Consider the following 57,671-nt stretch of genomic DNA (forward strand, 5'->3'; position numbering starts at 1 on the left):
CGGTTGGCAATGAGTCGTTTTATTATCGAGTTCGGTGACCGCTTAGACGGTCATCTTTAATACGTTGGCAGTTACACAGAATTATGGACAGGCTCACTATATTACTGCTTATGTTAGAAAATATTATTCTTCATAGTTTACTAACTTGCTGCCTTGTAAACCAGCAATAATAAATTAACCATACTATTAATCTGTATAGATTATATTAAAGCTCCATGACAATCTGCTAAATATTATGTATAAACACTCATCCTTTATATAGGACTATCGAAACCATCACCAACAAAGATAATATTATCAGCGAATATGAGAGTATTATAAGTCATGTGCCATTCCTGTAATGTGACATCAAATTGTATGATACAGATCCCCTCATAAATTCCGACAAAAGCCGGCAGGTAGGCCCCGTTATAATCAGACCATAACGGGGAAAACTAACACCTTAACATAGTTTATTACCCTATAAACCGAAGTGACACCTGCGATTTAACTTTATAATTCTCTGGCTCAGGTTATAAAACTAATCGAAAAAATAGTTCAGGCAACGAGATAATTTACGACAGCATACTTATAATTGCGCTCCGTTTTAACTGCCCAGAACTTATCACATAAAATATAATTTACATAATTAAAAATCACACCTTAAAAAGTAACAAATAAACAATGATATTGCTTTAATTAGTAAATTATCATTGGAAAAATTTAAATTTACCCATTTTTATCATTGGTTTTCTTTTAACCAAAAATAGCCTACCCGTATTGTAGATATAGAAAACATCGTTATAAGGCGACTCAGGACCTCCCCTTCATATTAAATCACCTAATGAACTACACACATAAAAGAGGTTTTCACGAAATTTAAACAGGCATTCATTGTTGATGCTTGCTCATACCGATGGTATCAATCGCAGCCCAGAAAGGTTTTGTCGATCCCACCACGTTTAAGGGCAGTGAAGCTGAAAAACAGGCCGTGAACGATTATATCAAGGCTAAAATCCAGCAAGAAATACAAAGCGTTGATATGGATAACTCGGCAACTTTACACATGATGGAAAAATCTAATCTCGATGCTTTTAAGTAACTGACCGAAGCCAACGATAAAAAACTGTTGAAGAGCGTGATTAAAACCTATTGCGAACATATCGACATCTGTCGTTATCAGAATCTGCAGATAATGTATGTTAACGATCTAAACGCCAGCAAACAAATTAAGCGGATAACACAGCTCGCGCATAAAAAAAGGGCCTACCATCACGGTAAGCCCTTATCAGTATTAACTTTTGGATGCAGCGTTAGCCCACGCGGTTCAGGCGCTCTTTAATACGAGCAGCCTTACCAGTACGCTCACGCAGGTAGTACAGTTTGGCTTTACGAACGGCACCACGACGTTTAACAGCAATGCTGTCGATTACTGGTGAGTGAGTCTGGAATACACGCTCAACACCTTCGCCGTTGGAAATCTTACGAACAGTGAATGCAGAGTGCAGACCGCGGTTACGGATAGCGATAACCACGCCCTCGAATGCCTGCAGACGTTTTTTGCTACCTTCAACGACCCATACCTTCACTTCCACGGAATCACCCGGACGGAATGCAGGTACGTCTTGCTTCATCTGCTCTTGTTCAAGTTGCTTAATAATGTTGCTCATAATATGTCTCTTACCCTAGGTAAACTGATATATCGGTCTCGTCTGCGAATCAGACGTTCCCTTCATAGTCCTGTTGCTTTGCACGATGTTCACGTTGGAACTCAGCCAGCAACACCGCTTGCTCGTCAGTCAGAGCTAGGCTTTCTAGAAGTTCAGGTCTTCTAAGCCAGGTACGGCCCAGCGACTGCTTTAAGCGCCAGCGACGTATCTCGGCATGGTTGCCCGACAGTAAAACCGGCGGCACTTCCATCCCTTCTAACACCTCAGGCCGGGTATAGTGCGGGCAATCCAGCAACCCATCGGCGAAAGAATCTTCTTCCGCAGAGGCCTGATGCCCCAGCACACCCGGTATAAAACGGGCCACTGAATCAATCAGAGTCATTGCCGGCAGTTCCCCGCCGCTGAGTACGTAATCGCCGATTGACCATTCTTCATCAATTTCGGTTTGGATCACGCGCTCATCGATCCCTTCATAACGGCCACAAACCAAAATCATCTTCTGATTAGTCGCCAGTTCGCAAACGCCGGTTTGATCCAGCTTGCGCCCCTGAGGTGACAGATAAATCACCTTTGCTCCCTCGCCTGCCGCTGCTTTCGCAGCTGTAATGGCTTCCCTTAAGGGTTGCACCATCATCAGCATTCCCGGGCCGCCGCCATAAGGGCGATCGTCCACGGTACGATGCCGGTCGTAGGTGAAGTCGCGAGGACTCCAACACTGCACGCTCAGCAGGCCATTTTTTACTGCCCGGCCAGTCACCCCGTAATCGGTGATTGCGCGAAACATTTCTGGAAACAGGCTTACAATACCAATGAACACAAGCCAATCCCCATAATGTTATTCCACTTGCTTCGACCGTTTGATTCGGAGATCAAAAACCAGGATCCCACTCTGCCTCGATTACCTTGGCAGCGAGATCGACTTTCTTGATAACCTGCCCATGAAGAAACGGGACCAACCGCTCCTTCATGCCGAAGGCATCTTTCAGGTTTGCCCGCACGACCATCACGTCGTTTGAACCGGTTTCCATCATATCGACGACTTTACCCAGTTCGTAGCCGGAAGTGGTGATTACCTGGCAGCCCATCAGGTCTTTCCAGTAATAATCTTCCCCCTCCAGCGGAGGCAACTGCTCGGAATCCACGATAATTTCGCAATTAGTCAATAGATTCGCAGCATCCCGATCGTCAACATCTTTGATCTTGATGATCAGATCCTTATTGTGGCGTTTCCAGCTTTCCAGCTCGACAACCTGCCACTGACCCGCCTTTTGGATTAACCACGGCTGATAGTCAAAAATGCTTTCAGCGTTTTCGGTGGATGAAAACACTCTGAGCCAACCACGAATGCCGTAAGTAGACCCCATTTTACCGAGAACAATCGGCGCTATCGGTACTACCGGTTTGAGTTGCTTGCTCATTGCCACCACCGCGACAGATTAAGCTGCTTTCTTAGCGTCTTTGATCAGCGCATGAACGCGATCAGAAACGGTTGCACCTTGACCGATCCAATGTTCGATGCGGTCCAGGTCCAGACGCAGTGCTTCAGCCTGACCAGAAGCGATCGGGTTGAAGAAGCCTACGCGCTCGATGAAACGACCATCACGCGCATTACGGCTATCGGTCACTACTACTTGATAGAACGGACGCTTTTTAGCGCCGCCACGTGCCAAACGAATTGTTACCATAACATCCTCTTTAGTTAATAAAACAGCCGGGCCCCATTGAGGGACGGGGCCCGGTTGCAATATAAAAAGCCCGAAAATTTTACTCATTTTGGCGCAAAAAGCAATCTAAAGCGTAGATTGCTGGTAATTCGTTTTGCGACCATGTCACTTTCGAGCCGTTTTTGCCGCATGCGGCAAATCGGTGAATACGCCTCGACATGAGGCGCTACGGACTTAACGGCCTGGGAAACCCGGCGGCATCATACCTTTCATGCCGCGCATCATCTTCGCCATACCGCCTTTCTTCATCTTTTTCATCATGCGTTGCATGTCGTCAAACTGCTTCAACAGGCGGTTGACGTCCTGTACCTGCATGCCAGACCCCATCGCAATACGGCGCTTACGCGAGCCTTTGATGATTTCTGGTTTGGCGCGTTCTTTCATCGTCATCGAATTGATGATCGCTTCCATCCGCACCAAAACTTTGTCATCCATCTGTGATTTGACATTGTCGGGGAGTTGACCCGCACCAGGCAGCTTGCTCAACATGCTGGCCATGCCACCCATGTTACGCATTTGTTTAAGCTGATCGAGAAAGTCGGTTAAATCAAAACCATCGCCTTTCTTCAGCTTTGAGGCCAGCTTCTCCGCCTGCTCACGATCAACTTTGCTTTCAATATCTTCGATCAGTGACAGCATGTCACCCATACCAAGAATGCGCGATGCAACGCGATCCGGATGGAACGGCTCGAGCGCGTCGGTCTTCTCACCCACGCCGAGGAATTTAATCGGTTTACCGGTAATATGGCGAATAGATAACGCCGCACCGCCGCGCGCGTCACCATCAACTTTGGTCAGCACCACACCGGTCAGCGGCAACGCTTCGTTAAACGCTTTTGCCGTGTTAGCCGCATCTTGGCCGGTCATGGCGTCAACCACAAACAGCGTTTCCACCGGTTTGATTGCCGCATGTACCTGTTTGATCTCGTCCATCATCGCTTCGTCAACGTGCAGACGACCGGCGGTATCGACAATCAGGACATCATAAAACTTAAGCTTTGCCTGTTGCAGCGCACGGTTAACAATGTCGAGAGGCTTATCTTGGGCGTCTGATGGGAAAAAGTCGACGCCAACGCCTTCAGCCAGCGTTTCCAACTGTTTAATCGCCGCAGGGCGATAGACGTCAGCAGAAACCACCAGCACTTTTTTCTTCTGTTTTTCTTTCAGGAATTTGCCAAGTTTACCGACGCTGGTGGTTTTACCCGCACCTTGCAAACCCGCCATCAGCACCACGGCCGGTGGCTGAGCCGCCAGATTCAGCTCGGTGTTCTCCTCGCCCATCGCGGCAATCAATTCGTTCTTAACGATTTTGACGAATTCCTGCCCCGGCGTCAGGCTTTTGTTCACTTCATGTCCGACCGCGCTCTCTTTCACGCGGTTGATAAAGTCACGCACTACCGGCAACGCAACATCCGCTTCCAGCAATGCCATACGCACTTCACGCAGGGTTTCTTTGATATTCTCTTCGGTCAGCCGCCCACGGCCGCTGATATTGCGCAACGTGCGCGACAATCGATCGGTTAAATTTTCAAACATCGTCTCAGGCTCAACGTAAAGACAGGCCGCCATGGCGACACAATTGCGGCGATTATAACACGAAGCAAACACGATCTCTGCCTCAGCGTTGGAGATCGGTTGGAGCGTAGCGCGCACAACGCTATACTGGCAATCCGATTAACCACGCCGATGCTAAATTAAACGCTATGCCAGTATTTTCCATTGTGGCTTTGATAGCCTACCTGCTCAGCCTTGGACTGATCATTCCCAGTTTGTTGCGGAAGAATAGCGCCTACCGTCGGCTTGCCTTACTCTCTGCCGTTATCGCATTGGTTTGCCATGCTATCGCGTTGCAACAACGTATCTTTGCCGTCAACGATGGGCAAAATCTCAGCCTGATTAACATCGGCTCAATCGTCAGTCTGATTATTTGTACCGTGATGACCATCGTCGCTTCACGCGATCGCGGTTGGTTCTTACTGCCCATCGTCTATAGCTTTGCGATGATTAATCTGGCGTTCGTCAGTTTGCTCCCTGGCGAGTTCATTACCCATCTCGAAGCCAGTACCGAACTGTTGGTGCACATCGGCCTGGCACTGTTTTCCTACGCCACGCTAATTATTGCCGCCTTGTATGCGTTACAATTAGCTTGGCTGGATTATCTGCTGAAAAATAAAAAGCTCACTTTCAGTGCAGATATGCCCCCGCTGATGAGCATCGAACGCAAAATGTTTCACATCACCCAAATTGGCGTGGTGTTGTTGACGCTCACGCTATGCACTGGCCTGCTGTACATGGATAATCTGTTCAGTAAAGAAAACGTGCATAAAGCCGTGCTATCAATTATGGCATGGTTTGTTTATATCGTTCTGTTATGGGGCCACTATCATGAAGGATGGCGTGGCCGCCGAGTGGTCTGGTTCAGCTTGGCTGGCGCATTTCTCCTCACGTTAGCTTACTTCGGTAGCCGCCTGATCCAAGAAATCTTAGTACGTTAAACGGTTTTTATTGTGCCTCATATTAGTGAGGTTATTTTTCTCCACACATAAGGAATATCGCGTTGGAGCAAGTTTCGACAACCACCCTACTCATCATTTTGGTGATCATGCTTGTGGTTTCAGCTTATTTTTCGGCCTCCGAAACAGGCATGATGACGCTCAACCGCTATCGTCTTCGCCACTTATCCAAGCAGGGTAACCGCGCTGCTCGCCGGGTAGAAAAACTACTACAAAAACCCGATCGCCTGATTGGTCTGGTGCTGATTGGCAACAACCTGGTCAATATTTTGGCTTCTGCACTGGCGACCATCGTTGGCATGCGCTTGTATGGCGATCTCGGCGTCGCGATTTCCACCGGGGTTTTAACCTTAGCCGTGCTGTTGTTTGCTGAGGTGTTACCAAAGACTTTTGCTGCGTTGTATCCGGAACGCATCGCCTTTCCAAGCAGTTTCCTGTTAGCGCCGTTGCAGAAAGTGATGTTTCCGCTGGTTTGGCTACTTAACGGCATCACCAGCACCACGCTTCGGCTATTCGGTATCCATACCAATCAACGAATGAGTGATGCGGTCAGTAAAGAAGAGTTACGCACCATTGTTAACGAATCGCACTCGCAAATTTCGCCGCGTTATCAGGACATGTTGATTTCCGTACTGGATCTGGAAAAGGTCACAGTGGAAGACATCATGGTACCGCGTAATGAGATCATGGGTATTGATATCAATGATGACTGGAAATCCATCATGCGCCAGTTAACTCATTCCCCGCATGGCCGCATCGTGCTATACCGCGATTCGCTGGACGATGCTATCGGTATGTTGCGAGTGCGCGAAGCCTATCGCCTGATGACCGAAAAGAAAGAATTCAACAAAGAGAATTTGCTGCGTGCAGCAGATAAAATCTACTACGTACCTGAAGGGACACCGCTTAACGTGCAGTTGGTTAAATTCCAGCGGAATAAAGAGAAGGTAGGTATCGTGGTCGATGAATACGGCGATATTCAAGGCCTGATGACGGTTGAGGATATTCTTGAAGAGATCGTCGGTGATTTCACCACATCCATGTCGCCCACGCTGGCTGAAGAGGTCAATCCACAGAGCGACGGTTCCGTGTTGATTGACGGTACGGCAAACGTGCGTGAGTTAAACAAAGCATTCAACTGGAACCTGCCGGCCATTGAGGCCCGTACGATTAACGGTATGTTGCTTGAAGAGCTGGAGGAAATCCCAGAGAACGGCACTCGCGTTCGGGTCGGTAATTATGATTTCGACATATTAGATGTGCAAGATAACATGATCAAACAGGTGCGGGTGACGCCGATCAATCCGTTGCAAAACAGCGTACAGAATCACTAAGCTCACGGCATGTGAAAATGAAAAAAGACGCGCATCGCGTCTTTTTTCTTGCCGTTTTCTCGGTAACTAGATATGTAACTCTTGCAGTTTCTCTTTCGGCAAAGCCAGTTCTTCGTTGTGATTCACAACCACACCACGATCCAGAATATGTTTTGCAATATCCTGCGCTTCTTCCAGTGAGTGCATATGGTAAGTCCCGCACTGGAATTCATTTAACTCCGGGATCTTACGCTGATCGGTCACTTTCAGTACGTCGGCCATCGCCGCTTTCCAGGCATCCGCAACGCGTTGCTCTTCTGGTACACCGATCAGGCTCATGTAAAAACCGGTGCGGCACCCCATCGGCGAGATATCGATAATCTCAACGCCATGACCATTGAGATGATCGCGCATAAAGCCCGCGAATAGATGCTCCAACGTATGGATACCACGCTCTGGCATCACTTCCTGATTCGGAATGCAAAAGCGCAGGTCGAAGACGGTGATGGTATCACCCTGCGGGGTTTTCATGGTTTTCGCAACGCGAACAGCCGGCGCTGCCATGCGGGTGTGATCAACGGTAAAGCTATCCAGCAGTGGCATTTCGTCATCTCCTCGTATAAAGAAAATTTATTTCGGACTTTTTTAGCGATCTCAGGAAACCTTTTCCCAGCCAGCGAGTCAGAGTATGTGAAAGACGCGTATTTGTTATCATCATCCCTGTCATCAGAGATGCATATTTGGCCACATTGATGTGGCCTTTTTCTTTTTCAGCCCCCGCCATTCGCTTTCAGGAACTGTTCAAAGCTTAGCGTATCACTGGCTTCCATGTCGCGCTGGCGCTGCCAAGACGCTTTCGCCTCTTTGGCCAATGCCTCTTCCGTTAGAATTTCCAGCGGCTCTTCCATCAGTGTCTGGCGATATTGTTCCGCCAATGCCAGCCCCACAGCGCCTGTGCCATCTTCCAGCATCGCTTTCAAAATACGCGCAGAAAACGTCAGGTCGGGATCGTCAAAGGCCGCAACCAACCGATCGCACACTTGCTGATAAGCCTGATTGCCCGCCTCGTTATCCAGCACTTCGGCCACCCGACGCAGATCGGCAAACAATGCCTTACCCACTTGTTCCAACGGTTTACGGGTATCATTACAACCGATACCAATGGTCTGCCCCGGTTTACGCCCTTCCAGAATGACTCGATTCCAGTTTTTACGCGTGCACAGCAGCTCATCGCTGCTCATTTCAGGCGCGTCAGCTAACACACACCACACCAGGAACAAATCAAGGAAGCGCGCTTGAACCTCGTCGACACCAATGGGTGAGAAAGGATTGATATCCAGCGAGCGCACTTCGATATACTCAATCCCCCCGCGCAGCAAGGCATCCGACGGTGTTTCACCACTGTGTGTAACGCGCTTTGGCCGAATCGGCGCATACAGCTCGTTTTCAATCTGCAACACATTGGTATTCAACTGCACATAACGATCGCCGTCTTTTACCCCGAGTTTGGCAAACTCTTCCGACGGTGTCGCAATGGCTTGCTTTAGGCCATTCACATAGCTGTGCAGATCGTTAAAAGTAATACCAAGATTACTTTGCGATTTATTGGTATAGCCCAAATCACTTAGCCGCAGAGAAGTGGCATACGGCAGATACAGCATCCCACGCCCATTGCTTTCGAACGGTAGCGTCGTTTCTCGCCCGTTCAAGAACGAAGAGCAGATCGCTGGCGATGCGCCAAACAGAAACGGAATCACCCAGCCAAAACGATAATAGTTACGGATCAAACGGAAATAGCCCGCCGAAATTTGCTCTTTACCGCTTTCAGCGTCTTCTACCCCCGCCCACGCCTGCCAAAACTCCATCGGCAACGAGAAGTTATAATGGACGCCCGAGATAGTCTGCATCAACGCGCCGTAACGATTTTTCAACCCTTCACGGTATAACGTTTTCATGCGCCCAATGTTTGATGAGCCAAACTGCGCCAGTTCGATGTCCTGTTCCGCGCCGATGAAACACGGCATGCTCAGCGGCCACATCCGCTCTTCGCCAATATTACGGGCCACATGGCGGTGAATATCACGTAAAAATGCTAGCAGGTGATCGATGTCACCATCAACAGGCGTAATAAACTCTAACAGTGCTTCGGCAAAATCCGTTGTGATCCAATGATGGGTTAAGGCCGCCCCCAACGATTCCGGATGCCCGGTTGTGGCCAGTTGACCATCCGCAGTCACGCGCAATGTTTCACGCTCAATGCCACGACGAATACCTTTTAACGCCTGAGGATGGGCTTCCAACCAAGAAAGCGCCTGTGATACGTCCGGGATCAAATTGACCTCCCGCTTCTAAAAACCCTAGCTTGTAAGCAGACTGAAACCCACTCGAAAGAATAATCACTGTTATTCACTTCGTTAATGCCACCAGGCAATTCCCTGTAGCGTTAGCATAGTCAATATGACGTAACGCAGCGCTTTTCCAATACACAAGAATAGCGCAACAGGGCCCCAAGGCATGCGCAGCCAGCCTGCTAACACGCATAATAAATCGCCTACTACCGGCAACCAGCTGAGCAAGAGCGCAGCAGGGCCATAGCGTTGTAACCACCCTTGGGCCATTGTCAGGCCGCGTTGGGGTTTCATTGCCGGTAATAGGCGCCCGATAATTACATTAGTCAATCCGCCAAGCGTATTGCCCAACGTCGCCGCGAGCACTAATAACTCGGGTGAGATAGAGCTACTGCTTAGCAAAGCAACCAAAACGATTTCTGAATTTCCTGGCAACAGCGTCGCACTAAGAAAGCTGCTGCCAAATAACGAGAATAACGCTAGCGTACTACTCACCGTGTACGGACGTCCACCACGGCCATATTGGCACGAAGCGCCGCCTGGATACCGAAGTCTGCATCTTCAAATACGACGCACTGTTCAGGCTGTACACCTATCAATTCTGCGCAGCGTAAAAAAGTGTCCGGCTCTGGCTTGTGTCGCTGAACATCATCGGCACCAACAATTGCGTCAAAGCAATGAAACAATCCCAAATGGCGAAGTAATGCCTCTGCCATCTTATGCTCACTGCCCGTCCCTACCGCCATCGGACGACGGCCGTGATAGGACTTCACAACATCGACCAGCGGCAATGGCTGCACGGTATCGAGCAGCATCGCTTCCACCACACGAGTCTTTTCTGCAGCGAGATGATGGGGATTGAGATCGGCTTGGTGTGCATTGATAATCGCTGCGGCAATGTGCCAGGTTGGCGAACCATTCAGGGCAACTACCGCTGCTTCATCGAACGCCATACCATAGCGGTTCAAGACTTCAAGCCACGCTTTACGATGCGTTGGCTCAGTATCGAGAAGCGTGCCGTCCATGTCGAATATTAGCCCCTGGTAGCGATCGTACATCGTTACTCCATGCGGATAGAGAAAGAAAACCACTTTATCGCAAAGCCGGGAAATTGTCGCTGATTGCGTGATGACAGAAAATGCTCTGGAAAGGATAGGTCAGTAATTCTGGCGCGGTCAGAAAAGCAAAAAAACCGCCGAAGCGGGTTGAGCTTGATGACGAAATCGCCTGATGGCCCGAGATACCCGGGCCTAGCGTAGCGAGGGGCACTCCGGTGGCTTACGCCACTACGACCCCATCGCCACGCTTTCCCTAATAACGGGCTTTTCTTCGATGGTGCATCCGGGAGGATGACTCAGCGTAAACGCTTTACCCTTCGGGCCGTTGCTAAAGCAACGTTGTCTCGCTGCGCTCGGCTCGAACCTCCCACCGCTCTGCTGGCGGTCGGAAAAGTGAAAAACCCGCCGAAGCGGGTTTTTCTTAGATGGTGCATCCGGGAGGATGACTCAGCGTAAACGCTTTGCCCTTCGGGCCGTTGCTAAAGCAACGTTGTCTCGCTGCGCTCGGCTCGAACCTCCCACCGCTCTGCTCGCGGTCGGAAAAGCGAAAAACCCGCCGAAGCGGGTTTTTCTTAGATGGTGCATCCGGGAGGATTCGAACCTCCGACCGCTCGGTTCGTAGCCGAGTACTCTATCCAGCTGAGCTACGGATGCAATCTAATTTTTTACAGCGAATTTGTTTCTATCCGTGAAACTTCACTTGAATAATGGTGCATCCGGGAGGATTCGAACCTCCGACCGCTCGGTTCGTAGCCGAGTACTCTATCCAGCTGAGCTACGGATGCACAGAATTCTTTTTGATACCGTATGGTATTTTGTTACACACCCTACCATACCGCTTCGTTGCGTTAACACAGGTTTGAATGACGACGTTCAAACACATGCCTTAATATGGTGCATCCGGGAGGATTCGAACCTCCGACCGCTCGGTTCGTAGCCGAGTACTCTATCCAGCTGAGCTACGGATGCAAATGGCGGTGAGGCGGGGATTCGAACCCCGGATGCAGCTATTAACCGCATACTCCCTTAGCAGGGGAGCGCCTTCAGCCTCTCGGCCACCTCACCAACACGCTTCTTTCGAATTGTGCCTAACTCGCTTTAGAGAAGCTCATCGGCACTGCGTGGCGCACATATTACTTTCCCCGACTTATAAGTCAAACAATTTTTCCCAACTCATGTGCGTTTGCACAAATCACGCGCAACATGGGTGAATTCACGGCAAAAAGAGTGTTTTATCAACAAGAGAACGCAGGAAGTCCGGAAACAAAAAAGATGCTGACAAAGAAAAAATGTGTGATTGAGCGGGAAGAAAGGCGGGATAATTCGATAATAAAGGCAGCAGCGTCTCGCTACACGGCAAGACGCTGCTTTCGAAATCAGTAAGAGGTCTGTTGAGACTTCTCTGCTTGAATGCGTTGATAGATTTCTTCACGGTGTACAGACACCTCTTTCGGAGCATTCACACCAATACGAACTTGGTTGCCTTTTACCCCTAGCACTGTAACCGTCACCTCATCGCCAATCATGAGGGTTTCACCAACTCGACGAGTCAGAATTAACATTCTTTGCTCCTTGAAAGATTAAAAGAGTCGGGTCTCTCAGTTTCTCCGACATTATCCATCATATGTGGTGAAAAGGTAAGTCATAGAACCCACAATAAATGTAAGTAGACTTAGTATCACCCCAGATAATGGTAAGTCTAGCCGATCAGAGAAACTTTGTTCCCGCAATTATTACTACATAGTCTTAGCATTGAGAAAAAACGCCATAATCAACAAAGAGTTATGGCGTTAAGATATGCTATTTATTTATATTCACAGTTTAGAAGCCACCCAGGCTTCCACGCTGCCTAATGCTACAGGTAGGGCGTTGACATCGCTTCCCCCTGCCTGCGCCATATCTGGACGACCACCGCCCTTCCCGCCCACCTGCTGCGCGACATGGCCAATCAACTCCCCGGCTTTTACCCGGTCGGTCAGATCTTTGGTTACACCCGCAATCAGGCTAACTTTATCATCTGCAGCGGTAGCCAAAACAATGATGGCGGAACCCAGTTGATTTTTAAGATCGTCAACCATGGTACGTAACATCTTCGGCTCAACATTATCTAACTGGCTTACCAGCAGTTTCACACCGTTCACTTGTTTGGCTTTGCTCGATAGTGAGGCACTTTCTAACGCCGCCTGCTGGTCTTTAAGCTGTTGCAGCTCTTTTTCCAGCGCGCGAGTGCGTTCCAGCATCGCACGCACCTTCTCCGTCAGATTATTGCTGTCACCTTTAACCAGGTGAGCAACATCCTGTAGCAAATCGCTTTGCTGATGCAGCGCAATAATCGCATTCTCGCCGGTTACCGCTTCAATACGGCGGATACCTGCTGCGGTGCCTGACTCGCTCTGAATATGGAATAAACCAATATCACCCGTGCGGCTGGCGTGTGTGCCACCACACAGCTCGGTTGAGAAGTCACCCATCGTCAGCACACGCACGTTATCGTCGTATTTCTCGCCGAACAATGCCATCGCGCCCTTTTCCTTCGCAGCATCCAGCGCCATAACGTCTGTGTGAACCGGCAAGTTGCGACGAACCTGTTGGTTGACCAAATCTTCTACCGCACGGATTTGCTCTGGTTTCATCGCTTCGAAATGCGAGAAGTCGAAACGCAGATATTTATCGTTAACCAGTGAGCCTTTCTGCCCAACGTGTTCGCCCAACACCTGACGCAACGCGGCATGCAGCAGGTGAGTTGCCGAGTGGTTTAAACGAATACGGTTACGACGGATGCTATCAATCAGCGCATCAACGCTATCACCGATTTTTAACGCGCCCTGAGACAGCTTGCCCTGATGGCCGATAGCCTGACCATACTTTTGCGTATCGCTCACCACGAACTCGGCACCAGCGGTTTTCAGCACACCTTTATCGCCAACCTGACCACCTGATTCAGCGTAGAACGGCGTTTCATCCAGAACCACCACGCCATCTTCACCCGCGCGGATTTCATCGACGGGCTGGCCATCACGGAACAATGCCGTCACTTTAGCCTGCTGTTCATCGTGGTCATAACCGCAGAACTCGCTAGTGCCATCGACACGGATCAAGCTATTGTAATCAGCACCAAAACCGCTGGATTCACGCGCCCGACGGCGCTGCGTTTCCATCGCGGCTTCGAAACCAGCCTCATCGACTTTTAGACCGCGTTCACGGCAAACGTCAGCCGTCAGATCAACCGGGAAGCCGTACGTGTCGTACAGGCGGAAAGCCGTCTCACCGTCAAGCGTATCGCCCTGCAACTGAGCTAATTCATCATCCAGCAGTGCCAAGCCACGCTCCAGCGTACGGGCAAACTGCTCTTCTTCAGTTTTCAGCACTTGTTCGACCATCGACTGCTGGCTTTTCAGCTCATCGGCTGCCGGGCCCATCACGGCGATTAACGGTGCAACCAGCTTGTAGAAGAAGGTGTCTTTCGCTCCCAACATGTTTCCGTGACGCACTGCACGTCGAATGATACGGCGCAGCACGTAACCACGGTTTTCATTCGACGGGGTCACACCATCAGAAATCAGGAAGGCACAAGAACGAATATGGTCGGCGATAACACGCAGTGATTTATTACCAAGATCGGTCGCACCGGTTACTTTCGCTACTGCTTCAATCAGCGTGCGGAACAGGTCGATTTCATAGTTGGAGTTAACGTGTTGCAACACCGCCGCAATACGCTCCAGGCCCATGCCGGTATCCACAGACGGTTTAGGCAATGGCTGCATCGTACCGTCGGATTGACGGTTGAACTGCATAAAGACGATATTCCAGATCTCGATGTAACGGTCACCATCTTCTTCAGCGCTGCCTGGAGGGCCACCCCAGATGTGATCGCCGTGATCGTAGAAAATTTCGGTGCAAGGGCCACAAGGGCCTGTGTCACCCATTTGCCAGAAGTTATCAGACGCAAATGGCGCGCCCTTGTTATCGCCAATACGAATAATACGCTCGGCTGGAATACCAATTTCTTTTTGCCAGATGTCGAATGCTTCATCATCCGTCTCGTAGACGGTCACCCACAACTTCTCTTTGGGCAGATTAAACCAGTTTTCACCGGTCAGCAGTTCCCACGCATAAGCGATCGCATCGTTTTTGAAGTAATCGCCGAAGCTAAAGTTGCCCAACATTTCAAAGAAAGTATGGTGACGGGCGGTATATCCGACGTTTTCCAGATCATTATGCTTACCACCCGCACGCACGCAACGCTGCGAAGTTGTTGCTCGGGAGTAGGCACGTTTGTCCAGTCCCAGGAAAACATCTTTGAATTGGTTCATGCCGGCATTGGTAAACAACAATGTCGGATCATTGTTAGGCACCAGGGAGCTGCTTGCTACAACCTGATGACCTTTACTATGAAAGAAATCGAGAAACGCTTGACGGATCTCAGCGGTGCTCTTGCTCATATTTTTCCCGGAAAGGCTAGAATAACGATACGTGAGCAAGGAACGCATCATCCTGATGGTGGTAACCTGCTCACGAACAAAAAGTGGGGATAAGATAAATTTTCTTCAGAGGGAAGTAAAACCCCGTGTGCGTTCATTGCGCAAAATCACGGTAAATTGACTGAATTTCTTCCTGAAAGAAGCCTCGATAAAGCAGATAACGCTGCACTTTAGCTTTATCTTTCCATTCTTTCGGCAATGATTCACCAAACTTGCGCTGAGCAACCTCTTTAGCCTGCTCGCACCAATCGATCTCACATTCAGCCAATGCCGTCTGTATCAGCTCTTTTTCCACACCCTTTTGCATCAATTCTGAACGAATACGTTGCGCACCATAACCCTTTCGGCTGCGGCTGCCAATATAACTGTTGGCAAAGCGCCGATCGTCCAGCCAATTATGCTGATAACAATAAGCAATGATTTGTTCGACAATGGCAGGGTCTATCGGTTCGTCATGAGAGGGCGTGGAACCTTTGCCAGCAAATCGGGGCTGGGCAAAAAACGGCTGCGCCGCAAGTTTGCGGCGCAGTTCTGCTTCACTATGATCGCGCTGGGACAGTAGCCGCATCGCACGGCTTAACTGCGCATTGAACGTGTTCCCTGAGGATTGAGGAACGGCATCACTCATAGACTTACAACCTTGGTAAGAACGATACACCCGGCTCCGCGTGTATCGTCTTCAGTCACTGTTAAAACTCTTCACTCGTTTCAGCTTCGTCGTCAAAGCCTTCATCTGTCGCGGTTACTGGTTCATTGCTGTTACGCAACAACAAGTCACGCAGTTTTTTATCCAGTTCAGCGGCAATAGCTGGATTTTCTTTCAGGAAGTTACAGGCATTTGCCTTACCCTGTCCGATCTTCTCACCGTTGTAGCTATACCAAGCACCCGCTTTTTCGATCATCTTGTGCTTCACGCCCAGATCCACCAGCTCACCACGGCTATTGATACCTTCACCGTATAATATCTGGAACTCTGCTTGTTTGAATGGTGCAGCGATCTTGTTTTTAACCACTTTTACACGCGTTTCACTGCCGACAACTTCATCGCCTTCTTTAATCGCACCGATACGGCGGATATCCAGGCGGACAGAAGCGTAGAATTTCAACGCATTACCACCGGTCGTGGTTTCTGGATTACCGAACATCACACCAATTTTCATACGAATCTGGTTAATGAAAATCAGCAAGGTATTGGCATTTTTCAGGTTACCCGCCAGCTTGCGCATCGCCTGGCTCATCATACGTGCCGCCAGGCCCATATGGGAGTCACCAATTTCACCTTCAATTTCTGCTTTTGGCGTCAACGCCGCAACGGAGTCGACGATGATCACGTCAACTGCGCCAGAACGGGTCAGTGCATCACAGATTTCCAACGCCTGCTCGCCGGTATCCGGTTGCGAACACAGCAAATTATCAATATCTACGCCCAATTTTTTAGCATAGATAGGATCCAAGGCGTGTTCGGCGTCAATAAACGCACAGGTTTTGCCTTCACGTTGCGCAGCCGCGATAACTTGTAACGTCAGGGTGGTTTTACCGGAAGATTCAGGCCCGTAAATCTCAACAATACGCCCCATTGGCAAACCGCCAGCGCCCAGTGCGATATCAAGTGACAGGGAGCCGGTAGAGATCGTTTCCACGTCCATGGAACGGTCTTCACCCAGACGCATGATGGAGCCTTTGCCGAATTGTTTCTCAATTTGGCCCAGTGCTGCAGCTAACGCCTTTTGCTTGTTCTCATCAATAGCCATTTTTGCTCCTTCGTTACGCAATGTCGGTGTTACCCCACACTGCCACTGAATGTATGTTGTGCAGGAAATGTCACTAATTATACTGTATGGTCATACAGTATCAAGCCTAATTTTACAAAAATTCATCAAGAACAGTTTGCAGGGCGAAAATCGTCGCCTGTTGTCTCACCGCATCGCGATCGCCTGCAAAGTACGCTTTGCATGCCAATACGCGCCCAGTCCGTTCTGCAAAGCCAAACCACACCGTTCCTACTGGTTTTTCATTACTGCCGCCATCCGGCCCGGCAATACCACTGACCGAAACGGCAACGTCAGCATTAGCGGCATGCAGCGCGCCTTGCGCCATTTCACGCACTACCTCTTCACTGACCGCCCCCTGCGCCTGCAAGGTCGATTCTGCAACCCCCAGTAATTGATGCTTCGCACTATTGCTGTAGGTAACAAAACCACGATCGAAATAGGCAGAACTGCCCGCGATATCGGTAATGGCCTTCGCGATACCGCCACCAGTACAGGATTCCGCACAGGTGATCCACAGTCCACCGGTTTTCAATTTCTCACCAATTTTCGTACTCAGTTTATGCAATGTATTTTCGCTCATCATGACTCCTTGGTGGCTCAGAATATATGCGCCCGAGCGTCGCCGTTATCAAGATGTGATGGCCGGCAATGGCTCACATTGCGCGTTATCACGCAAACGGGTGCGGTTTTAAGCATGCGCGCAAACTGTTAGTATTAAATGTAGCGCTCGCGTTACCGCGCTGTTTTGTATCATAAGGAAATTTCTACAAGGATGCCGGTTACCGGCCAACATCAATCCATAACTAACCATTAGGATGATCGTGTGAAAAAGACGTTAGGCGTATTCTTCCCGCTCTATACCACCACGTTGCTCATGCTGCTGGGATCGGGTCTGCTGACGACCTATATTTCGTTGCGCTTAACCTCAATAAATGTCACCGGCGGGATGATCGGTGCCATTATCGCCGCTAACTACATTGGTCTGGTGATTGGCGGCAAGGTTGGCCATTTTCTCATTGCTCGCGTCGGCCACATTCGCGCCTATGTTTCTTGTGCTGGCATCATTACCGCAGCGGTTTTGGGCCACGGACTGACAGAGTATATTCCTGTTTGGGTGGTTCTGCGGCTGATTATTGGCTTATGCATGATGTGCCAGTTCATGGTATTAGAAAGCTGGCTGAACGACCAGTCAGAATCCAATCAACGTGGCATGGTATTCGGTATTTATATGGCAGCAACCTATCTTGGCATGTCGTTAGGCCAGGTCGTGTTGATGCTACAAAGCGGGTTAGGCATCACGACGTTACTGCTCATTGCACTGTGCTTTGCCTTGTGTCTGGTGCCGATTGCACTGACAACACGCACCAATGCGCGCCACATGTCACCTGCGCCCCTCGAACTGCGCTATTTTATCAGCGCGATCCCCAAAGTGCTGGCAACCACCTTGGTGATCGGTATGGTCGTCGGTTCGTTCTACGGTCTCGCGCCAGTGTATGCCAGTCAACAGGCGCTGAGCACTCAGCAAACCGGCCTGTTTATGGCGCTGGCTATTTTCGCAGGGCTGGTAGCGCAATTCCCCCTCAGTTGGCTATCGGATCGCTATAACCGTACGCTACTCATGCGTATTAATGCCATTCTGTTGACGGTGGCCGCATTGCCATTGGCATTATTGCCACATATCAATTTTGAGCTATTACTGGCGGTGGGATTTGTCGTCAGTATGTTGCAGTTCACGCTTTATCCGCTGGCTGTCGCGTTGGCGAATGATTTAATCGAACCAGAACGGCGCGTTTCATTGGCGGCCTGCTTGCTGATGGCGTTTGGCGTCGGCGCCAGCATCGGCCCTTTGGCGGTAGGCATGCTTATTCAGCCGCTCGGCGGGAATATCCTGTACGTCTTTTTTGCCCTATGTGGCGTATTGATCGTTGGTTTCAGTCGGACGGTAAAACAAGACGAGTCTCAGTTTGTCGAGGATGCGCCCTTACCGCATATCCCAATGCCAGATAGCTTGGTCAGTTCTCCGCTATCACCGGCATTGAACCCGACCTTTGATGAGCAAACGATTCAGGAAACCATGCCGCCGCCAGAGGCCGCGCCTGAATACATCGAGTCCGTCAATGCCGATGACGCAACGGCGCCAGCAGAGGCCGAAGCATCACCGCCACAAGGTGCCGATCCTGACGAAGATACCGGCTTGAAGAAAGCCTTCACCATGCTGTAAAAAGGCCTTAACCGCCTCGTGCGCGGCAAGCCACTGGGCGCCTTTCGCTATGCCAGCTCAGGCCATCAAACGACCTTTCCATCAACTTCAAAGGGCCTAACGGCCCTTTTCTGCTGAATCAACCGCCGCGACGTGCTCTGCCAACCGCTTCGCCCAGTTGCCACACTGCCATGGCATAATAGGTGCTGTGATTGTAACGGGTGATGGTGTAAAAATTCGGTAAACCAAACCAGTACTGATATTCTTTGCCTGCATCTAAACGCAACAGGCTCACTTTCTGATCGTGACCCAATGCGCCCTGAGGTGTCAGGCCAGCCGCCTGCAACGCACCAACGGTATAACGCGTTTTGAAACCGTGCGCCATAAGCGGTGCCTGTCCGTTAGCCCGGATAGCCACCGGGGCACCGCTCTGCCAACCGTGAGCACGAAAATAATTAGCCACGCTGCCAATGGCATCTTCTGGATCCCACAGATTGATATGACCATCGCCGTTAAAATCCACCGCATACTCTTTGAATGACGAAGGCATAAACTGACCATAGCCCATCGCCCCCGCATAAGAGCCACGTAAATCCAGCGGATCGCGGCCTTCTTTACGCGACATGAGCAGGAACGTTTCCAACTCGCCGGTGAAATAGGCGGAACGCCGCGGGTAGTCAAACGATAGGGTCGCTAATGCATCAATAATACGCGTTTTCCCCATTACGCGACCCCAGCGTGTTTCAACACCGATAATACCGACAATAATTTCTGGCGGAACGCCGTAAGTCTGATGCGCACGCTCTAAGGTATCCGCATATTGGTTCCAGAAAGCCACGCCATTCGGCAGATTATCTGGCGTAATAAATTTGTTGCGATAACGCAACCAGGCCCCATTAGGACCTGAAGGCGGCTTGCCAGTTGGGCTAGGCGCCTGACGATCCATTAATCGGATAACCCAATCCAGCCGTTTGGTTTGTGCCAACACCGAATGCAACTGCTGACGGTCAAAACCATGTTCATTCACCATTTTATCGACGAAACGTTGCGCATTGGCATTGTTCGCGTAATCCCCATCCAGAATCAGTGGGTTGGCATGCCCGGCATCCAGCAAAAAGCCACCTTGAACCGCTTGGCCTTGCGCAGGCGTCGTCGTGTCGGGTTCGCTGCTACAGGCAGAGAGCAAAAGTGCAAGAGGAATAAGAGTTGCAAGATGTCGCATCAGGTATCCATACAGCTATGGCTAAAAGAAGTTAACGTATGGTAAATCATAGTCTAATGGGAAAAAACAGGAATATCAGGAAAAGTGGCCGCTACATTAAAGAACACCCTCAGTTCTTGATTGCGAAGCATTTCGCATCATCGCTTAAAATCTCCTGATGCTTTGCAGATACGTATGAAACTGCGGTATCACCTGTTAACATCTTTCCTCTAACAGAGCAGCCCGCGTTTGGCTTTTTTGCAGGAAGCGTCAAGCGGCCAAGGCAATCATCGTGCTCACAACGCATAACCAGAACATAGCGCATTGAATATTATGGAAAACAAAGAATACGTTGACCACACCCCAATGATGCAGCAGTACTTGCGTCTCAAGGCTCAGCATCCTGAAATCCTGCTGTTCTATCGCATGGGCGACTTTTATGAGCTGTTCTACGACGATGCCAAACGTGCTTCGCAGCTACTGGACATTTCCCTGACTAAGCGTGGTGCGTCTGCGGGCGAACCTATTCCGATGGCGGGCGTACCGCACCACGCCGTTGAGAATTATTTGGCCAAACTGGTGCAATTGGGTGAGTCTGTCGCCATTTGTGAACAAGTTGGCGATCCGGCCACCAGCAAAGGACCGGTAGAACGCAAGGTTGTGCGCATTGTCACGCCTGGAACCGTCAGCGATGAGGCGTTGTTGCAAGAGCGCCAAGATAATCTGCTCGCAGCCATCTGGCAGGATGCGCGCGGCTTTGGTTACGCCACGCTGGATATCAGCTCCGGCCGATTCCGCGTTGCCGAACCGGAGGATTTGGAAACTATGGCCGCCGAATTGCAGCGCACGAACCCGGCCGAACTGCTGTACCCAGAAAACTTCGAAACCATGGCGTTAATCGAACAGCGCCACGGTTTGCGCCGTCGCCCATTGTGGGAGTTCGAGCTGGATACCGCGCGTCAGCAATTAAATCTGCAATTTGGCACACGCGACCTAAGCGGCTTTGGCGTCGAGCAGTCGCAACAGGCGCTCCGCGCCGCGGGCTGTTTGCTGCAATACGTGAAAGACACCCAGCGAACGTCTCTACCGCATATCCGTGGTATCACCATGGAGCGCCAGCAAGACGGCATTATTATGGACGCCGCGACTCGGCGTAATTTAGAGATTACGCAAAACTTGTCCGGCGGCTCAGACAATACCTTAGCGGCGATTTTGGATCGTACCGTGACGCCAATGGGTAGCCGCATGTTGAAACGCTGGCTGCATATGCCCACCCGTGACGCCAAGATACTCAACAATCGTCAGCAAGCGATAGGCGCCTTACAGACACAGTATGATGACCTCCAGCTGCCGTTGCGTCAGGTTGGCGATTTAGAGCGTATTCTCGCGCGTCTGGCTCTGCGTACCGCTCGCCCACGCGATTTAGCGCGCATGCGTCATGCTTTCCAGCAATTGCCAGAGATCCGCACGCTGTTGCAAGGCATCGACATACCTCATGTGCAACAACTGCTGTCGCACGTTGGGCAATTTGATGAATTGCAGGATCTGCTGGAACGCGCCGTCGTCGAAGCGCCACCGGTATTGGTACGAGACGGTGGCGTCATCGCTAGCGGTTACAATGCTGAGCTAGATGAGTGGCGCGCGCTGGCTGACGGTGCCAGCGATTATCTCGATCGTCTCGAAATCCGCGAACGTGAAAAGCTGGGCTTGGACACGCTCAAGGTTGGGTTTAACGGCGTTCATGGCTATTACATTCAGGTCAGTCGTGGCCAAAGCCATTTAGTCCCTATTCATTACGTTCGCCGCCAAACGTTGAAAAATGCCGAGCGCTACATTATTCCTGAACTTAAGGAATACGAAGACAAAGTGCTAACGTCGAAAGGCAAGGCATTAGCGATCGAAAAGGCGTTGTATGACGAACTGTTTGACTTGCTGCTGCCACATCTGGCTGAACTACAGCAAAGTGCCAGTGCGTTAGCCGAGTTGGACGTGTTGACTAACCTGGCCGAACGCGCGGAAACGCTCAACTATGCTTGCCCGTCTATCAGTGAGCAGCCGGGTATTCGCATCACCGAAGGGCGTCATCCAGTAGTGGAACAGGTGTTGAGCGAGCCATTCATCGCTAACCCGGTTTCCCTGTCGCCGCAGCGGCGTATGTTAATCATTACTGGCCCAAACATGGGCGGTAAAAGTACCTATATGCGGCAAACAGCGCTGATTGTGCTGATGGCTCACATCGGTAGTTACGTACCCGCAAACAAGGCAACCATTGGCCCCGTGGATCGCATTTTTACCCGTGTTGGTGCTGCGGACGATCTGGCATCTGGCCGTTCCACTTTTATGGTGGAAATGACCGAAACGGCCAACATTCTGCATAATGCGACCGAAAACAGTCTGGTATTGATGGACGAAATCGGTCGCGGCACCTCAACTTACGATGGTCTATCCCTCGCCTGGGCCTGTGCGGAGAATCTTGCTAACCGCATCAAGTCCATGACACTGTTCGCAACCCACTACTTCGAACTGACAACGTTGCCAGAGAAAATGGAAGGCGTGGTCAATGTACATTTGGATGCGCTGGAACACGGTGACACTATCGCTTTCATGCACAGCGTACAGGACGGTGCCGCCAGCAAGAGTTATGGCCTGGCAGTTGCTGCATTAGCCGGTGTACCGCGCGACGTGATCAAACGCGCTCGCCAAAAACTACGGGAGCTGGAAACACTGTCTAGCCATACGGCGGCAGGCACCATCGATGCCACCCAAATGCCTCTGCTGACCGAAGAAATATCGCCGGCGGTAGAAGCATTAGAAGCCTTGGATCCTGACTCATTAACACCACGTCAGGCACTGGAGTGGGTTTATCGCCTGAAAAGCATGGTATAAACAGCGTCTTAATGCGTTGAATAGCCATAAAAAAACGGTGAGTATAGACTCACCGTTTTTTATTTAAAACAACACTGGATTATTCGCGGAACAACGCCTCAATACTCAATCCTTGCATTTGCAGAATTTCACGCAGACGACGTAAGCCTTCCACCTGAATCTGACGAACGCGTTCTCGCGTCAAACCAATCTCACGACCGACATCTTCCAACGTGGCCGCTTCATAGCCTAACAGACCAAAACGGCGCGCTAACACCTCACGCTGTTTCGGGTTGAGTTCAAACAACCATTTGACGATGCTTTGCTTCATATCATCGTCTTGCGTGGTGTCTTCAGGGCCGTTGTCTTTTTCATCGGCCAAGATATCCAGCAATGCCTTCTCAGAGTCACCACCTAACGGCGTATCAACAGAAGTGATACGTTCGTTTAGACGCAGCATTCGGCTGACATCATCAACCGGTTTATCGAGTTGCTCAGCAATCTCTTCAGCGCTTGGTTCGTGATCCAGTTTATGAGAAAGCTCACGCGCGGTGCGTAAGTAGAAAAACGGAAGCCGCGTTCTGGATCAAACTTTTCCACCGCACGAATCAAACCGAGGTTACCTTCCTCAATCAGATCCAACAGCGCCAGACCGCGATTACTATAGCGACGAGAAATTTTCACCACTAATCGCAGGTTGCTTTCAATCATACGTCGGCGGGACGGCACGTCACCGCGCAGTGCCCGCCGTGAGAAATAAACTTCTTCCTCTGCTGTCAGCAAAGGTGAATAACCGATTTCGCCAAGATAGAGCTGCGTCGCATCCAATACGCGTTGGGTAACTCCTTGGGATAACAGCTCTTCTTCAGCTAAATCATTTTCACTGGCGTCATCTACCAGTGCTTTTTCATCAAATGATTCAGCTTCTATTCCATTCTCATCGAAATCCGCATCATCATGTAACTCGTTAACTTTCAGCGTATTTTGGCTCATAAGCTGCTCCTACCCGTGATACCACGCGCAGAATACAGCGTATTCTGCACAATCTATCGCTGCGGAAGATAACGCAGCGGGTTTACGGATTTCCCCTTGTAACGAATTTCAAAATGCAAGCGTACTGAACTGGCTCCGGTGCTTCCCATGGTTGCTATTTTTTGCCCCGCCTTCACTTCTTGTTGTTCCCGGACCAGCATTGTATCGTTATGAGCGTAGGCGCTCAGGTAGTCATCATTATGTTTGATGATGATCAGATTACCGTAACCCCGTAAAGCGTTGCCTGCATAAACTACGCGCCCATTGGCGGTAGCAAAAATGGCTTGCCCACGAGAACCCGCGATATCGACACCTTTATTCCCACCGTCTGATGAGGAAAAGTTATCGATGATCTTACCGTCGGTTGGCCATCTCCAAACGCTGACTGGCCCACTGCTATTGACGGTGCTGCTCGCCACAGGCGTTGCAGCGGGGGCGGTAACAGGGGCTGTAGCGGTTCCAGCTACGGCGGCCCCTGAGGTAGGTAACATTTTACCTACATTCTGTTTACCTGAGTTGCCAGAATACGCGTTCGTTGGTTGAGAATCAACCGTTGCCGTCTGGATCTGGCTGCTGGAAGGCGGTTTAGGAATACCGCCATGTGTAGCATCCGTTGCAGCCAGCATACCGCCATTCGCAGAGCCATTGCCCAACTGGATAGTTTGCCCCACATTCAGGCTATAGGGTTCAGGGATATTGTTGCGTTGAGCCAGATCGCGGAAATCATTGCCGGTAATCCAAGCAATATAAAACAGCGTATCCCCGCGTTTTACCGTATAGGTGCTGCCGCTATAACTCCCTTTTGGAATCGCCTCATAACTGCGGTTATAGACGATTCGTTCTTGTGGAGACGCTTGTGTGCTGACAGCGCCAGAGGCGCCCTCTCCTACGCTGCTAATCGGGGCTGATGACGAACCATTGTTCGAACAACCGACCAACCACAAACTGACCATCGTACAGACCGCAACTCGGCATAAAGTAATCATTGGGCTTCCCGTGCTCATGCTTCCCCCGTGACAGCAATATCCTTCATATTTGAAGCAGTCTGATGCTGCACCAACTATTTCGGCTATAAATTTCAAAAATTCCCTCTATATCGTAGCTGAGCTTTTTAGTTTTTCTCAGATTCTACGCAAGCAGGGAGTCCTCGGCAGATACCTGAACACCAGGCCATATTCCGTCGAAGGCGTAAAACAGCATCGCCAATGTAACCACATCAGCACAGTCGTACCATAAGATAACGACTTAGACAGACAATTGTATTGAAAATTAGTCTTATTGGAACGTAAAAAGCCGCGTCAGAGACAATGAAAGTGCAACAGTTTTTGCATTTCGTTGGTAAATTGGCCAACGGCTACGCCAGTTCACCTTTCACTAACGGAACAAACCGCACGGTTTCAACCGAATCAATGGCAAACTCATGGCCATGGCGCTGAATACGTTTCAGCGTTTGCGATTGCTCACCAACCGGTAACACTAGGATGCCACCGTCATCTAATTGCGCCATTAACGCCTGCGGAATTTCTGGCGGTGCGGCGGTCACAATGATGGCGTCAAACGGCCCACGTGAGGCCCAACCTTGCCAACCATCGCCATGACGCGTCGAAACATTATGTAAATCAAGCTGTTTGAGGCGCCGTTTGGCTTGCCATTGCAACCCTTTAATCCGCTCAACCGAGCAGACGTGCTGCACCAAATGCGCCAAAATCGCCGTCTGATAACCGGAACCAGTGCCGATCTCTAATACCCGTGAGGTTGGCGTCAGGTTAAGCAATTCCGTCATCCGGGCGACCATATACGGTTGGGAGATGGTCTGGCCTGAACCAATGGGTAACGCAGTATTTTCATACGCTTTATGTTCAAGCGCTTCATCGACAAAGCGTTCACGCGGTACAGATTCGATCGCCTTTAGCAATCGCTCATCCCGGATCCCTTGCTGACACAACAGCGCCAGCAATGTTTGCATCGGCTTGTTTACCATTCCCCGCTAACCTCAGCTTTGGTTAACCATGTGTTTACCACCTCCTGCGCGGCATAAGCGGTTAAATCCACCTGTAACGGTGTCACCGCAACATATCCCTGCTCCACCGCGGCAAAATCGGTGTCAGGTCCAGCGTCACATTGAGCGCCAGGTGGGCCAATCCAATAGAGATTATGGCCACGCGGATCCTGCTGACAGAAGACTTTATCTGCCGGATGCCGGCTACCACAGCGCGTCACGCGGATACCTTTAATGTGATCGAGTGGCAAATCAGGCACATTGATGTTAAGAATTTTACCGGTGCGCAAGGGTTCGCGCTGTAATGCGCGCAGTAAACGGCAGGTGACCGCTGCCGCGGTCGCGTAATGTTGATGGCCGTTGAGCGATACCGCCAACGCAGGAAGCCCCAAATGCCGCCCTTCCATCGCTGCAGCAACCGTCCCCGAATAAATCACATCGTCGCCTAGGTTTGGCCCGGCGTTAATCCCGGAAACCACAATATCCGGGGCAGGAAGCATCAGCGAGTTGACCCCGAGATAAACACAATCGGTCGGCGTGCCATGTTGAACGGCAATATCCCCGTTCGCTGACGTTATGGTTCGCAATGGCGCATCCAACGTTAACGCATTAGAGGAACCGCTACGGTTACGATCGGGAGCCACCACCATGACATCAGCAAATTCACGCAGCGCCGCGGCCAACACCTGAATGCCCGGCGCCGTTACGCCGTCATCGTTACTCAGTAATATCCGCATCATTACTATCCTGCCGCATAATTTCGCGAACCACGCTGGTGGCGAAACTGCCAGCGGGCAGCCAGAAGCGCAGTTCAACGGTGACATCATCCCACCAGTTCCACTGCATGTTCTGCGGTTGCAATAACAGAGCCCGGCGAGCTGGTTCAACACGCTCACGCTTTAAAAGCGTAAGCAATTCCGGCTGTTCCGCCAAGCACTGCTGCTCAAACGCTAGCGCAGCGGCGGCCGTACCAAGGGAACTCTCCCCTGGTAGCGGAGCAGTGATGTGTAATTCACCGGCGTCGAGGCGCTGCTGTAAGCTTTCCAGCTCATCGGCTTGCGCCACGAACCAACTGCCCCGCCCATGGAGCTGTAGCGCGTCCCCCTCCAGCACGGTACGTTGCTGTTGGTTCGCCAAACGCGTTGAAGCCACCCAGTTGAATAGCGCACTGCGGCTGGCGGAAAGGTAAAAACTGCGCTTATTACGTTCTTTAACGCGGATTTCATCCTTCGCCCAACGACGCGCCATGATCAGGTTATTACCACCACGGCCAAAACGCTGACTGCCGAAATAATTGGGTACGCCAGCGGAGGCAATCGCCTGCAGGCGTTGTTCAACGTCATCGCGATCGCTGATTTGCCGCAGCACCAAGGTAAAGGCGTTACCTTTGAGCGTGCCAATACGCATTTTGCGGCGATGGCGTACCGCTGCCAACACTTCACAACCTTCCAGATCAAAAAGAGAAAGATCGGGATCGTCTTTGCCCGGTAGGTGCAGGCAAAACCATTGCTCCGTGACCGCATGACGATCTTTTAATCCGGCATAGCTGACTGAGCGACCATGAATACCGGCAAAGCGCGCCAAATAATCGGCAACAAATTGCGTATTACAGCCATTTTTACGGATATTCACCAGCAGGTGCTCGCCCTCACCATCTGGCTCAAAGCCCAAATCTTCCACCACCACGAAATCTTCCGGGTTGGCTTTTAACACCCCGGTGGCATGAGGTTGACCATGTAACCAGGTCAAGTTTGCCATATCCATCGCGTTACTCCTTGATTAACAAGGCAACGGCTTCACACGCGATGCCTTCGCCACGCCCGGTGAATCCCAGTTTTTCAGTGGTGGTCGCTTTAACATTTACATCATCCATGTGACATTGCAGATCTTCCGCCAGGAAGATACGCATCTGCGGGATGTGTGGTGCCATTTTGGGAGCCTGAGCAATAATGGTGACATCCAGATTCCCCAGACGATAGCCCTTTGCACGGATGCGTTTCCAGGCTTCGCGCAGCAGTTCGCGGCTATCCGCGCCCTTGAACGCCGGATCGGTATCCGGGAACAATTTACCAATGTCGCCCAACGCCGCCGCGCCTAGCAGTGCATCTGTAACGGCATGCAGCGCGACATCGCCATCAGAGTGAGCAAGAAAGCCCTGCTCAAAAGGAATGCGAACGCCACCGATCACCAGCGGGCCTTCGCCGCCAAACTTGTGTACATCAAAACCGTGACCGATACGCATCACATAGGCTCCTGTTAATCCAACTGAGTTAAATAGAATGCGGCAAGCCGAAGATCTTCCGGCCGTGTCACTTTAATATTGTCCGCACGCCCGGCGACCAACAAGGGATGATAGCCACAGTGCTCGAGCGCCGACGCCTCATCGGTGACATTTGTCCCCTCATCGAGCGCACGTTGTAAGCAGTGTTTAAGCAGGGCTAACGGGAACAGCTGCGGTGTCAGCGCATGCCATAAATCCTGACGATCCACGGTATGCGAAACCGCGTTGCCGCCCGTTTCGGCGCGCTTCATGGTATCGCGTACTGGCGCGGCCAGAATGCCCCCCACCTTACTGTGGGAAGTGATCGCCAACAAACGCGCAAGATCATCGGCGTGCAGGCACGGACGGGCGGCATCATGCACCAGCACCCATTGCGCATCACCCGCCAGTTGTAAACCGGCCATCACCGAATCAGCACGCTGCTTGCCCCCTACGGTCACTCGCACGCGGGGATCGGCGGCGATCGGCAAGGTGGCAAAGTGCACATCCTCTGAGCCGATTACCACAATCACCTGCTGAATCCGTGGATCACGCAGCAAAGCGTGGATCGCATGTTCAAGAATAGTTTGGTTATTAATCGTGAGGTATTGCTTTGGGCAATCCGTTTGCATACGGCTACCGATACCGGCAGCAGGCAAAACGGCAACCACCTGTGAAAAGGAATCTGCGGAGTGATTCATGCTTTATTTTACGTTGTTTTGCGAAGAGGCTGTCGCGCCGCGTCTAGATTGGTCAGGAACCAGACGATAGAAAGTCTCACCCGGTTTAATCATACCGAGTTCATTACGCGCGCGTTCTTCAATCGCTTCCTGACCACCGTTCAAATCATCGATTTCAGCGAACAGCTGATCGTTACGCGCTTTCAACTTGGCATTGTTGCCCTTCTGGGCCGCAACGTCATTATTGACTCGCACATAATCGTGAACACCATTCTTACCCAGCCACAGCGAATACTGTAACCAGCCGAGCAATACCAGCAATAGTAGCGTAAGTTTTCCCATCCCCGCCCCCTGAAAAACCGACCAATCATCCCACAACTTTTCGCCAGACTCCACACTGAGAATGGCTTTTCAGCGCCAGTTTGAGAATACAGATGAGAATTTACTGAGTTTATAATCTAAAAATCCGCTCAACGCGGCAAAAAACAGCGCCATTCCGCTTAAAACACGCCAAACGACAGCCCCCGTCCCCCTGCAGTAGCTGGACCTCGCGCAAGTACCTTAACACACGGCCATATGCGAAAGTGCCAGCCACCTACGCCAAGAGTGCATATTTAACCTCAATAGCATCATCTAACAGTTGTTTTTCTTCGTCTAAAAAAGTATTTTTATGCAATTAATATGAATAAATAAGCAAAACACAGACTATCTAACTTACGGGGATTATTATGTTAAAACGTTTCGTTCTAATTAGCTGCTGTCTGCTTGCCAGCGTATCTGCCCAGTCATTTGCCGCAGAAACCACCTATGTCGTTGGATCAGGCGGCACCTACCGTCCGTTTGAATTCGAAAACAGCAGCAAGCAGTTAGAAGGCTTTGATATTGACATTATTAAAGCCATCGCCAGCGCCGAGGGCTTCCAAATCAAGCTGGTCAACACACCGTGGGAAGGGATCTTCGCAACGCTTAACTCCGGTGACCGCGACATCATCATCTCTGGCATCACCATTACCGACAAGCGTAAACAGATGGTCGATTTTTCCGCGCCATACTTCCCGGCAGAACAGGCGATCGTAGTGCCTAAAGACTCCACGGTCGATTCCATCGCGGCGTTGAAATCCCTAAACGTTGGCGTCGTGAACTCCAGCACCGGCGACATCGTGGTTTCTGACGTACTCGGCAAAAACAGCACCGCCATCAAACGATTCGACAATACACCACTGATGTTACAAGAGCTATTTGAAGATGGTATCAGCGCCGCCGTCGGCGACGTGGGGGTTGCCAAGTTCTACATCAAAACGCACCCGGAAAAAGCGTTCAAACTGATCACCGATGCCAAATTTGAACGCCAGTATTTCGGCATTGCCGTCGCCAAAGGCAATGAGGAACTGCGTGACAAAATCAATGCAGGTTTGCAGAAAATTATCGCGGACGGCACTTACGCCAATATCTACCAAACCTGGTTCGACAGTCAGGTCCCAACGTTGCCAAGCGAGTAAATCGGCCAACTACAAAAAATGATAACCCGGCGTCGCGCGCTCACCGATCGCAGGGGCAGGCACTCACCTGCACTCGGCAAAGGATGCGATCACGATCAAAAGGATGTGGTTGCCCAATCCCATGATAGCTGCACGCCGCAGCCTGAACCTGCTTTTAGAAGGATTCTACCTTGAATTTTCGTTGGGAGATTATCCAGGAATACGCGCCACTGTTTATGGAAGGCGCCTGGATGACCATCAAATGCACCCTTGTCTGTGTGGTTCTCGGCACCACTTGGGGGTTACTGCTCGGCTTAGGCCGTTTAGCTCAGGCACCGCACGGCATTTGGAAACCTATTTTGCATTATGGTATTCAGTGGCCGGTGCGTATTTATATCAGCGCCTTTCGCGGTACTCCGCTGTTTGTGCAGATCATGGTGGTGCACTTTGCGTTGGTGCCGCTGTTTATCAACCCGCGCGATGGCCTGCTGGTCACTCACGGCATCATGAGCAGCGAACTCGCCCGCGCGCTGCGTGCCGATTACGGTGCATTTCTTTCCTGTGTGGTGGCAATCACCCTGAACGCGGGTGCCTATGTCTCAGAAATTTTCCGCGCCGGTATTCAGTCGATTGATCGCGGGCAGATGGAAGCTTCGCGCTCGTTAGGCATGAGCTATGGGAAAACCATGCGTAAAGTGATTCTGCCGCAGGCATTTCGCCGCATGCTGCCGCCATTAGGTAACAACGCTATCGCCATCGTGAAAGACTCTTCGCTGGCTTCCGCCATCGGCCTGGCCGATTTGGCCTACGCAGCGCGAACCGTCTCTGGCGCTTACGCTACCTATTGGGAACCCTATCTGGCGATTTCAGTGGTCTACTGGGTCATCACCTTCTTGCTTTCGCTGATGGTGCAACACATGGAAAAGAGGTTAGGTAAAAGTGATTCACGTACATAATCTGCAAAAACAATTCGGTGAAACCCATGTGCTGCGCGGTATCTCATGCCAGATTGCGCCCAGCGAAGTGGTGTGCGTCATCGGTCCATCCGGCTCCGGTAAGAGCACCTTCCTGCGCTGTATCAACGCATTGGAAACGCTGTCCGGCGGGCAGATTGAGGTTAACGGCTTTGCCATTCACCAACCGAACACCGATCTCAATAAAGTCCGCGCCAGCGTCGGCATGGTGTTCCAGCGTTTTAACCTGTTCCCGCACATGACGGTACTGGAAAATATCATCATGGCACCGATGGACGTCAAGAAGCTGTCGCGCAGCGATGCCACGCTGCGTGCTGAAGCTTTACTGAACAAGGTGGGTTTACTGGACAAAATTGATGCCTATCCCAGCAGCCTGTCTGGTGGCCAGCAACAGCGTGTGGCTATCGCCCGCGCGTTGGCTATGGAGCCGCAAATCATGCTGTTTGATGAACCAACCTCGGCGCTTGATCCTGAACTAGTGGGGGAAGTGCTCGCGGTGATGAAAGCGTTAGCGAACGAAGGCATGACCATGGTGGTGGTAACGCATGAAATGGCGTTTGCTCGAGAGGTCGCTGACCGGGTTTTGTTTATCGATCAAGGAATCGTTCAGGAGGAAGGTACGCCAGAGCAGATTTTCAGCCACCCCAACAATCCGCGTACTCAGGCATTTTTAAGCAAAGTTTTGTAACCTTCGGCACGGCTTTGCAATCTCGCCGGGCGCAGCCTTGTGCCCGGTGGGTTACCACCCCGTCAAGCTACTGAACATCAACCAGAACAAAAACCACACCGCGCTCCCCGTCATTAGCAACGTCAACAGCAAACGTCCACGCAGTAACATGCTAAAAACAATGCCAATCACGACCGAAGCGGGCATCAGAGCCAGAAATAAAGGCCAAGTATACAGCAGAAAAAACAGCGTATTAGCGCCGTAAACCATAAACGGCACCGCAAACGCCAGCCAGTAAAAAACAAAACCGCTGGCGCCACCAAGAAAAGAATAAGAGGGATCTTCTTTGTTCGGTGTTGGATCAATCAATATGGGCGAGACATTTTGCATAGCAATCCCTGGTTATTCATATCTTTCAGTGCGCTTGAGCGCACCTTAGAGTAAAAAGCGCATGGCGTTTTATCGCCACACGCTTTTTCGAATTCAGGATTTGATCATAGCCTGATCACGCAGCACGTCTAACATTTGCGCAACCAAATTTGTTACCAATTGTTCGCCATTTAGCTGAATATCTGGGGCAGTTGGCGCTTCATAGACGGCATCAATGCCGGTGAAATTCCGCAGCTCTCCGGCGCGGGCTTTCTTATACAATCCCTTAGGATCGCGCGCTTCACAAATTGCCAATGGCGTATCGACAAAGACCTCAATAAATTGATCGGGGCCGAGCATGTCACGCACCATTTGGCGTTCGGCACGGTGCGGTGAAATAAACGCGGTTAACACCACCAACCCGGCATCAACCATGAGCTTCGCCACCTCACCGACGCGGCGAATATTCTCGCGCCGGTCGTCATCGGAAAACCCCAAATCGCGGCATAGCCCGTGACGCACGTTATCCCCATCGAGCAGATAAGTACTGACCCCTTGCGCATGCAACGCCTGTTCCAACGCGCCAGCAACGGTCGATTTCCCCGACCCCGAAAGCCCGGTAAACCACAATACCGCCCCACGGTGGCCGTTACGTGCCTCCCGATCCGCACACGTCACCGCATGCGGATGCCATACTACGTTTTCATCATCCGGCCCGGTCAGCCGCTGCTCCACATCGGCCACGCTATTGGCCCCCAAGCAGGTCACGCGCACCCCAATGCGGGAAATGCTTACGCACTAAGGCATTCAGCTCCAGTTCAAACGCACTGAACTCACTGACCGACGCCGGCGCAGCCTGTAACCCTTCACGGATCAAACCCGCACCTACGGTGACATTGCTCAGGCGATCGATAAAGATCAGCCCACCCGTATCATGATTACGTTGATAACTGTCCAACACCAGCGGTTCATCAAAGGTCAACTCCACCAGCCCGATACCGTTCAGCGGCAAGGTATCCGCCTGATATTGGGTCAGTGAATTAATCTCCACCTGATGACGAATATTCTCAACGCGCGCGCGGGTTTTCTTACCGGCGACTTTGATGTCATAACTCTGGCCCGGCAGCAACGATTGCTCCGCCATCCATACCACGTCAACACGGGCGCTTTGAACTGCCTGCAACGTTTCCCCTGCATCGACCAGCAAGTCACCACGGCTGATATCGACTTCGTCTTTCAGCACCAAGGTTATCGCCTCGCCCGGCGCGGCTTCTTGCAGGTCGCCATCAAAGGTGACAATACGCGCCACGCTGGTTTCGACACCGGAAGGCAATACTTTGACCCGTTGCCCAACGCGAACAATGCCAGCTGACAAGGTGCCCGCATAACCCCGGAAATCGAGGTTCGGACGGTTAACGTACTGCACCGGGAAGCGTAACGGTTGTGTTTCCCGCTCGCTGATCACATCAACGCTTTCCAAGACTTCCAGCAGCGTCGGGCCGCTGTACCACGGCATCTTGGTACTTTGTGTGGCAACGTTGTCGCCGTCCAGCGCCGACAGCGGCACAAATTTAATATCCAGATCGTTCGGCAACTGCTCTGCGAACGTCAGGTAATCCTGCTTGAATTGCTCAAATACCGCTTCACTGTAATCCACCAGATCCATTTTGTTCACCGCCACCACCAAGTGACGAATGCCCAACAAGGTGGCGATAAAGCTGTGGCGACGGGTTTGATCCAACACGCCTTTGCGCGCATCGATCAGCAAGATCGCCAAATCACAGGTTGACGCACCGGTCGCCATGTTACGGGTGTACTGCTCATGCCCCGGCGTATCGGCGATGATAAATTTACGCTTTTCGGTAGAAAAATAGCGGTATGCGACATCAATGGTGATGCCCTGCTCGCGTTCCGCTTGCAACCCGTCCACCAACAGCGCCAGATCCAGCTTTTCGCCTTGCGTGCCGAGACGCTTGCTGTCCGTATGCAACGTGGACAACTGATCTTCGTAGATCTGACGGGTATCATGCAGTAAGCGACCAATCAGCGTACTTTTGCCATCATCGACGCTGCCACAGGTGAGAAAGCGTAATAGGCTCTTGTGCTGTTGCGCATGCAGATAGGCTTCCACCCCGCCCTGTTCAGCAATTTGTTGTGCAATGACGTTATTCATCCGGCGGCTCCTCAGAAATACCCTTGACGCTTTTTCAGCTCCATCGAACCGGATTGATCGCGATCGATCATCCGCCCCTGACGCTCACTGGTGGTGGACACCAGCATCTCTTCGATAATTTCCGGCAGCGTTTGTGCGGAAGATTCCACCGCCCCGGTGAGCGGCCAACAGCCCAGCGTTCGGAAGCGCACCATACGCTGGCTGATCATTTCACCCGGCTGGAGATCGATACGATCGTCGTCCACCATCATCAACATGCCGTCGCGCTCTAACACCGGGCGCGGTTTCGCCAGATACAGCGGCACAATGTCGATCTTCTCCAGGAAGATGTACTGCCAAATGTCCAACTCGGTCCAGTTCGACAGCGGGAAGACGCGAATGCTCTCCCCCTTGTTAATCTGACCGTTGTAGTTATGCCACAGCTCTGGCCGCTGGTTTTTCGGATCCCAACGGTGAAAGCGGTCACGGAACGAATAAATACGCTCTTTGGCGCGAGACTTCTCTTCATCACGGCGCGCGCCGCCGAATGCAGCATCAAAACCGTACTTGTTGAGCGCCTGCTTTAAGCCTTCGGTTTTCATGATGTCGGTATGTTTAGCGCTGCCATGCTCGAATGGGTTAATCCCCATCGCTACCCCTTCCGGGTTTTTATGCACCAGCAGCTCAAAACCGTACTCTTTGGCCGTGCGGTCGCGGAATTGGTACATTTCGCGGAATTTCCAGCCGGTATCAACGTGCAGCAGCGGAAACGGCAACGTCCCCGGATAGAATGCCTTACGCGCCAGATGCAGCATCACGGAGGAATCTTTACCGATGGAGTAGAGCATCACCGGGTTGCCAAATTCAGCGGCGACTTCACGGATAATATGAATACTTTCCGCCTCCAATTGCCGCAAGTGTGTGAGTCGTTTTTCGTCCATAACAGATCCTTAAGCCAGATTCACAACGGCGGAAACCGTCTGAGATTGATGCCCAAACCAGGCAATTTGATGGTGTAACGCCACCACTTCGCCAATCACCAGCAAGGCCGGCAACGGCGCCTGTTGGGCCAGTTGTTCGAGTTGTTGCAGCGTGCCAGTTTGCACCTGCTGGGAAGGCAGCGTGCCACGGCTGATTACCGCCACCGGAGTTTCTGGCGCACGGCCGTGTGCCATCAAACGCTGGCTGATATCTGCCGCTTTCATGGTGCCCATGTAAATCGCCAGCGTCTGACGCGTTCGCGCCAAGTCCGCCCAGTCAAGCCCGTCACCGTCAGGACGGCAATGGCCGGTAATAAAGGTCACGCTTTGTGCATGATCGCGGTGCGTTAGCGGGATCCCGGCATACGCCGTTGCCCCTGCCGCCGCCGTCACCCCGGGGACAACTTGAAACGGAATACCCGCTGCCGCCGCCACCTGCAACTCCTCCCCGCCACGGCCAAAAATGAACGGATCGCCCCCTTTCAGACGTACCACCCGTTTGCCCTGCTGTGCCAGCTCTACCAGCAAGCGATTGGTTTCTTCTTGAATCACCGAATGCGCGCCAGCGCGTTTACCCACGCAGATGCGTTCCGCATCACGGCGCACCAGATCAAGAATGGCGTCGCTGACCAGATGGTCATACAGCACCACATCGGCCTGTTGCATCACCTGCAAGCCGCGCAACGTCAGCAGACCGACATCGCCCGGCCCAGCCCCGACCAAAGCGATTTCCCCCTGCGCCCGCTCATGACCATCGGCAAATGCGGTTAAGTCCTGCTCAAGCTGCTGTTCGGCCTGCTGCTGCTGGCCGTTGGCCACCAAGGTAGCAAACCGTCCATTCAGGGTTTTCTCCCAAAAACGCCGGCGTTCGCCAATCGAGGCTAAGGTCTGCTTAACGCGTTGGCGAAAGCCCCCCGCCAGCTGAGCCATCGGCCCCAGACTGGCAGGCAATAACGCCTCCAGCTTTTCGCGCAGCATTCGCGCCAACACCGGTGCCTGGCCGCTGGAAGAAACCGCCACCATCAGCGGTGAACGGTCGATAATCGAAGGGAAGATGAACGAGCAGCGCGGTTGATCGTCCACCACGTTGGCCAACACACGGCGTTTATCCGCTTCGGCATACACGGTGGCGTTGAGTTCGCTGTCATCCGTCGCGGCGATCACCAGAAACACCTCATCTAACTGTTCCGGCACAAAATCCTGGCCGAGCCAGCGGATTCGCCCTTCCTGACGACGTTGTTCAAGTTGCGATGAGAGCGACTGCGCCACTATCCGTATCTCAGCCCCGGCTCGCGAGAGCAGCTCAACCTTGCGCTCTGCGACTTCACCACCGCCAACGACCAGTACCGGGCGTTGTTTTAGGTCGGCAAATATAGGTAGATAGTCCACAGCAGCCTTTTCATATAGCAGAAAGATAGTGTGACTATACGGGCTGCGATTTCGCCTCTGAAATGACGAAAAAGAATGAGTAGTTCCTTTCTGGAATATAGAGCGCAACGCAAGGCTCACAACCGGCGAAAATGAAGCATTCACGATAAATTTAAGAACGGAGGAAATTGTTTAATTTGCCGTCACGTCTCATACTAAACGCCGCATAAGAAGCATCGGCATTGCCGGCATGATAAGAGAAGGATTTTTGGTATGTTTTCCCGCTTTTGCCTGAAGACTGGCCTATTGGCCGTCGCCTTCGGCAGCATTTTTGGCGTTTCCGCCGCCACACAGCAGGTCAAAGAAGCCCCGTTGGGCACATTCGCTGCCGAACAAATCCGTTATATCGCGACCTATTTCCCGGGGCGTATGGCGGGCAGCCCCGCTGAACAGCTTGCTGCGGATTACCTGAAACAACGCTTCGCCGATATGGGTTACCAAAGTAACATTCGCAGCTTGAATACCCGCTTTCGCTACGTAAACAAAAATGCCAGCGAGAATTGGCACAACGCCAGAGCCAATACGGTGATTGCTGCCAAAAGCGGTGAGGAACCAAAGCAAATCATCATCATGGCGCATTTTGATACCTACATTCCTCTCAGCGATGATGAGGTGGATAACAATCTCGGCGGCTTAACCCTGCAAGGGGTAGATGATAATGCGTCTGGTGTTGGAGTAATGTTAGAACTGGCGGAGCGCCTGAAGGATATTCCCACTCGTTATGGCCTACGGTTTCTCGCCACCAGCGGCGAAGAGTTGGGATCGTTGGGATCCAAAGACTACCTGAAACGCATGAGTAAAGAAGAACGCGCCAATACCGTCTTGGTGATTAATCTCGACAACCTGATTACCGGCGATGAGCTTTACTTCCATGCTGGCAAAAATACCCCCTCGCAGGTAGTAAAAAACACCCGCGACCGCGCACTGGCTATCGCACACCGATACGGTATTCCCGCCGCTATCAATCCGGGTACCAAGGCTCATCCCAAAGGCACCGGTTGCTGTTCCGAGCAGCGCGTGTTCGACAGGGCAAAAATTCCGGTATTGGCAGTAGAGGCGACCAACTGGTCATTAGGTAAAAAAGACGGCTATCAGCAACGCGCTATCAGCCCACACTTCCCTCAGGGCATCACTTGGCATCTGCCACAGTATGATAATTTGCAGCATCTAGAACGCTATTTACCGGGCCGCATTGATAAACGCAGCCATGACACCGTACAAATCTTGTTACCGTTGATTAAAGAGCTGGCGCAGACGCTCCCGCCCAAGACCGGGCAGAAGAAATAGAGCAGAGAATGAGGATTCCCATACGGTCGAGGCATGCCTCGACCGTGTTAACCCTGAACCGATAATCGTTTCGTTGAATAGGTTCAACGCAAAGCCATTAGCTTGGTGGCTTATCCTTCGTGTAAACCGCACTCACGCTTGAGCCCAAAGAAACGGGTTTCCTCTTCACTCATGCCCGGCTGCCACTTGCGCGTGGTGTGGGTATCCCCGACAGAAAGATAGCCTTGCTCCCATAGCGGGTGATAGTTCAAGCCGTGCTCAGTCAGATACTGATAAATTTGCCGATTATCCCAGTCGATTATTGGCAGCACTTTGAATACACCGCGCTGCACCGCTAACACCGGCAGGTGGGCACGGCTGCCAGATTGCTCACGGCGTAACCCGGCAAACCACGTTTGCGCGCCCAGCGTTTCCAAAGCACGGTTCATCGGTTCAACTTTGTTGAGCTGATTGTATTGTTCAATACCTTCCACACCTTGCTCCCACAGCTTGCCATAGCGCGCCTCTTGCCAAGCTGGGGACTGTTTTGCCTGGAATACTTGCAGGTTCAGCTGCAACTTTTCGCTCAGTTGATCAATAAACTGATAGGTTTCCGGGAACAGATAGCCGGTATCGGTCAGGATCACCGGGATGTCCGGTTTGATACGCGTGACCAAATGTAAGCACACCGCCGCCTGAATACCAAAACTGGAAGAGAGCACAAACTCCCCGGGCAGATGTTCCAACGCCCAGGCTACACGCGCCTGTGCCGACAGGCTTTCTAATTGCCCGTTAAGCTCGGCTAGTGCCAGCGCCTGCCCGGATTTGGGCAGCGCATTCAGCGCTGCCAGATCGCATTCAGCCATGTTGTCTGCCTCCACGATTAGTCCCAGAAATCCCGCGCCGGATCGACCACCGGGCGAATGATGCCAGTACGGATAGTGAAATCACCGAAGCCTTCGCCCGCGATACGCTCTTGCGCCCAGCGACCAACCAGTTGGTCGATCTCTTTTAGGATCTCGTCCTCGTTAATGTTTTCGCGATACATACGTGGAATGCGTGTACCTTCACGGTTACCGCCCAGATGCAGGTTATAGCGCCCCACCGCTTTACCAACCAGACCGATTTCCGCCAGCAGCGCACGACCACAGCCGTTCGGGCAGCCGGTCACGCGTAACACGATATGCTCATCACCTACGCCATGTTGATGCATGATGCCTTCAACTTTAGTGACAAACTCCGGCAAGAAGCGTTCAGCCTCTGCCATCGCCAGTGGACAAGTGGGAAACGAAACGCAAGCCATCGAATTTTTACGTTGCTCGCTCACACCGTCGTCGATCAAGCCATGTTCCCGAGCTAAAGCGTCGATCTGCGCTTTCTGACTTTCTGGCACACCGGCCACAATCAAGTTCTGGTTGGCAGTCAGTCGGAAATCACCCTGATGGACCTTGGCAATCTCAGCCACACCGCTTTTCAACGGACGCCCCGGATAATCCAGCAGACGGCCATTTTCAATAAACAGCGTCAGATGCCACTGGTTATCGACGCCTTTTACCCAACCGATACGATCGCCACGGCCGGTAAACTCATAGGGGCGAACTGGCTCAAAGGTAATGCCCGCACGTTTTTCTACTTCGGCACGGAAAGTATCAACCCCGACGCGCTCCAAGGTATATTTGGTCTTGGCATTTTTACGATCGGTACGGTTACCCCAGTCGCGTTGGGTGGTGACCACCGCTTCCGCCACCGCCAGGGTGTGCTCCAATGGCACATAGCCGAACTCACTGGCACCGCGCGCAAAAGTTTTCTTATTACCGTGATCGATGGACAAACCGCCGCCCACCAATAGGTTAAAACCGACCAACTTGCCCTGCTCGGCGATCGCGACAAAGTTCATGTCATTCGCATGCAGATCGACATCATTTTGCGGCGGGATCACCACCGTCGTTTTGAACTTACGCGGCAGATAGGTCGCGCCCAAAATCGGTTCTTCATCGGTAGTCGCGACTTTTTTCTGATCCAGCCACACTTCAGCATACGCACGAGTACGCGGTAACAGATGTTCAGACAGTTTCTTCGCCCACTCGTAGGCTTCTTGATGCAGTTCGGACTCTACCGGGTTTGAGGTACACAGCACGTTGCGGTTAACGTCGTTGGCAGTCGCCAGCGCATCCAGCCCCAGTTGGTTCAACAACTGATGCACCGGTTTAACGTTGCCTTTCAGAATACCGTGGAACTGGAAGGTCTGACGGTTGGTAATACGAATGCTGCCGTACAACGTGCTTTCTTGGGCAAACTTGTCAATACCTAGCCACTGTTGCGGGGTAATAATACCGCCCGGCAGGCGGCAACGCAGCATCATCGCATGACGCGGTTCCAGTTTTTGCTCGGCACGTTCCGCACGAATATCGCGGTCATCTTGCTGATACATGCCATGAAAACGGATCAGCAAGAAATTGTCGCCATTAAAGCCGCCGGTCAAACCGTCCTGTAAATCTTCGGCAATGGTGCCGCGCAAGAAATGACTCTCTTTCTTCATGCGCTCGGCATCAGTCAATTGGCCTTCTACCACCAGTGGCCCCGGGTGTTTATCATTCATCAGTAAACATCTCGCTGATAACGGCGCTCAATGCGCAGCTCACTTAAAAATTCATCAGCCTGCTCGGTATCCATACCACCGTGCTCGGCTACCAGTGCTAATAATGTGTTTTCAACGTCCTTCGCCATGCGATTCGCATCACCACAGACGTAAATATGCGCGCCCTCTTGGATCCAGCGCCACACTTCCGCGCCTTGTTCGCGCAGTTTGTCTTGTACGTAAACTTTATGCTGCTGGTCACGTGACCAAGCCAGATCGATGCGGGTTAGCAAGCCGTCTTTGACGTAGCGCTGCCATTCGACCTGATACAGAAAATCTTCCGTAAAATGCGGGTTGCCGAAGAACAACCAGTTTTTACCGCCCGCGCCATCGGCATCGCGCTGTTGCATAAAGGCGCGGAACGGTGCGATACCGGTACCTGGGCCAATCATAATCACCGGGGTATCGGGATGGCTGGGCAAGCGGAAGTTATCGTTATGCTCAATAAACACCCGGAGATCGCCGTCTTCTTCCAGCCGGTCAGCCAAGAAGCTGGAGGCACCGCCTGCACGGGCTCGACCATCAATCTCATAACGCACCACGCCTACGGTGACATGCACTTCGCTTTCATTCTCAGCCTGTGACGAGGCGATCGAATACAGACGCGGCGTCAGCGGGCGCAACAAACCTATCAACTGTTCAGCGCTAAGGTCGGCCGGGGCATGGCGCACCATGTCAACAATCGGCGTGTTGTGGGCATAGTGTTGCAGCTTGCTCTTATCACCCAGCAGCGCAATCAGTTTCTCATCGCGCGACAGCGCGGCATATTTTTCGACGATCGGCGTGGTGTTCTGCGTCAACTCAAAGTGGCTGCGCAAGGCCGTGGCCAACGGCAGGGGTTTACCCTCAACGTCAATCGGTTCATCGCCTTTCAACCACAACAACTGAATCAATTCATCAACCAACGCGGGATCGTTTTCAAACCACACGCCCAGCGCATCGCCCGGTTGGTAGCGCAAGCCAGAATCACCGAGATCAATCTCAATGTGCCTGACATCTTTATCCGAATGACGCCCAGTAATTTTCTGATTAACCGCCAGTTGTGCGGTCAACGGCTGCTCTTTACTGTATGGGCTGCTGTCGATCACATCGATAGCCCCACTGGCCAGTGCGCCCGGCGTGGTGCTTTCGGTTGGCGCGCGCGCGGTTAACACCGACACCACCTGTTTACGCCACGCAGTAGCCAGTTCCTGATATTCGACATCGGCATCCACACGCTCGACCAGGCGTTCTGCACCCAACTCTGCCAGTTTGGCATCGAAATCTTTGCCCGACTGGCAGAAATTCTCATAAGAGGTGTCGCCCAGTCCAAACACCGCAAAGGCGGTCTCCGTCAGTTTTGGCGCTTTTTTGGAATGCAGGAATTTATGCAGTGCCACCGCCTCTTCGGCCGGTTCGCCCTCGCCTTGTGTCGAGGCGACCACCACTAACAGACGCTCTTGGGCGATCTGCTTAAATTTATAATCACCGGCATTCACCAGCGTGACGCTCAATTTAGCCGCCAACAAATCGTCACGCAGTTGTTCAGCCAGACGGCGCGCATTACCGGTCTGGGAGGCAGAAATTATGGTGATACTGGCCGCCGCCGGGCTGGATGTGGCAGCCGATGCGGCAGCCGATGCGGCAACGGATCCAGGCTGTTGGTTAACCATTCCCCAGAAATAACCGGACAGCCACGCCAGTTGCGTCGGTGAATAGTCACCAATCGCAGCCTGTAGGCTTGAGAGCTGTTCCGGCGTCAGCGGGAGCAAAGATGTTGGAGGAGCCTGAGTCGTCATTGCGGACATAATTCCTATACGTTGCCAGTGTCAGTCACAGTCTTATCGTTCCCCGAAAAGATCGGGAGAGTTTGTAAGGTTACCGAGCACATTAACAACCAATAAATAAGGGTTAGCAATAATTAATAACCAAAATGACTAAGCTGTTTTACTGGTAACGTCTATCGCTTATAACGCTAACGACTGGATTTTATTTCATTGAATTTAAAATAAAATTTTTATCATTTGTTGAATGACTCGTATTTACAGCTAATCATTACCGTCGATAAGCCTCGCGTACACCAAACAAAAAAAGTGCTAAGCCGCAGGACGGGCATCAGCGACGTAGACCATAACGGTATATACCCAAGATAATTCGAGTTACTTGTAGGCGGCAACTGAATGAGTCCCTGGGAGCATAGCCAACTATGTGACCTGGGTGAAGGAAGGCAGCCAACACCCAAGCAACGTGAAGTATAAAGGGTATAAATGGCAAGCATCGGCGCTTTCCGGTACTATGCGTCGGTTTTTGAGTCAATGAGGCCGTAATAATGGCAACCACGCTGTTTAAAGATTTTCAATTTGAAGCCGCACACCGCTTACCGCATGTGCCAGAGGGCCATAAGTGCGCCCGTCTACATGGGCATTCGTTTATGGTGCGTCTGGAAGTAACCGGTGAGGTGGATGCGCATACCGGTTGGGTAATGGATTTCGCCGAGCTAAAAGCGGCGTTTAAACCCGTGTGGGAACGCTTAGATCACCATTATCTGAATGATATTCCAGGATTAGAAAATCCCACCAGCGAAGTGCTGGCCGCCTGGATTTGGCAGCAGTTAAAACCGCAGTTGCCGGAGTTAAGCGCCGTGATGGTGAAAGAGACCTGCACCGCGGGCTGCATTTATAAAGGCGAATAACATTAAGGACGCGGTGTAAGCGCCCTTGAGGGCGATGACAACATTGCCTGTAAACCCGATATCCTCAGGCCTAGCGCACCGAGGGGCACTCCGGCGGCAAGCCGCTACGCCCCTTCGGCACGCTTTCTCTCATAACGCGCGTTGTCAGCAGCGTCCTTAATTTTAAGCGATATTCAAATATTTATGCGTCTGCATCGACAACCGCCAGTTGCGTGCGATGCAGGTTTCGATACACAGTTTAGTCGCTTCCTCTTTCTGACTGATCGGTTGCAGGGCGATTATCCGCCGCTTTTCATCGTGCAACGTCTCCAGCAGTGCGTCCAATGCCTCAATATCACGCTCGCGGCCAACCGGGTGCTTGATTTCATCAGCGCGCATCAGCGCCCCCTCCAACACCTTCATACCACCGCGCATATTCACTTTTGGCGAAACCGTCACCCAAGTCGTGGCCGTGCACAAAATGTCATGCGTGCCACTGGTTTCGATTTGGCAGGTATAACCGTGAGTTTCAAACAGCGTGGTCAGCGGGATCAAATCATAAATGCACGGCTCGCCGCCGGTGATAACAATATGCCGCGCGGTATAACCCTGCTGCTGTACCACCTCCAGTAGCTGTTCCGCGGTGGCGCTGCCCCACGCGTCGCTCTCTTCGGTTTTCACCAGAATCCGCTGCATATCCACTTCCCGATTGGCTTCCTTTTCCCAGGTATGTTTGGTATCGCACCAGCTGCATCCTACCGGGCAACCCTGTAGACGGATAAAAATAGCCGGGACGCCGGTGAAGTAGCCTTCACCTTGCAAGGTCTGGAACATTTCATTAATCGGGTACTGCATCAGCTTCTCAATTTGGTAAGACGAAAGAGCGATTATCGCAGATTCCGCCACGGCGACCAAATCGTGGAGAAGAACATCGAGCACCTCGCAAAAAATAACAATTATACAACATATAAGATAAATATATTTGACATCTCTCCGTTTCATATCGCAGATGTATAGACATGCAAACACAAGCCGGACATCCGTTCCGGTAAAACAATCACCACGAAAATACCCGCAAGCAGGTGCAAGGCAGCCTGATGTAGAGCGGGTATGGGAGCAATTATGGCACTTTCCAGCGAACTGAATATCCAGCAGGCCATCGACGACAGTCAATTTTCACTATTTCACTGGACCTTGATTATTCTCGGGTTTCTAATCTTGGCGATTGACGGTTTTGACACCGCGGCAATGGGCTATATCGCCCCGGCGCTAGCCAATGACTGGGGCATGGTGAAACAAGATCTCGGCCCCGTGCTCAGCGCCGCGCTGCTGGGACTGTCTCTCGGTGCTCTGGTCGCCGGCCCCATTTCCGATCGCATCGGTCGCAAGCGCGTCTTGGTGTTCTCTTGCCTTTTTTTCGGCCTGTCCAGTCTGGCAACCGCCTACGCCAGTTCACTCAACAGCCTGACGCTATGGCGCTTTCTCACCGGCCTTGGGCTTGGCGCGGCGATGCCTAATGCCATCACGTTGATTTCTGAATATGCTCCACAGCGCTGCCGCTCACTGGCGATCAATGCCCTTTATTGCGGCTTTCCACTGGGTGCGGCGGGTGGCGGCGCCCTCTCATCTTGGCTGATTCCGGCCTACGGTTGGCACAGCGTTTTGCTACTGGGTGCCATTGCCCCGCTGGTGCTATGCGGATTGCTGGCGCTATTTCTGCCGGAGTCGGTCAAATATATGGTCAACCGTGGCCACGATGCGCAGAAAATCAAGCGCATCGCTCAGCGTTTTGTAAGCCAAAACATCAGCCACGTCACACAATTTTCCTTATACGAAGAGCCACTGGCTAAGTCGAAAACCAGCATCGGTCTGCTGTTCAGTCGCCCTTATCTGATCGGCACGTTAATGTTGTGGCTCACTTATTTCATGGGGTTGGTAATTTACTATGTGCTACTGAGTTGGATGCCGATTCTGATGCAAGGGCTCGGTTATCAACTTGATCAATCGGCGATGCTTACCTCGCTATTCACCTTTGGCGGCACGCTGGGCATTCTGATCGCCGGTTGGCTGATGGATCGCTGGAACGCTCATAAAGTGGTATCAAGCGGGTTCGTCATCACCGCGCTACTGATCGTCGCCATGGCAGCAGAAGATCGCCATATTGTCTTGCTAGGCACATTCATTTTCCTGATGGGCGTCGCCATGAATGGTGCCCAGTCTGGCCTGCAAACGCTGGCGGCAACCTTCTACCCAACGCATAGCCGTGCTACCGGCATCGCCTGGATGCAAGGCATTGGCCGCTTTGGCGGTGTGGCCGGCACCCTGATGGGCGCACACTTACTGGCGCAGCAATGGCAAGTACACAGCATCCTGCTGTTCTTGTGTGTGCCGGCGATAATGGCTGCGATTGCCACGTTAGTGAAAATGCTGCGCAAGCCATTATTACCCGCCACCATCTAATCTTTTCAGGGCCCTTTACGGGGCTCTCATCGTCTGTAAGACGATTTATTTATCACTCGGCCTAACTTGTAATGGGTATGTAAATTTATTGTGATTTAACGCTCAAAAATGACGCAATTTTAATTCATTTTTGCCAAACAGCTCACTCTTCCACAGCATCACGCCAACGTCCCTCGCATCAAAATAGAAAATAACATAATGATTTTAAACAAAAATAAGTTTTAATTATGTGATTTTCGACTTTCATACCCTGCTGTTGCATATGCTTGTACATACAAGTATATGTTAATAAACCCAACGCAAGGTTATGCCGTGGCGATAGCCCGAATACGTCATGGAATCTGTACCGATACTGTTTGAGGAAAAAGCTGTGACTGCAAATAACAAAGTTCGCAATGCCGAGATACGCGCGCCTCGCGGCACAAAATTAAATGCAAAAAGCTGGCTGACTGAAGCACCGCTACGCATGCTGATGAACAACCTCGATCCCGAGGTCGCGGAGAATCCTCATGAGCTGGTGGTTTACGGCGGCATTGGCCGCGCGGCCCGCGATTGGGATTGTTATGACAAAATTGTCGACACCCTGAAAACACTGGAAGACGATCAAACGCTGTTGGTGCAATCCGGTAAACCGGTTGGCGTTTTCAACACTCACCGTAACGCGCCCCGGGTGCTGATCGCTAACTCTAACCTGGTGCCACACTGGGCAACTTGGGAACATTTTAACGAACTGGATGCGAAAGGGCTGGCAATGTACGGCCAGATGACCGCAGGCAGCTGGATTTACATCGGCAGCCAAGGCATCGTGCAAGGCACCTATGAAACCTTCGTTGAAGCTGGCCGTCAGCATTATGACGGTAATCTGCAAGGCCGCTGGGTATTGACCGCCGGTTTGGGCGGGATGGGCGGTGCTCAGCCGCTGGCGGCAACATTGGCAGGTGCCTGCTCACTGAATATTGAATGTCAGCAAAGCCGTATCGATTTCCGCCTGAAAACCCGCTACGTTGATGAACAGGCCAACGATCTGGACGACGCGCTGGCGCGTATCGCACGCTACACCGCCGAAGGTCAGGCCGTGTCTGTCGCCTTATGTGGCAATGCGGCGGAAATTTTGCCTGAGCTGGTTAAACGCGGCGTACGCCCGGATATGGTCACCGACCAAACCAGCGCCCACGATCCGTTAAACGGCTATTTGCCAAAAGGCTGGAGCTGGCAAGAATACCGCGAACGTGCGCAGCACGAACCGGCAGCGGTGGTAAACGCCGCCAAACAATCCATGGCAGAACACGTTGAAGCCATGCTGGCGTTCCAGAAAATGGGGATCCCCACCTTCGATTACGGTAACAACATTCGTCAAATGGCGAAAGAAATGGGCGTCACCCAAGCCTTTGACTTCCCCGGGTTTGTCCCAGCGTATATCCGGCCACTGTTCTGCCGTGGCATCGGCCCCTTCCGTTGGGCCGCCCTGTCCGGCGATCCGCAGGACATCTACAAAACCGATGCCATGGTTAAAGCGCTGATCCCAGACGATGCGCATCTGCACCACTGGCTCGACATGGCGCGCGAGCGCATTAGCTTCCAAGGTCTGCCCGCACGCATTTGCTGGGTCGGTCTGGGCCAACGCACCAAACTCGGTCTGGCATTCAACGAAATGGTACGCAGCGGCGAGCTTTCCGCACCGATCGTTATCGGCCGAGACCATTTGGACTCCGGTTCGGTCGCCAGCCCGAACCGCGAAACCGAATCGATGCAGGACGGTTCCGACGCGGTTTCCGATTGGCCACTGCTCAACGCCTTACTGAACACCGCCAGCGGCGCAACCTGGGTTTCGTTACATCACGGCGGCGGCGTGGGTATGGGCTTCTCCCAGCATTCCGGCATGGTTATCGTCTGTGACGGTACGGATGAGGCGGCAGAACGCATTGCCCGCGTACTGCATAACGATCCGGCTACCGGCGTGATGCGCCATGCCGACGCGGGTTATGACATTGCCATCGACTGCGCCCGTGAACAGGGCTTGAATCTGCCAATGGTCGCTGCGACTCAGGGGAATAAAGCATGAAAACACTGACTATCCGCCCAGGGAAACTGACGCTGTCCGAACTGCGTGAGGTATATCAACACCCGGTCAAACTGACTCTGGACGACAACGCCTATGCAGCGATTGAACAGAGTGTGGCCTGCGTGGAACGCATTGTAGAAGAGAATCGCACCACCTACGGTATCAACACCGGCTTTGGCCTGCTGGCCTCAACCCGCATTGCGCGGGAAGACCTGGAAAATCTGCAACGTTCGATTGTGCTCTCTCACGCGGCGGGCGTCGGCGTAGCAACCGATGACAATCTGGTGCGCTTGATTATGGTGTTGAAGATTAACAGCCTGTCACGCGGTTTTTCCGGCATCCGGCTTGAAGTGATTCAAGCGCTGATGGCCATGGTTAACGCCGAAGTCTATCCGCACATTCCGCTGAAAGGTTCGGTCGGTGCATCGGGTGACCTAGCTCCGTTAGCCCATATGAGCTTACTGTTATTGGGCGAAGGAAAAGCGCGCCATCAAGGGGAGTGGTTGACCGCTGAGGCCGCACTGGCTAAAGCCGGTCTGAAACCGCTCACGCTGGCAGCAAAAGAGGGGCTGGCACTGCTCAATGGCACCCAGGTTTCCACCGCCTTTGCGCTACGCGGCCTGTTTGATACCGAGGATTTATACGCCGCAGCGACGGTATGCGGTAGCCTGACGGTCGAAGCCGCACTGGGTTCTCGTAGCCCGTTTGATGCGCGTATTCATCAGGTACGCGGCCAGCGCGGCCAGATCGACGCCGCCGCAGCCTATCGTCATTTGCTCGGTGAACGCAGCGAGGTATCGGATTCACATCGTAACTGCGAGAAAGTTCAGGACCCGTATTCACTCCGTTGCCAGCCACAGGTGATGGGTGCGTGCTTGACGCAAATCCGCCAGGCCAGTGAAGTCTTGGAAATCGAGGCTAATGCGGTATCTGACAATCCGTTGGTGTTCGCCGAACAAGGTGATGTGTTGTCCGGCGGTAACTTCCATGCCGAACCGGTTGCCATGGCGGCTGATAATCTGGCATTAGCCTTAGCGGAAATCGGCTCGCTGTCCGAGCGCCGCATTTCGCTGATGATGGATAAACATATGTCGCAGTTGCCACCCTTCTTGGTCGACAACGGGGGGGTCAACTCCGGCTTTATGATAGCTCAAGTGACCGCCGCCGCATTGACCAGCGAAAATAAAGCGCTGGCGCACCCGGCCAGCGTTGACAGCATCCCAACTTCCGCTAATCAGGAGGATCACGTATCGATGGCTCCGGCCGCCGGTCGCCGCCTGTGGGAAATGGCTGATAACGTGCGGGGCATTGTCGCCGTCGAGTGGCTGGCCGCCTGTCAGGGGTTGGATCTGCGCCACGGGCTGCATACCAGCGAAGGATTGGAGCAGGCGCGTCGTCTGCTGCGCGAATGCGTAAGTTATTACGACAAGGATCGTTTCTTCGCCCCCGACATTGAAGCCGCCAGCACGCTGTTGGCCGCCGGCCATCTGACTGCGCTAATCCCTGCGGCGTTAATGCCAAGCCAAGCATAAAAAACCTGACCTTTACGCTGCCGGTCTTGCAGCCAGCATCGCGGTAAGGTCAAATAAGAAGGGTACACCACGCAGTTTGTTCTATCCCGCCAGGTACGTTCCACCTGGCGCGGATAGCGCGTGCCTGTTCGACAATAAAAACTCAACGGGAAGCAACATGCGTAACCACACAACACAACTCAGACGCGGCCTAAACGCGCGACACATTCGCTTTATGGCTCTCGGCTCGGCGATCGGCACCGGCCTGTTTTACGGCTCGGCTGGCGCCATTCAATTGGCCGGCCCTGCGGTACTACTGGCCTATCTGGTCGGTGGTGCCGCGGTATTCATGGTGATGCGCGCCTTGGGGGAGATGGCGGTACATCAGCCGGTTTCCGGCTCATTTGGTCATTATGCCAGCCACTATCTTGGCCCGCTGGCCGGTTTTCTCACCGGCTGGACCTATACCTTTGAAATGGTGATCGTCGCACTGGCAGACGTCACCGCTTTCGGCATTTACATGGGGCTGTGGTTCCCGGACGTCGCCCAATGGGTGTGGGTACTCAGCATTATCTTCTTTATCGGCGCACTCAACCTGTGCAACGTCAAAGTGTTTGGCGAAATGGAGTTCTGGCTATCGCTGATTAAAGTTGTCGCCATTGTGGCGATGATCGTTGGCGGTGCGGCGGTGATGCTATTCGGCTTCGGCCAGACGCAAGCCGCGACCGGTTTCAGCAATTTATGGCAGCACGGCGGGTTCATGCCTAACGGCATTGGTGGCGTCATCGCTTCATTGGCGGTGGTGATGTTCGCCTTTGGCGGTATCGAAATTATCGGTATCACCGCCAGCGAAGCGAAAGATCCCGCGAAAGTGATCCCCAAAGCGATTAACGCTGTGCCCATCCGTATTCTGCTCTTTTATGTACTGACACTGCTGGTGCTGATGGCGATTTATCCGTGGAATAGCATCGGTCAGAACGGCAGCCCATTTGTCGAGATCTTCAGCAGCCTAGGTATCGGCTCCGCCGCCCATGTACTTAACGTGGTGGTGATCACCGCCGCCATCTCAGCGATCAACAGTGATATTTTTGGTGCAGGTCGCATGATGTACGGCATGGCAAAGGAAGGCCAGGCACCACAAAGCTTCACCAAACTGACTGGCAACGGCGTGCCTTGGATGACTGTGCTGGTGATGGCAATCGCGCTGCTACTCGGTGTGATTCTCAATTATCTGATCCCCAAACAGGTATTCATGATTATCGCGTCGATCGCCACCTTCGCCACCGTTTGGGTATGGTTGATGATCCTGCTATCACAAATTGCCATGCGCCGTACGCTGAGCAAAGAAGAAACCGCCAACCTGAGCTTCCCGGTGCCGTGGTGGCCATTGGCCCCCGCGCTGGCAACGGTATTTATGGTATTTGTCATTGGCTTGCTCGGTTACTTTGAAGCCAGCCGTATCGCACTGTACGTTGGATTGGTTTGGGTGGCGTTTCTCACCCTGGCTTATTGGATATGGGTGCGTAAAAAGGGTGGAGAAACCGCAGTAGTTACCTCATCACAAGGTTTGTAAGACGCAAATTTAGCCTTACACCGGATGCACAACGGCTCTGGCAATACGGGCTCGACGTTTATCATCACGCGAGTCAGGGCACTCGGACAGGCGCATCAAGGAAGATAGCGCCCTTTCGTTTCTTGCGGTTACGCCCTACGCCATGTCATTACCCTTTCTGCATCAACGCCTGCTCAATATCGGCGCGCACATCGGCGATATCCTCTAACCCCGCTGACAGACGAATCAATCCGTCACTAATATGATGGCGCTGACGCTCTTGCGCACTGTACGCAGAATGGGTCATGCTGGCTGGATGTTGCGCCAGCGTCTCACAATCCCCCAAGCTGACCGCTCGCAGAATTAACCGCAACGCATTGAGAAAACCTATTCCTGCTTCCATTCCCCCTTTCAGTTCAAAGGCGATCATACCGCCGGGGCGCGACATTTGCTGCTGCGCCAAACGAAACTGTGGGAAGGTATCCAAGCCGGGATAATAAACCTGTTCGACTGCCGGATGGGCTACCAACATTTCCGCTAACTGTTGGGCACTATCGCAATGGCGATCCATACGCAGCGGCAACGTTTTCAACCCTCGCAGCAGCAGCGCTGCATCCTGAGCCGATAGCACTGCCCCGTTCATATCTTTTAAACCGATCAAACGAATATCCTGCGCCAGTTCGGCACGCGTGATTGCCACACCGGCTAACAAATCACCATGCCCCCCCAGATATTTAGTCGCAGAATGCACCACAATATCTGCGCCAAGTGCCAACGGCCGTTGCAGATACGGCGTACAATAGGTGTTATCAACCAATAACAGTGCCTGCTGTCGATGAGCAATCTCCGCTATCGCCTGAATATCGATCAAACGCATATTCGGATTGGCGGGTGTTTCACAGTACACCAAGCGGGTACGTGGCCCAATGGCCGCCGCCAATTTGTCGGGATCGGTCAGATCAACGTGCGTAACGTTAACGCCAAAACGTGCTAAACCATGATGAAAATAGCTGAAAGTACAGCCGTAGATGGTTTCATCGACGATCAACTCATCACCCGGTGCCAGCAGCGTCCAGCAACAGGCGGTGATCGCCCCCATGCCAGAGGAGAAGGCAACCGCCGCCTCTCCGCCCTCTAAATTAGCCAGACGCTGTTCGAGCAGATTGACGGTTGGGTTAGCGATCCGCGAGTAAAAATAACCGGGCTCGGTGCCGGCGAAGCAAGCGCCACCGTATTCTGCCGACGGAAAACTAAAGGTGGAGCTCATAAAGACCGGCGGGCACAGCGCACCATGATACTGCTGCGGATCATAACCGTGATGGATCGCCCGGGTGGCAAAAGCCTGGTTGCTTGCTGACGACATAGTGACTCCTTGATTCGGATGGTGACGATTATTCCGGTGTGACATCCGCCGGTAAGCCCGCGGCGCGCATGCGTCCGCCGATGATATTCAGAGTGCGCAGTACCAACATCAGCCCGAGCAGCGTTTCCGGCTGACGCAACAGCGCGTACAACCCACGCAAGGTCGCCGGCTGCTCACTCTGCTGCAGTTCGCTATAAGCCATTTTCAGCGCCATCCCCCCTTCCCAACCGGCGCTGGTCAAATCGTCAAATACCGCGGCCAGTTTCTCGACCAACGCATTATCCGCCATGTCGACCAAATCCGAGGTGAGCGAGAGCGCGTCGACCACGTTATTCAACCGGCCGCTCGCCAGCAGTGGGGACAGTTTTTCCATCAGCGCTGCCAGAGCTTCAGTCTGCGTGTTTTCCATGCTTAGCTCCGTTATATCAGGCCGCGCACCGCAGCCCAGTACAGACCGCGATTCACGCCGTTGCGTAACATACCGCCCAGTTTCGTGGCTGGGGTTGGCACAACATCGCGACGATAGTCATACACCAGCGGCATGCCGCTATGCAGGCCGAACTGTGCCACCGCCTGTACCTTGCCGTCGTAATGGCGTACCGGATAGCCCAGTTGCATCTCCGCCACGATATTGTCGGCGATCACCGGCGCCTGATTGTGGCAGGAACCGCCCGCCTTGCTGATCGGCAGATCGACCGTATCGCCAATCACATACACCCCTTGCTGGCCGTAAACCTGCAGGGTTTGCGGGTCGGTCGGCAGCCAGCCTTCGCCGTTATCGATATCGCTCAGGCCGGTATTGCGTACCATTTCCACCGCGCGAATCGGCGGCGTCGCCATCAGAATGTCGAACGACTGTTCATCTCCCTCGGCGGAATAAGCGATATGCCGCTCAGCATCTACCTGATCTAGGGTAAAACCGCGCTGATGTTTGATGCCGCGCGCGGCAAATATTTCCGGAAGCGCTTCTCCTGTTGGACGTTGTAAAAACAGGCAATTACGCAGCAGTTGGGAAATGGTCGGGTAGGTATAAATTATCTCTATCTGATTACGCACGCCGCGCTGGCGCAGGTATTCATCCAGCATCAGCGTGGTTTCAATCGGCGCAATGCCGCACTGATGCGGAACGTTCGGCGTTTGCGGAAAAGAGACGGTGATAAAAATGCGCCCTTTTTCAATCGTCGCCAGCTTATTCGCCAACCGGCGCGCCGCCTGATACTGATAAAAGTGGTCGCCAGCCTCAGCCAAACCGAGAATCTTTTCCATCCAAGGCAGGCAGCCGGTGGCAAAGACCAGAAAGTCATAGGCATAATTATTACCGCTGGCGGTGAATAGCCGGCGTTGCCGAAAATCAACGCCCTCCGCTTTATCGACAATAAATTTAATTTCCGGACGTAACAGGCTTTGCTGCGCGCGCATTAATTCATGTTTAAAAAATGCGTTAAACGCGATATACATAAAAGCTGGCTTGAAATAATGCGCCGTTGTTTGCGAGATCATTAATAACTCAACTTTATTATTAATAATTTCACGATGCAGCTTGTGCGCCAGAATATTAGCCAGCATGGTGCCGCCGGTACCGCCACCGACAATCACGATTCTTTTCCGCATGATATCTCCATTCCATCCGGCACCAGGCCGGTGAAAGTGATTAAGAATATCCTTACGAAATATAATTTTAGTAATGAAAGGTTATAATGCCAGAAAAAAAAGAATAAATAATTAACGCTATGGTTATTAACAATAAATATCGTCGGTAAAAAAATAAATGATGTGATATTAATAAATAACCGGCATTTAATTTCTCTGCTGACAGACATAAAAAAACCCGCCGAAGCGGGTTTTTATTAATGACACATCAACGTGATATTACTGGCCTTTAACTTCTTTCAGGCCATTGAATGGCGCACGGTCACCCAGCGCTTCTTCGATACGGATCAGTTGGTTGTATTTAGCAACGCGGTCAGAACGGCTCATAGAACCGGTCTTGATCTGGCCTGCCGCAGTACCCACCGCCAGATCGGCGATGGTAGCATCTTCGGTTTCGCCAGAGCGGTGAGAGATAACCGCCGTGTAACCCGCGTCTTTCGCCATCTTGATTGCAGCCAGCGTTTCGGTCAGAGAACCGATCTGGTTGAATTTGATCAGAATGGAGTTAGCAACGCCTTTTTCGATACCTTCTTTCAGGATCTTGGTGTTGGTGACGAACAGATCGTCACCCACCAGCTGGATTTTGTCGCCCAGCACTTTGGTCTGGTAAGCAAAACCATCCCAATCAGATTCGTCCAGACCGTCTTCGATAGAAACGATTGGATACTGTTTGGTCAGCTCTTCCAGGAAATGAGTGAACTCTTCAGAAGTAAAGGCTTTGTTGCCTTCGCCAGCCAGCACATACTTGCCGTCTTTATAGAATTCAGAGGCTGCACAGTCCATCGCCAGCGTCACGTCTTTGCCCAGCTCGTAACCGGCCGCTTTTACCGCTTCAGCGATAACAGCCAGCGCTTCGGCGTTAGAACCCAGGTTAGGTGCATAACCGCCTTCGTCGCCCACAGCCGTGTTCATGCCTTTGGATTTCAGCACTTTCGCCAGGTGATGGAACACTTCAGAACCGATACGTACCGCTTCTTTCAGGGTTTTTGCGCCAACAGGCTGGATCATGAATTCCTGAATGTCGACGTTATTATCTGCGTGCTCACCACCGTTGATGATGTTCATCATTGGCAAAGGCATAGAGAATTTGCCTGGGGTGCCGTTCAGTTCAGCAATGTGTTCATACAGTGGCATGCCTTTAGACGCTGCCGCTGCTTTCGCTGCCGCCAGAGAAACCGCCAGAATGGCGTTAGCGCCAAATTGAGATTTGTTTTCGGTGCCGTCCAACTCGATCATGATCTTATCGATGTTAGCCTGGTCTTTAGCATCTTTACCCGTAACCGCCTGCGCGATTGGGCCATTTACCGCAGCAACGGCTTTCAGTACGCCCTTACCCAGGAAACGAGACTTGTCACCGTCACGCAGTTCCAGTGCTTCACGGGAACCGGTAGAAGCACCTGACGGCGCAGCAGCCAGACCGACGAAACCGCCTTCCAGATGAACTTCGGCTTCAACAGTTGGGTTGCCGCGTGAGTCGATGATTTCACGGCCGATGACTTTAACGATTTTGGACATATAGGTTTTCCTCAAATCACAAGTTAACTAAAACTCCAGACAAACAACGCGCGGTTAATGCCGCGCGTTGCCTACCAAAACTCTTATTTCACCTGACGCTTCTGGTGCTCGCCCGCCGCCTTAACAAAACCAGCGAACAACGGGTGCCCATCACGCGGTGTCGAAGTGAACTCCGGGTGGAACTGACAAGCGACAAACCACGGATGATTCGGCAGCTCGATAATCTCAACCAGTTTATTATCCGCAGAACGCCCCGCTACGCGCAACCCGGCAGCTTCGATCTGCTTCAACAGCATGTTGTTCACTTCATAGCGGTGACGGTGACGCTCTACGATGGTTGACTCACCGTACATCTGACGCACCAGGCTGTTGTCGGTCAAGTGACATTGCTGACCACCCACGCGCATCGTGCCGCCAAGGTCGCTTTCTTCGGTACGCACTTCAACGTTACCGTCTTCGTCACGCCACTCGGTAATCAGCGCCACGACCGGATATTTACAGTCTGGCATAAATTCAGTTGAATTGGCGTTTTCCATTCCCGCAACGTTACGGGCGAACTCCATCAGCGCAACCTGCATACCCAGGCAAATGCCCAGATAAGGGATATTATTTTCGCGCGCATATTGCGCGGTCATCACTTTACCTTCAACACCACGGTAACCGAAACCGCCAGGGATCAGGATCGCATCCAACCCTTTAAGCACTTCTACACCACGGGTTTCGACATCTTGTGAATCGATCAGCTTGATGTTTACCGTCAGACGATTTTTCAGGCCGCCGTGTTTCAGTGCCTCAATCACCGACTTGTAAGCATCCGGCAGTTCGATATATTTGCCGACCATACCGATGGTTACTTCGCCGCCTGGATTGGCTTCTTCGTAAATCACCTGCTCCCACTCGGCCAGGTTCGCTTCCGGCACGTTGAGGCTGAATCGTTTACAAATATAATCGTCCAAGCCCTGAGATTTCAATAGGCCTGGGATTTTATAAATAGAATCAACGTCTTTTAGCGAAATAACCGCTTTTTCCGGCACGTTACAGAACAGCGCGATTTTTGCCCGTTCATTGGCAGGAACCACGCGATCGGAGCGGCAAATCAGCACATCCGGCTGAATACCGATGGAAAGCAGTTCTTTAACCGAGTGCTGGGTAGGTTTGGTTTTAACTTCACCGGCCGCGGCCATGTAAGGCACCAGCGTCAAATGCATATAAAGCGTATGCTCGCGGCCCACTTCTACCGCCATCTGACGGATCGCTTCCAGGAATGGCAGTGATTCGATATCGCCGACGGTGCCGCCGATTTCTACCAGCACCACATCATGGCCTTCGCCGCCTTCAATGATGCGCTCTTTGATGGCGTTGGTGATATGCGGGATCACCTGGATGGTCGCGCCCAAATAGTCACCACGGCGTTCTTTACGCAGAACGTCGGAGTAGATGCGGCCAGTAGTGAAGTTATTGCGACGCGTCATTTTAGTACGGATGAAGCGCTCGTAGTGACCCAAGTCCAGATCGGTTTCTGCCCCGTCTTCGGTGACGAAAACTTCCCCATGCTGAATCGGGCTCATGGTGCCCGGATCCACGTTGATGTACGGGTCCAGTTTCATGATGGTAACGTTGAGGCCACGGGCTTCAAGAATAGCCGCGAGAGAGGCTGCGGCAATGCCTTTACCCAGAGAGGATACGACCCCGCCGGTTACAAAAATATAATTAGTTGTCATGCTGAACCTGAGAGTTTAGGTTTAAAGACGATGGAAGAACCAAGACGGGAAAGTAGTATACCCGAACCTGTCTTGACCTACAAACAATCGTTTTACTCGCCATCATCTGTGTCACCACCGTGAGTTCCTCAAGGTTTAAG

50 protein-coding genes, 4 tRNA genes, 2 other RNA genes and 1 pseudogene are annotated in these 57,671 nt (G+C 52.1%); 14 read left to right on the forward strand and 43 right to left on the reverse strand.

Translation table 11 applies throughout. From position 1 onward, the window contains the following. Window positions 1–895: 895 nt before the first annotated feature. Window positions 896–1,081 (forward strand): hypothetical protein, encoded by a 186-nt coding sequence (locus ACQKDS_RS00005; protein ID WP_399665119.1) that lies wholly within the window; start codon window positions 896–898, stop codon window positions 1,079–1,081. A gap of 211 nt (window positions 1,082–1,292) precedes the next feature. On the opposite strand, the gene rplS is transcribed toward ACQKDS_RS00005, so the two are convergent. From rplS to ffh, 5 genes are all read right to left on the reverse strand, one after another. Then, on the reverse strand, window positions 1,293–1,649 hold the full coding sequence (rplS, locus tag ACQKDS_RS00010; RefSeq protein ID WP_025301638.1) for a 50S ribosomal protein L19: 357 nt from the start codon (window positions 1,647–1,649) through the stop codon (window positions 1,293–1,295). Window positions 1,650–1,698: 49 nt separating this feature from the next. Next, window positions 1,699–2,466, reverse strand: coding sequence for a tRNA (guanosine(37)-N1)-methyltransferase TrmD (trmD, locus tag ACQKDS_RS00015; RefSeq protein ID WP_399665116.1), 768 nt, complete (start codon window positions 2,464–2,466; stop codon window positions 1,699–1,701). 52 nt (window positions 2,467–2,518) lie between these two features. Further along, window positions 2,519–3,067: a ribosome maturation factor RimM gene (gene rimM / locus ACQKDS_RS00020; protein ID WP_399665113.1), complete on the reverse strand. Its 549-nt coding sequence runs from the start codon at window positions 3,065–3,067 to the stop codon at window positions 2,519–2,521. Between the two features lie 18 nt (window positions 3,068–3,085). Beyond that, on the reverse strand, window positions 3,086–3,334 hold the full coding sequence (gene rpsP, locus ACQKDS_RS00025; RefSeq protein ID WP_399665110.1) for a 30S ribosomal protein S16: 249 nt from the start codon (window positions 3,332–3,334) through the stop codon (window positions 3,086–3,088). Window positions 3,335–3,547: 213 nt separating this feature from the next. Next, the gene (gene ffh / locus ACQKDS_RS00030; protein WP_399665107.1) at window positions 3,548–4,909 is read right to left on the reverse strand and encodes a signal recognition particle protein; all 1,362 of its coding nucleotides are present in this window, start codon (window positions 4,907–4,909) and stop codon (window positions 3,548–3,550) included. Between the two features lie 167 nt (window positions 4,910–5,076). Between ffh and ACQKDS_RS00035 the strand changes: the two genes are divergently transcribed. Both ACQKDS_RS00035 and ACQKDS_RS00040 read left to right on the forward strand, forming a co-directional pair. Continuing rightward, window positions 5,077–5,868 carry an inner membrane protein YpjD gene (locus tag ACQKDS_RS00035; RefSeq protein ID WP_399665104.1) on the forward strand — a complete coding sequence of 264 codons (792 nt, stop codon included), beginning with the start codon at window positions 5,077–5,079 and terminating at the stop codon, window positions 5,866–5,868. Between the two features lie 62 nt (window positions 5,869–5,930). Then, window positions 5,931–7,220 (forward strand): HlyC/CorC family transporter, encoded by a 1,290-nt coding sequence (locus ACQKDS_RS00040; protein WP_399665101.1) that lies wholly within the window; start codon window positions 5,931–5,933, stop codon window positions 7,218–7,220. A 66-nt stretch (window positions 7,221–7,286) separates the two neighbouring features. Here the strand turns inward: ACQKDS_RS00040 and luxS are convergent, their stop codons facing one another. The 15 genes from luxS to pncC all read right to left on the reverse strand — a co-directional run bounded on the left by luxS (window position 7,287) and on the right by pncC (window position 17,438). Then, window positions 7,287–7,802, reverse strand: a complete 516-nt coding sequence (gene luxS / locus ACQKDS_RS00045; protein ID WP_399665098.1) for an S-ribosylhomocysteine lyase — start codon at window positions 7,800–7,802, stop codon at window positions 7,287–7,289. Between the two features lie 167 nt (window positions 7,803–7,969). Next, the gene (gene gshA / locus ACQKDS_RS00050) at window positions 7,970–9,532 is read right to left on the reverse strand and encodes a glutamate--cysteine ligase (protein ID WP_399665095.1); all 1,563 of its coding nucleotides are present in this window, start codon (window positions 9,530–9,532) and stop codon (window positions 7,970–7,972) included. Window positions 9,533–9,613: 81 nt separating this feature from the next. After that, window positions 9,614–10,042 carry a YqaA family protein gene (locus tag ACQKDS_RS00055; protein WP_399665092.1) on the reverse strand — a complete coding sequence of 143 codons (429 nt, stop codon included), beginning with the start codon at window positions 10,040–10,042 and terminating at the stop codon, window positions 9,614–9,616. Next, entirely contained in the window at window positions 10,039–10,605 is a 567-nt protein-coding gene (gene yqaB, locus ACQKDS_RS00060; protein WP_399665089.1) for a fructose-1-phosphate/6-phosphogluconate phosphatase, read from the reverse strand. Before yqaB ends, ACQKDS_RS00055 begins: the two co-directional genes overlap by 4 nt. Window positions 10,606–10,880: 275 nt before the next feature. After that, window positions 10,881–10,997: non-coding RNA, RtT sRNA (locus ACQKDS_RS00065), on the reverse strand. Between the two features lie 34 nt (window positions 10,998–11,031). Then, window positions 11,032–11,154, reverse strand: a non-coding RNA gene (locus ACQKDS_RS00070) — RtT sRNA. A 28-nt stretch (window positions 11,155–11,182) separates the two neighbouring features. Further along, window positions 11,183–11,259: transfer RNA gene (locus ACQKDS_RS00075), tRNA-Arg, on the reverse strand. Window positions 11,260–11,313: 54 nt separating this feature from the next. Next, window positions 11,314–11,390 (reverse strand) — tRNA-Arg (locus ACQKDS_RS00080). Between the two features lie 107 nt (window positions 11,391–11,497). After that, a tRNA-Arg gene (locus ACQKDS_RS00085) sits at window positions 11,498–11,574 on the reverse strand. A gap of 3 nt (window positions 11,575–11,577) precedes the next feature. Next, window positions 11,578–11,670: transfer RNA gene (locus ACQKDS_RS00090), tRNA-Ser, on the reverse strand. A 311-nt stretch (window positions 11,671–11,981) separates the two neighbouring features. Next, the gene (csrA, locus tag ACQKDS_RS00095; RefSeq protein ID WP_013574027.1) at window positions 11,982–12,167 is read right to left on the reverse strand and encodes a carbon storage regulator CsrA; all 186 of its coding nucleotides are present in this window, start codon (window positions 12,165–12,167) and stop codon (window positions 11,982–11,984) included. Between the two features lie 252 nt (window positions 12,168–12,419). Further along, window positions 12,420–15,047 carry an alanine--tRNA ligase gene (gene alaS / locus ACQKDS_RS00100; RefSeq protein ID WP_399665086.1) on the reverse strand — a complete coding sequence of 876 codons (2,628 nt, stop codon included), beginning with the start codon at window positions 15,045–15,047 and terminating at the stop codon, window positions 12,420–12,422. A 133-nt stretch (window positions 15,048–15,180) separates the two neighbouring features. After that, a complete protein-coding gene (gene recX, locus ACQKDS_RS00105) occupies window positions 15,181–15,714 on the reverse strand; it encodes a recombination regulator RecX (protein WP_399665083.1) in 534 nt (177 codons plus the stop codon). A 61-nt stretch (window positions 15,715–15,775) separates the two neighbouring features. Beyond that, window positions 15,776–16,837 carry a recombinase RecA gene (gene recA, locus ACQKDS_RS00110; RefSeq protein ID WP_399665080.1) on the reverse strand — a complete coding sequence of 354 codons (1,062 nt, stop codon included), beginning with the start codon at window positions 16,835–16,837 and terminating at the stop codon, window positions 15,776–15,778. Between the two features lie 112 nt (window positions 16,838–16,949). After that, window positions 16,950–17,438, reverse strand: coding sequence for a nicotinamide-nucleotide amidase (gene pncC, locus ACQKDS_RS00115; protein WP_399665191.1), 489 nt, complete (start codon window positions 17,436–17,438; stop codon window positions 16,950–16,952). A gap of 243 nt (window positions 17,439–17,681) precedes the next feature. On the opposite strand from pncC, the gene ACQKDS_RS00120 reads away from it, so the two are divergent. After that, complete coding sequence (locus tag ACQKDS_RS00120) at window positions 17,682–19,079, forward strand: MFS transporter (protein WP_399665077.1); 1,398 nt, start codon at window positions 17,682–17,684, stop codon at window positions 19,077–19,079. Between the two features lie 118 nt (window positions 19,080–19,197). Here the strand turns inward: ACQKDS_RS00120 and mltB are convergent, their stop codons facing one another. Continuing rightward, window positions 19,198–20,280 (reverse strand): lytic murein transglycosylase B, encoded by a 1,083-nt coding sequence (gene mltB / locus ACQKDS_RS00125; RefSeq protein WP_399665074.1) that lies wholly within the window; start codon window positions 20,278–20,280, stop codon window positions 19,198–19,200. A 312-nt stretch (window positions 20,281–20,592) separates the two neighbouring features. On the opposite strand from mltB, the gene mutS reads away from it, so the two are divergent. Continuing rightward, window positions 20,593–23,145: a DNA mismatch repair protein MutS gene (gene mutS, locus ACQKDS_RS00130; protein WP_399665071.1), complete on the forward strand. Its 2,553-nt coding sequence runs from the start codon at window positions 20,593–20,595 to the stop codon at window positions 23,143–23,145. Window positions 23,146–23,224: 79 nt separating this feature from the next. Here the strand turns inward: mutS and ACQKDS_RS00135 are convergent. The 8 genes and pseudogenes from ACQKDS_RS00135 to ftsB form a co-directional block, all read right to left on the reverse strand. Beyond that, window positions 23,225–24,117: pseudogene (locus ACQKDS_RS00135) on the reverse strand (sigma-70 family RNA polymerase sigma factor). 53 nt (window positions 24,118–24,170) lie between these two features. After that, the gene (gene nlpD / locus ACQKDS_RS00140) at window positions 24,171–25,142 is read right to left on the reverse strand and encodes a murein hydrolase activator NlpD (RefSeq protein WP_399665188.1); all 972 of its coding nucleotides are present in this window, start codon (window positions 25,140–25,142) and stop codon (window positions 24,171–24,173) included. Between the two features lie 368 nt (window positions 25,143–25,510). Further along, window positions 25,511–26,137, reverse strand: coding sequence for a protein-L-isoaspartate(D-aspartate) O-methyltransferase (locus ACQKDS_RS00145; protein WP_399665068.1), 627 nt, complete (start codon window positions 26,135–26,137; stop codon window positions 25,511–25,513). Continuing rightward, complete coding sequence (gene surE, locus ACQKDS_RS00150; protein WP_399665185.1) at window positions 26,131–26,892, reverse strand: 5'/3'-nucleotidase SurE; 762 nt, start codon at window positions 26,890–26,892, stop codon at window positions 26,131–26,133. The genes ACQKDS_RS00145 and surE overlap by 7 nt, the downstream gene beginning before the upstream one ends. Then, window positions 26,873–27,919, reverse strand: a complete 1,047-nt coding sequence (truD, locus tag ACQKDS_RS00155; protein WP_399665065.1) for a tRNA pseudouridine(13) synthase TruD — start codon at window positions 27,917–27,919, stop codon at window positions 26,873–26,875. Before truD ends, surE begins: the two co-directional genes overlap by 20 nt. A 4-nt stretch (window positions 27,920–27,923) precedes the next feature. After that, window positions 27,924–28,397 carry a 2-C-methyl-D-erythritol 2,4-cyclodiphosphate synthase gene (gene ispF, locus ACQKDS_RS00160; RefSeq protein WP_399665182.1) on the reverse strand — a complete coding sequence of 158 codons (474 nt, stop codon included), beginning with the start codon at window positions 28,395–28,397 and terminating at the stop codon, window positions 27,924–27,926. A 14-nt stretch (window positions 28,398–28,411) separates the two neighbouring features. Next, window positions 28,412–29,116, reverse strand: a complete 705-nt coding sequence (gene ispD, locus ACQKDS_RS00165; protein ID WP_399665062.1) for a 2-C-methyl-D-erythritol 4-phosphate cytidylyltransferase — start codon at window positions 29,114–29,116, stop codon at window positions 28,412–28,414. Between the two features lie 3 nt (window positions 29,117–29,119). Next, the gene (ftsB, locus tag ACQKDS_RS00170) at window positions 29,120–29,437 is read right to left on the reverse strand and encodes a cell division protein FtsB (protein ID WP_399665059.1); all 318 of its coding nucleotides are present in this window, start codon (window positions 29,435–29,437) and stop codon (window positions 29,120–29,122) included. Window positions 29,438–29,823: 386 nt separating this feature from the next. Here ftsB and ACQKDS_RS00175 point away from each other — a divergent pair, with 386 nt between their 5' ends. From ACQKDS_RS00175 to ACQKDS_RS00185, 3 genes are all read left to right on the forward strand, one after another. Beyond that, on the forward strand, window positions 29,824–30,594 hold the full coding sequence (locus ACQKDS_RS00175; protein WP_399665056.1) for a basic amino acid ABC transporter substrate-binding protein: 771 nt from the start codon (window positions 29,824–29,826) through the stop codon (window positions 30,592–30,594). A 215-nt stretch (window positions 30,595–30,809) separates the two neighbouring features. Then, window positions 30,810–31,529, forward strand: a complete 720-nt coding sequence (locus ACQKDS_RS00180; RefSeq protein WP_399665179.1) for an amino acid ABC transporter permease — start codon at window positions 30,810–30,812, stop codon at window positions 31,527–31,529. Further along, window positions 31,513–32,235: an amino acid ABC transporter ATP-binding protein gene (locus tag ACQKDS_RS00185; protein ID WP_399665053.1), complete on the forward strand. Its 723-nt coding sequence runs from the start codon at window positions 31,513–31,515 to the stop codon at window positions 32,233–32,235. Before ACQKDS_RS00180 ends, ACQKDS_RS00185 begins: the two co-directional genes overlap by 17 nt. Window positions 32,236–32,286: 51 nt before the next feature. On the opposite strand, the gene ACQKDS_RS00190 is transcribed toward ACQKDS_RS00185, so the two are convergent. The 5 genes from ACQKDS_RS00190 to cysG form a co-directional block, all read right to left on the reverse strand. Further along, on the reverse strand, window positions 32,287–32,604 hold the full coding sequence (locus ACQKDS_RS00190) for a DUF3561 family protein (RefSeq protein WP_399665051.1): 318 nt from the start codon (window positions 32,602–32,604) through the stop codon (window positions 32,287–32,289). A gap of 93 nt (window positions 32,605–32,697) precedes the next feature. Further along, on the reverse strand, window positions 32,698–33,327 hold the full coding sequence (gene cysC, locus ACQKDS_RS00195; protein WP_399665176.1) for an adenylyl-sulfate kinase: 630 nt from the start codon (window positions 33,325–33,327) through the stop codon (window positions 32,698–32,700). 1 nt (window position 33,328) lies between these two features. After that, window positions 33,329–34,756: a sulfate adenylyltransferase subunit CysN gene (gene cysN / locus ACQKDS_RS00200; RefSeq protein WP_399665048.1), complete on the reverse strand. Its 1,428-nt coding sequence runs from the start codon at window positions 34,754–34,756 to the stop codon at window positions 33,329–33,331. Between the two features lie 11 nt (window positions 34,757–34,767). After that, window positions 34,768–35,676 carry a sulfate adenylyltransferase subunit CysD gene (cysD, locus tag ACQKDS_RS00205; RefSeq protein ID WP_399665045.1) on the reverse strand — a complete coding sequence of 303 codons (909 nt, stop codon included), beginning with the start codon at window positions 35,674–35,676 and terminating at the stop codon, window positions 34,768–34,770. A gap of 9 nt (window positions 35,677–35,685) precedes the next feature. Continuing rightward, entirely contained in the window at window positions 35,686–37,104 is a 1,419-nt protein-coding gene (cysG, locus tag ACQKDS_RS00210) for a siroheme synthase CysG (protein ID WP_399665042.1), read from the reverse strand. Between the two features lie 252 nt (window positions 37,105–37,356). Here cysG and ACQKDS_RS00215 point away from each other — a divergent pair, with 252 nt between their 5' ends. Then, complete coding sequence (locus tag ACQKDS_RS00215; protein ID WP_399665039.1) at window positions 37,357–38,430, forward strand: aminopeptidase; 1,074 nt, start codon at window positions 37,357–37,359, stop codon at window positions 38,428–38,430. 110 nt (window positions 38,431–38,540) lie between these two features. On the opposite strand, the gene ACQKDS_RS00220 is transcribed toward ACQKDS_RS00215, so the two are convergent. Genes ACQKDS_RS00220 through cysJ form a run of 3 tightly spaced genes read right to left on the reverse strand, consistent with a single transcriptional unit; the run spans window position 38,541 to window position 42,825 of the window. Beyond that, window positions 38,541–39,275, reverse strand: coding sequence for a phosphoadenylyl-sulfate reductase (locus ACQKDS_RS00220; RefSeq protein WP_399665036.1), 735 nt, complete (start codon window positions 39,273–39,275; stop codon window positions 38,541–38,543). Between the two features lie 17 nt (window positions 39,276–39,292). Then, window positions 39,293–41,008: an assimilatory sulfite reductase (NADPH) hemoprotein subunit gene (gene cysI, locus ACQKDS_RS00225; RefSeq protein ID WP_399665033.1), complete on the reverse strand. Its 1,716-nt coding sequence runs from the start codon at window positions 41,006–41,008 to the stop codon at window positions 39,293–39,295. Continuing rightward, a complete protein-coding gene (gene cysJ / locus ACQKDS_RS00230; protein WP_399665031.1) occupies window positions 41,008–42,825 on the reverse strand; it encodes an NADPH-dependent assimilatory sulfite reductase flavoprotein subunit in 1,818 nt (605 codons plus the stop codon). Before cysJ ends, cysI begins: the two co-directional genes overlap by 1 nt. Before the next feature lie 530 nt (window positions 42,826–43,355). Between cysJ and queD the strand changes: the two genes are divergently transcribed. Next, window positions 43,356–43,718, forward strand: coding sequence for a 6-carboxytetrahydropterin synthase QueD (queD, locus tag ACQKDS_RS00235; protein WP_399665028.1), 363 nt, complete (start codon window positions 43,356–43,358; stop codon window positions 43,716–43,718). A 162-nt stretch (window positions 43,719–43,880) separates the two neighbouring features. Here the strand turns inward: queD and queE are convergent, their stop codons facing one another. Continuing rightward, on the reverse strand, window positions 43,881–44,552 hold the full coding sequence (gene queE, locus ACQKDS_RS00240) for a 7-carboxy-7-deazaguanine synthase QueE (protein ID WP_399665025.1): 672 nt from the start codon (window positions 44,550–44,552) through the stop codon (window positions 43,881–43,883). Between the two features lie 267 nt (window positions 44,553–44,819). On the opposite strand from queE, the gene ACQKDS_RS00245 reads away from it, so the two are divergent. From ACQKDS_RS00245 to ACQKDS_RS00260, 4 genes are all read left to right on the forward strand, one after another. Further along, the gene (locus ACQKDS_RS00245) at window positions 44,820–46,157 is read left to right on the forward strand and encodes an MFS transporter (RefSeq protein ID WP_399665022.1); all 1,338 of its coding nucleotides are present in this window, start codon (window positions 44,820–44,822) and stop codon (window positions 46,155–46,157) included. A 334-nt stretch (window positions 46,158–46,491) separates the two neighbouring features. Continuing rightward, entirely contained in the window at window positions 46,492–48,219 is a 1,728-nt protein-coding gene (gene hutU, locus ACQKDS_RS00250) for a urocanate hydratase (protein WP_399665019.1), read from the forward strand. Then, window positions 48,216–49,751, forward strand: a complete 1,536-nt coding sequence (gene hutH / locus ACQKDS_RS00255; RefSeq protein ID WP_399665016.1) for a histidine ammonia-lyase — start codon at window positions 48,216–48,218, stop codon at window positions 49,749–49,751. Before hutU ends, hutH begins: the two co-directional genes overlap by 4 nt. 157 nt (window positions 49,752–49,908) lie before the next feature. Beyond that, window positions 49,909–51,303, forward strand: a complete 1,395-nt coding sequence (locus ACQKDS_RS00260) for an amino acid permease (RefSeq protein WP_399665013.1) — start codon at window positions 49,909–49,911, stop codon at window positions 51,301–51,303. Window positions 51,304–51,451: 148 nt separating this feature from the next. Here the strand turns inward: ACQKDS_RS00260 and ACQKDS_RS00265 are convergent, their stop codons facing one another. From ACQKDS_RS00265 to pyrG, 5 genes are all read right to left on the reverse strand, one after another. Continuing rightward, window positions 51,452–52,645 (reverse strand): methionine gamma-lyase, encoded by a 1,194-nt coding sequence (locus ACQKDS_RS00265; protein WP_399665010.1) that lies wholly within the window; start codon window positions 52,643–52,645, stop codon window positions 51,452–51,454. Window positions 52,646–52,673: 28 nt separating this feature from the next. Beyond that, complete coding sequence (locus ACQKDS_RS00270; protein WP_399665007.1) at window positions 52,674–53,054, reverse strand: hypothetical protein; 381 nt, start codon at window positions 53,052–53,054, stop codon at window positions 52,674–52,676. Between the two features lie 11 nt (window positions 53,055–53,065). Continuing rightward, window positions 53,066–54,256: an FAD/NAD(P)-binding oxidoreductase gene (locus tag ACQKDS_RS00275; protein WP_399665004.1), complete on the reverse strand. Its 1,191-nt coding sequence runs from the start codon at window positions 54,254–54,256 to the stop codon at window positions 53,066–53,068. A gap of 258 nt (window positions 54,257–54,514) precedes the next feature. Beyond that, the gene (gene eno, locus ACQKDS_RS00280; RefSeq protein WP_399665001.1) at window positions 54,515–55,810 is read right to left on the reverse strand and encodes a phosphopyruvate hydratase; all 1,296 of its coding nucleotides are present in this window, start codon (window positions 55,808–55,810) and stop codon (window positions 54,515–54,517) included. A gap of 83 nt (window positions 55,811–55,893) precedes the next feature. Then, window positions 55,894–57,531 carry a glutamine hydrolyzing CTP synthase gene (gene pyrG / locus ACQKDS_RS00285; protein WP_399664998.1) on the reverse strand — a complete coding sequence of 546 codons (1,638 nt, stop codon included), beginning with the start codon at window positions 57,529–57,531 and terminating at the stop codon, window positions 55,894–55,896. Window positions 57,532–57,671 lie beyond the last annotated feature (140 nt).

The sequence above is a fragment of the Serratia sp. NPDC078593 genome, from assembly GCF_050268245.1.
Lineage (GTDB): Bacteria > Pseudomonadota > Gammaproteobacteria > Enterobacterales > Enterobacteriaceae > JBNNGK01.

Excerpts from the sequence above, each read along its gene's own strand:
- eno (WP_399665001.1), bottom strand. The coding sequence starts at position 55,810 with ATGTCCAAAATCGTTAAAGTCATCGGCCGTGAAATCATCGACTCACGC.
- ACQKDS_RS00180 (WP_399665179.1), top strand. The coding sequence starts at position 30,810 with ATGGAAGGCGCCTGGATGACCATCAAATGCACCCTTGTCTGTGTGGTT.
- nlpD (WP_399665188.1), bottom strand. The coding sequence starts at position 25,142 with ATGATTACTTTATGCCGAGTTGCGGTCTGTACGATGGTCAGTTTGTGG.
- yqaB (WP_399665089.1), bottom strand. The coding sequence starts at position 10,605 with ATGTACGATCGCTACCAGGGGCTAATATTCGACATGGACGGCACGCTT.
- truD (WP_399665065.1), bottom strand. The coding sequence starts at position 27,919 with ATGGATATGGCAAACTTGACCTGGTTACATGGTCAACCTCATGCCACC.
- luxS (WP_399665098.1), bottom strand. The coding sequence starts at position 7,802 with ATGCCACTGCTGGATAGCTTTACCGTTGATCACACCCGCATGGCAGCG.
- recA (WP_399665080.1), bottom strand. The coding sequence starts at position 16,837 with ATGGCTATTGATGAGAACAAGCAAAAGGCGTTAGCTGCAGCACTGGGC.
- ACQKDS_RS00260 (WP_399665013.1), top strand. The coding sequence starts at position 49,909 with ATGCGTAACCACACAACACAACTCAGACGCGGCCTAAACGCGCGACAC.
- ispD (WP_399665062.1), bottom strand. The coding sequence starts at position 29,116 with ATGAATCACTCCGCAGATTCCTTTTCACAGGTGGTTGCCGTTTTGCCT.
- mltB (WP_399665074.1), bottom strand. The coding sequence starts at position 20,280 with ATGCGACATCTTGCAACTCTTATTCCTCTTGCACTTTTGCTCTCTGCC.
- ACQKDS_RS00190 (WP_399665051.1), bottom strand. The coding sequence starts at position 32,604 with ATGCAAAATGTCTCGCCCATATTGATTGATCCAACACCGAACAAAGAA.
- alaS (WP_399665086.1), bottom strand. The coding sequence starts at position 15,047 with ATGAGCAAGAGCACCGCTGAGATCCGTCAAGCGTTTCTCGATTTCTTT.
- ftsB (WP_399665059.1), bottom strand. The coding sequence starts at position 29,437 with ATGGGAAAACTTACGCTACTATTGCTGGTATTGCTCGGCTGGTTACAG.
- cysI (WP_399665033.1), bottom strand. The coding sequence starts at position 41,008 with ATGAATGATAAACACCCGGGGCCACTGGTGGTAGAAGGCCAATTGACT.
- mutS (WP_399665071.1), top strand. The coding sequence starts at position 20,593 with ATGGAAAACAAAGAATACGTTGACCACACCCCAATGATGCAGCAGTAC.
- surE (WP_399665185.1), bottom strand. The coding sequence starts at position 26,892 with ATGCGGATATTACTGAGTAACGATGACGGCGTAACGGCGCCGGGCATT.
- pncC (WP_399665191.1), bottom strand. The coding sequence starts at position 17,438 with ATGAGCGAAAATACATTGCATAAACTGAGTACGAAAATTGGTGAGAAA.
- hutH (WP_399665016.1), top strand. The coding sequence starts at position 48,216 with ATGAAAACACTGACTATCCGCCCAGGGAAACTGACGCTGTCCGAACTG.
- queE (WP_399665025.1), bottom strand. The coding sequence starts at position 44,552 with ATGCAGTACCCGATTAATGAAATGTTCCAGACCTTGCAAGGTGAAGGC.
- queD (WP_399665028.1), top strand. The coding sequence starts at position 43,356 with ATGGCAACCACGCTGTTTAAAGATTTTCAATTTGAAGCCGCACACCGC.
- ACQKDS_RS00215 (WP_399665039.1), top strand. The coding sequence starts at position 37,357 with ATGTTTTCCCGCTTTTGCCTGAAGACTGGCCTATTGGCCGTCGCCTTC.
- ACQKDS_RS00270 (WP_399665007.1), bottom strand. The coding sequence starts at position 53,054 with ATGGAAAACACGCAGACTGAAGCTCTGGCAGCGCTGATGGAAAAACTG.
- ACQKDS_RS00265 (WP_399665010.1), bottom strand. The coding sequence starts at position 52,645 with ATGTCGTCAGCAAGCAACCAGGCTTTTGCCACCCGGGCGATCCATCAC.
- ACQKDS_RS00275 (WP_399665004.1), bottom strand. The coding sequence starts at position 54,256 with ATGCGGAAAAGAATCGTGATTGTCGGTGGCGGTACCGGCGGCACCATG.
- ACQKDS_RS00245 (WP_399665022.1), top strand. The coding sequence starts at position 44,820 with ATGGCACTTTCCAGCGAACTGAATATCCAGCAGGCCATCGACGACAGT.
- csrA (WP_013574027.1), bottom strand. The coding sequence starts at position 12,167 with ATGTTAATTCTGACTCGTCGAGTTGGTGAAACCCTCATGATTGGCGAT.
- ffh (WP_399665107.1), bottom strand. The coding sequence starts at position 4,909 with ATGTTTGAAAATTTAACCGATCGATTGTCGCGCACGTTGCGCAATATC.
- pyrG (WP_399664998.1), bottom strand. The coding sequence starts at position 57,531 with ATGACAACTAATTATATTTTTGTAACCGGCGGGGTCGTATCCTCTCTG.
- cysD (WP_399665045.1), bottom strand. The coding sequence starts at position 35,676 with ATGGACGAAAAACGACTCACACACTTGCGGCAATTGGAGGCGGAAAGT.
- ACQKDS_RS00175 (WP_399665056.1), top strand. The coding sequence starts at position 29,824 with ATGTTAAAACGTTTCGTTCTAATTAGCTGCTGTCTGCTTGCCAGCGTA.
- rplS (WP_025301638.1), bottom strand. The coding sequence starts at position 1,649 with ATGAGCAACATTATTAAGCAACTTGAACAAGAGCAGATGAAGCAAGAC.
- cysJ (WP_399665031.1), bottom strand. The coding sequence starts at position 42,825 with ATGACGACTCAGGCTCCTCCAACATCTTTGCTCCCGCTGACGCCGGAA.
- ACQKDS_RS00005 (WP_399665119.1), top strand. The coding sequence starts at position 896 with ATGGTATCAATCGCAGCCCAGAAAGGTTTTGTCGATCCCACCACGTTT.
- ACQKDS_RS00220 (WP_399665036.1), bottom strand. The coding sequence starts at position 39,275 with ATGGCTGAATGCGATCTGGCAGCGCTGAATGCGCTGCCCAAATCCGGG.
- ACQKDS_RS00145 (WP_399665068.1), bottom strand. The coding sequence starts at position 26,137 with ATGGTAAACAAGCCGATGCAAACATTGCTGGCGCTGTTGTGTCAGCAA.
- ACQKDS_RS00035 (WP_399665104.1), top strand. The coding sequence starts at position 5,077 with ATGCCAGTATTTTCCATTGTGGCTTTGATAGCCTACCTGCTCAGCCTT.
- rpsP (WP_399665110.1), bottom strand. The coding sequence starts at position 3,334 with ATGGTAACAATTCGTTTGGCACGTGGCGGCGCTAAAAAGCGTCCGTTC.
- ispF (WP_399665182.1), bottom strand. The coding sequence starts at position 28,397 with ATGCGTATCGGTCACGGTTTTGATGTACACAAGTTTGGCGGCGAAGGC.
- recX (WP_399665083.1), bottom strand. The coding sequence starts at position 15,714 with ATGAGTGATGCCGTTCCTCAATCCTCAGGGAACACGTTCAATGCGCAG.
- cysN (WP_399665048.1), bottom strand. The coding sequence starts at position 34,756 with ATGAATAACGTCATTGCACAACAAATTGCTGAACAGGGCGGGGTGGAA.
- rimM (WP_399665113.1), bottom strand. The coding sequence starts at position 3,067 with ATGAGCAAGCAACTCAAACCGGTAGTACCGATAGCGCCGATTGTTCTC.
- hutU (WP_399665019.1), top strand. The coding sequence starts at position 46,492 with ATGGAATCTGTACCGATACTGTTTGAGGAAAAAGCTGTGACTGCAAAT.